The organism is Oceanospirillum sp. (genome assembly GCF_048265165.1).
In the GTDB taxonomy this organism is placed as follows: Bacteria; Pseudomonadota; Gammaproteobacteria; order Pseudomonadales; family Halomonadaceae; genus Oceanospirillum.
This window is the reverse complement of the sequence record NZ_JBLXCD010000004.1, coordinates 173,015-230,685: the sequence shown is the minus strand read 5'-3', so window position 1 is coordinate 230,685 and position 57,671 is coordinate 173,015. Positions and strand designations below refer to the sequence as shown.

The following is a 57,671-nucleotide window of genomic DNA, read 5'->3' as shown; positions in this document are numbered from 1 at the left end:
CAATCCGAGAAAAAAAGCGTGCACTTTTCCATACACCCGCCGGGTAATTCATTCTGATATTTAACGAAGACCTAATCAGTCCAGTGTAGCTCAGCAGGCCCGAACCACAATCTTCTGATGCAATGGCTGCCCAACCTTATCGGACTTCTTCTCAGACACACTAACATCCCACCAGAACTTTCCACGGGATACCGGGTTTTCAGCATCCTGGGCAGTATCGATAAGCAAAGGCGACCAAAACCCGATAAGTTGCGGCTCGCCGGACTCATTCGCAAGCCAGAAAAACCGTACTTTATCCCGTAACCAAGCTGGAACACCGGATTCCTGCAAAAGTTTTTTAACGGTCTTACGGCCACGGCGGAACAGGTAGATCGACTCACCACCTTCCCGGTACGAAAGGCTTAAAGTACTTCCGGCAGGCAGCTGAAGGCTCTGACTGTCCTCTGGATACCTATACTCAACGTCCTGGTAGGGGAGCAGCTGAAAAGCCGCGCCATCTAATGAAAGAAGCTGCCGACTCCGGATCGGCAACAATAGCTTTGAAGCCGGATTCTCAGACTCCTCTCCTTCCTTCTGGTTCAGCAAGGCTTTATGTCCCTCTGTAGTTGCAGAAGCATGCAATATCAGAAACAAGCGCCCCTGATAGCGACGAACCTCATATTCCGACCGGGCAAACAGAGGCTGGGCATCGGCTTCTGCCAATACCAGTTCATCAATAATCGTATTGATATGCCGATAGTCCGGCGCTCTGATTCCTGACTTTACCAGCCAGAAACGCAGTACATTGCGCTGTCGCGCCGGTGAAAGCTGCAATAGGGCACAGCATGAAAGCTGATAATCAGATACCATAATATAGGACAGATCCAGTGCCGCCAGCTCATCATTCAACTGGGCATTCTCGGCCAAGACCTGAGTACTTCGGCCAATAACAGAGCTTGCCTGTGGCCAGCGCTGCTTTAATAGCGGCACAATCTCATGCCGCAGAAAATTACGATCAAAGTCACGACTGAGGTTTGATTCATCTTCCACCCAACTTAAGCCTTTCTTATTGGCATAAAGCTCAAGGTCTGAGCGCTCAACGCTTAAAAGGGGTCGGTAGAGGTATCCGAGTCCTAAAGGGCGGCAAATGGGCATCCCGGATAACCCTGTGCTACCCGAGCCCCTCATCAATCGCAATAACACGGTTTCCAACTGATCATCCCCATGATGCGCCATCAGCATCAGATCACCCTCAGCCAGACAGCGCTCGAATACCTGATAGCGGGCAAGGCGAGCCTGCTCCTCAATAGAAGCGCCAGAGGAAAGCTTAACTTTCTCGACAACGGAACTGAGCTGAATCGATGTAGCCTGCCGATACTGATCACATAACTCTAAACAATGGCTTGCCCAAACATCAGCATTGAGACTTAAACCATGATGAACATGGACCACGTTTAGTTTTGACTGGTGAAGCACGCAAAACTCTACCGCCAGATCCAGGAGTACAACAGAATCTAATCCGCCGCTAAGGGCCAGCCAAAGCTGCTTGTGAGGTGGCAAATTCTGTAGCAGATCGGAGGTGACCACGTCAGGTTTCATATCGATACATCATCAGACAGATAAAAAATAACCCCGATAAGCGATGCTTACCGGGGTTACTGATCAGCACCAGTCGTTAATCACGACTGCGCCGGTTATGACTGGCACATTTAGGATAGCTTACCAGTTACCAAGGTCGGGGTTACCCGCATAGTAAGACATCAGACGCTCGTAGCGGCGCTCTACCAACTGTTCACGACTCATACCATTAAGACGATCCAGTGTCTCCAGCAACTGCAGTTTCAGATCTGCTGCAACTTTCTCGGCATTCCGGTGAGCACCGCCAAGGGGTTCTTCGATCAGGCGGTCAACGAGACCCAGATGATGCAGGCGAGGCGCGGTAACACCCATGGATTCAGCGGCATCGTTGGCACGCTCTGCACTCTTCCACAGAATCGATGCACAACCTTCCGGTGAAATCACTGAGTAGATCGAGTTTTTCAGCATAATCAGTTCATCGCAAACGCCAATGGCCAGTGCGCCACCAGAGCCACCTTCACCAATAACCGTTGAGATGATCGGGGTTTCAAGACGGGACATAACCGCCAGGTTATAAGCAATAGCTTCACTCTGGCCGCGCTCCTCCGCATCGATGCCCGGGTATGCTCCCGGTGTATCGATAAACGTCAGGATTGGCATTTTAAAACGCTCTGCCATCTCCATTAGTCGACAGGCTTTACGATAACCTTCTGGACGTGGCATACCAAAATTACGGTGCACTTTTTCTTTGACGGAACGGCCTTTCTGATGACCGATAATCATCACAGGCTTATCATCCAGGCGAGCAATACCACCGACCAGAGCCGCATCATCTGCAAAGTTACGATCACCATGCAGTTCATCAAAGTCGGTAAAAATATGATTTACATAGTCCAACGTGTAAGGACGCTGCGGATGACGAGACAGTTGAACAACCTGAGCAGGGGTCAGATTAGAGAAGATATCTTCCATCAGTTTGAGGCTTTTTTCCTGCAAACGGCCGATCTCTTCCGAAATGTTCAACTCGTTGTCATTGCCAACCAGACGTAGTTCATCAATTTTTGCTTCCAGCTCTGCAATAGGCTGTTCAAAGTCCAGATAGTTGGGGTTCATAGGTCCACGCTATTTAAAATTCTATGCTTACGATTAAAAGCACACAGCCGCCCTCTGAGCGTCTGTGAATAAGTCTTATCCTGCCCCGGCTGATACCGTTTCACCGGTATTACACCTCATCGCTTTACAACCCAGCAAAGCATCGGTATTCGGGTGATTGCACCTTTAAGTACGCCTGAAGCTTAAGGTTAAAAACAGCCAAGTCTAAAAACAGACAATACTCTTATATCTAAAACCGACAATACTACGGCAAAGATCGTCTAAAAAAAACCTTTGCCAGTGGCTAAAGCGTTTCTGAAAAGTCACGTTCTGTTACTTTAAGTCTGTTTTCCGGCCCAACAGCGGCTACCCCTGAATACACAAGGGCAATTTTTCTGTTTCAAACAGAGGTGGCAGCGCAAAGGCTTGCCCCCACAGGTATAGCAGGGCACAAACAAACAGTTTAATCGCCGTAGGAAAGGCGGACACTCTTCAGGCCAAAGCCATCGTACAGGCTGTAAATCAATTCATCACTGGGCACGACCCGCCATTGATCAGAAAGGCGTACCCGACCACAGACTTCCGGCTTACTATAAGTGATTTCCACAACAACCCCTTCATCGGGAGATGTCACAGTAAAAGGTTTCAATTTGTTTTGTAACAGATCCAGGTGTTTACGGCCGATCTCTTTCTGCTGCCAGCTTAACTGTAAGCTTAAGCAATAACGAACGCGGGCAGCCAGCAAACTGGTTACACCTTTAGCTCTTACTCTCAGGCTACCGGAGTAGTCATCAAAGCTAACATCCCCCTCAATCACTACCAGCTGGTCTTTTTGCAACTCACTGCGATGCGCCTCAAACAGCTCCCCAAACACGGAAACTTCTATCCGTCCGGATCTGTCATCCAGCGTAATAAAGGCGATGGTATCACCACGCTTACTTTTCATAGTACGAATATCAATAATCAGCCCAGCCAGTTTCTGCGTCTCACGGCTGGCCTGCAGATCGCTTAGCCTCATGCGGGCAAAGCGGCGCACTTCCGCTTCATATTCATCAAATGGGTGGCCGGTCAGATAGATACCTAGCGTATCTTTTTCACCCTTCAGGCGCTCTTTATCGGTCCACTGCCGTACCTGACGATGCTCTTCATAGAGGTCTGTATCCTGCTCGGCCTCAATTTCACCAAACATATCCATCATGCCAATATTGGCATTGACGTTACTCTGTTCCGCTGCTTTAAACGCGTCCTCAAGACTGGCAGACATCACCGCACGATTCGGGCCCAGTTTATCCAGCGCACCGCTACGAATCAGGGCTTCAACAGTACGCTTATTTAATTTCCGGGAGTCGGTTCGGGCACAGAAATCAAACAGGTCAGTAAAAGGTCCACCTTCTTTTCGAGCTGCTACGATGGAGTCAATCGGGCCTTCACCAACCCCTTTAATTGCCCCCAGGCCATAAACAATTTCATTGTCATCGTTAACGGTGAATTTAAAATCACCGGCATTGACATCTGGCGGCGTCAGGGGAAGCTTCATGTGGCGGCACTCTTCCACCAGCGTCACCACTTTGTCCGTGTTCTGCATTTCGGTAGATAGTACCGCTGCCATAAAGGCTTCCGGGTGATGGCGCTTCAGATAAGCGGTCTGATAGGAAACCAGTGCATAGGCCGCAGAGTGCGATTTGTTAAAACCGTAACCGGCAAACTTCTCCACAAGATCAAAAATATTACCCGCAAGATCTGCATCGATATTGTTGCTCTTACAGCCTTCCAGAAAAATAGAGCGCTGCTTGGCCATCTCTTCCGGCTTTTTCTTACCCATCGCCCGGCGCAACATATCTGCACCGCCCAAGGTATAACCAGCCATCACCTGGGCGATCTGCATCACCTGCTCCTGATACAGAATAATGCCGTACGTGGGTTTAAGTACCGGCTCGAGGCTGCTCAACTGGTAATTAGGGTGTGGATAAGAGACTTTCTCTTCGCCATGTTTACGCTTGATAAAATCATCAACCATGCCGGACTGAAGAGGCCCCGGACGGAATAGGGCTACCAGAGCAACAATATCTTCAAAGCAGCTGGGGCGAAGGCGCTTAATCAGATCCTTCATACCCCGGGATTCCAGCTGGAATACCGCAGTAGTCTCCCCTTGCTGCAATAAATCAAAGGTAGGTGCATCGTCCAGTGGAATTTTGGCAATATCAAAGTCGGTGTGACCTTTGTCCTGCATCACCTTAATGGCCCAGTCGATAATGGTCAGGGTTCGCAGTCCCAGAAAGTCAAACTTCACAAGACCTGCAGATTCCACATCATCTTTATCAAACTGTGCTACAAGGCTTGAACCGCCCTCCTCACAGAAAATCGGGGAAAAATCAGTCAGCTTGGTCGGAGAGATAACCACACCACCAGCATGCTTTCCGGTACCCCGTACGGTGCCTTCAAGCTTTAGGGCCATCTCCCAGATTTCACCAGCATCTTCATCGTTGGTCAGAAAATCTCTGAGTGGCTCTTCCTGCTCGTACGCTTTTTCAAGTGTCATGCCCACTTCAAAGGGAATCATTTTAGACAGCTTGTCCGCCAGGCCATAAGGTTTACCCTGGGCACGGGCTACATCCCGCACAACCGCTTTCGCTGCCATGGTGCCAAAGGTGGCAATTTGAGATACAGCGTTTCGACCATAGGTTTCTGCAACATAGTCGATGACCCGGTCACGACCATCCATGCAGAAATCGACATCGAAGTCAGGCATGGAGACACGCTCCGGATTGAGAAAGCGTTCAAACAGAAGATCGTATTCCAGAGGATCAAGATCGGTGATCTTTTGCGCGTAAGCCACCAGTGACCCGGCACCGGAACCACGACCCGGCCCTACAGGCACACCGTTATTTTTTGACCATTGAATAAAGTCCATTACGATCAGAAAGTAGCCGGGGAATCCCATAGAAATAATGGTATCCAGCTCAAAGTCCAACCGCTCACGGTAGATTTTTTCCTTCTGAGGAAAGTCTTTAGCATGGGTATCAAACAGCTGTTCCAGTCGCTCAGTCAGACCTTCATGGGAAATTTTCCGGAAAAAATCATCCATGGTCATACCTTCAGGGATGGGATAATCCGGCAGAAAGTATTTACCCAACTGCACATCAACCGTGCAACGTTTTGCAATTTCGACACTATTCTGCAGCGCTTCAGGTATATCACTGAATAGCTCAGCCATCTCTTCCTGAGACTTCAGGTACTGCTCTTCTGAATAGCTTTTATTGCGATGGGGATCATCCAGTGCCCGGCCTTCACCAATACACACTCGGGTCTCATGTGCCCAGAAATCTTCCCGTTCAAGAAAGCGTACATCGTTGGTGGCAACAACCGGGCACTGACACTCACTGGCCAGTTTCACGGATTCATGGACACAGAGTTCATCATCAGGTCGGAAAGTACGCTGCAGCTCAAGATAGAAGCGGCCGGGAAACAACTGCATCCATTTCTGTAAAGCAGTCCGGGCCTCTGGATAATGACCACCAACCAGTAAGCGGCCAACCTCACCCTCTTTCGCTCCGGACAGTGCAATCAAGCCTTCTGACTGCTCCGCCAACCACTCATCCTTAAGGATATTCCGGCCCTGATGCTGCCCTTCCAGATATCCCCGGGAAACGAGTTCGGTGATATTGCGATAACCGGTGTTATTCATCGCTAACAGAGTCAGACGGTAAGGTTTAGCCGGGTCAGCGGTATTTTCCAGCCAGATATCAGCTCCTGAGATCGGCTTAATACCAGCACCCTGCATCGTTTTATAAAACTTTACCAGCGCAAACATATTGGACTCGTCGGTAATGCCCAATGCAGGCATTTTCAGCTCTTCAAGCTTACCGGGCAGTTTTTTGATCTTAATCAGACCATCAACCAGAGAGAATTCCGTATGAATACGCAGGTGAACAAAAGAGGGCGTCATAAAAGATCTCATGTACGAACAGTAGCAGGTGACGAAAGGGCCTGTCTTTCAAAGAACCTAAAGAAGTATTCTGAGAAAAAACAGCAAAATAAAAGTATAGGATATCTGCCCGGTAAGCGAGTTACAGATCCAGCCGTTGTTGCACGGGCTTAAACGAACGACGATGTTCAGGAATCGGGCCAAGTTTTTCCAGAGCAGCAAAGTGCTGCTTAGTAGGATAGCCTTTATGCTGGGCAAAGCCATAACCAGGGTATCTGGCCTCAAGCTCAACCATTTGTTGGTCCCGATAAACCTTAGCAAGAATTGAAGCAGCACTGATGGCAGCGTGGCGTAGATCACCTTTCACCACGGCCATAGCAGGACAGGGCATATCAGGGCAACGATTGCCATCAATCAACACAAACTCCGCTGCGGGCTTCAATCCTGCAACCGCACGCTGCATAGCCAGCATCGTAGCGTGCAGAATATTCAACCGATCAATTTCAGCCACAGAGCATTCAGCAATATGCCAGGCCAGTGCTTTCTCTTTGATCTCATCAAAAAATGCTTCACGCTTTTTTTCGCTGAGCTTTTTAGAGTCGGTCAAACCTGAAATCGGTCGGTCAGGGTCGAGAATAACCGCCGCGGTCACAACAGAGCCAACAAGAGGCCCACGGCCTACTTCATCAACACCAGCAAGCAGTTTTCCCTGATAGGGAATATCCAGTTCGGGCCAGTCGTGTGCCATCTTAACCTCAGTGTTTGTGCTCAGCCGGTGTATCAGAGTGTGCTTGCTGCTCCATAAGATCTGAAAGCGCTTTTGCAGCAACCTGGCTGGCTTCACGCTTTAGCTCATGGTGCAACTGATAAAAACGTTCAACCAGCCCCCGGTAGTTATCAGGGTTCTGCAACCGATCCAGTAGCAGGTCACTCAGGGAGTCAACGGTAGCTTTATCCTGAATCATTTCAGGTACCAGAGCCTCACCGGCTATCAGGTTGGGCAGGGAGATATGATCAACCTTGATCATGCGACTGATGATGGCATGACTCAACCAGGCCATTTTATAGGCCACAACCATAGGTTTCTTCAGCAACATCGCTTCCAGAGCAGCCGTACCAGATGCCAGTAAAACCGCATCAGAAGCACTCATGACTTCACGGGACATACCATCAAACAGATGAAAGCACTGGCGCAATTCGGGTTTAACAGCCGCTAACTGGTCTTCAATCTGTTGACGACGTAATGCATTGGCACAAGGGATTGCCACCTGTAACTCCGGCATCATCTCACAGCAACGCAACGCTGTATCAATAAAGGTCTGCCCGAGATATTTTACTTCACTACTGCGACTACCGGGTAAGACAGCCAGCACAGAATGCTCTTTCGATAGCCCCAACTGATCACGACAGGCGTTCTGGTCCACATCCATTGGTAGCTCGTCTGCCAATGGGTGCCCGACAAAAGTAACCGGAATCTTCCTACGATGATAAAAATCTGCTTCAAAGGGTAGCAGGGTAAGCATATGATCGACGCACCGTGCTATTTTCTTCAAACGTCCTTGCTTCCAGGCCCAGACAGATGGTGATACATAGTGCGCAACAGGAATACCGGCATCATGCACCCAACCTTCTAATGTCAGATTAAAGTCTGGGGCATCAATGCCCACAAACAGGTCTGGTTTTTCCTGTAGGCAAAAGTCACGGACTTCTTTACGGAGATTGAGTAACTCCCGGAGCCGCCCAAAAACCTCAACAAAGCCCATCACAGAGAGGCGGTCCATCGGCCAGTGGCTGACAAAGCCTTCTTCCTGCATACGGGGGCCGCCAATACCAAAAAACTCCGCCGCTGGGTGGAGTTTCTTTAATTCCCGGATCAAACCTGCCCCCAGAATATCCCCGGACAGTTCTCCGGCTACAATGACAATCCGCAGTGGCTTATTCGCCTGAATCAAACCCTGATCTGACATGCTTCCTTCCTATAACCCTTGTAACAACGGGCGATAAACGAGCTTCCCCGGAGACGGGTTTTCAGCATCAGCCGAGTCAGCTCAACGAATAATTCCGCGGCCCGAGCCCTTAAGGCTTTTAATAAAAACAGATAGCTCAGGACCAACAGTCTCTGATTCAAGTGCACCGATAGCGGTGTCAAGGCGAAGACCTTTACGAAAAACAGTTTTATAAGCCTGACGAAGCTCACTGATGGCTTCGGCGGAGAACCCCCGACGCTTCAAACCCTCAGCATTAATACTATGGGATTCAGCTGGATTACCACTGACCATCACATAAGCAGGAATGTCTCTGGAGATATAACTGGCACCACCGCACATGGCATGTGGGCCAATATGACAAAACTGATGGATCGCTGAAGCTCCACCGATAATCGCCCAATCACCGACCTTAACATGGCCTGCGATGGACGCATCGGATGCAATAATCGTGTTATCACCAATCACCACATCATGCGCAATATGGACAGTGGTCATAATCAGATTGTTATTACCTATGCGGGTAATTCCCTCGTCCTGGATGGTGCCCCGATGAATAGAGCAACCTTCACGAATTTCATTATTATCCCCAATAACTAGGCGAGTTGGCTCACCAGCGTATTTTTTATCCTGACAATCCTCACCCACAGAAGCAAACTGATAAATCTTATTGCCTTTGCCAATAGAGGTTAGTTTCGTGATAACAACATGGGGACCGATCCAGGTACCGGCTCCAATCTCGACATCCGGGCCAATAATGGAATAGGGCCCGATCTCAACATCAGCGGCAATTACCGCTGATGGATCAACAATAGCTGTTGGATGAATCAGACTCACAGCTCTCTCTCTGCACACAAAATTGAACCCTGACACGCGAGCTCACCATCAACTGTCGCCTTGCAATCAAAACGCCAGATACCACGGCGAGGAGTGCCCACAACAGTCGCCTCAAGTTTCAGCTGATCCCCAGGAATCACAGGGCGCTTAAAGCGTACTTTATCACTACCAACAAAATAGTAGATATGACCATCAGCTGGTTTCTTTTCCATCGTCTTAAAGCCAAGAATACCGGCAGCCTGTGCCATTGCCTCAATAATTAATACACCCGGCATTACCGGGTGATGAGGAAAGTGTCCATTAAAAAAAGGCTCATTCACCGATACATTTTTATAGGCAACAATAGATTCACCCAGCTCCATTTCAACAACACGGTCAACCAGCAGAAAAGGATAACGGTGGGGTAGGTATTCTTTAATTTCGTTAATGTCCATGACCATTCATTCAACCTCAAAAGAAACCTGGCAGCCCTCTGGGCAGCAGGTGCGTGTTATACGCTTCTGTCTATTTTAAGTTTTTTCTTTATTTGCGGCAGGTGACAAGCTTTTCTCAATCTTAACCACCCGTTTAGCCAGCCTGTCCAGCTGATTAAAACGCACCGCATTCTTACGCCAGGTACGCATATCAGACATACCTGTTCCGGATGAGTAATGGCCGGGTTCCCGAATATCACCGGTAACACTGGTGGTCATATTCAAGGTCACTCCGTCGCAAATACTTAAATGCCCGGCAATATTACTCGAACCACCAATCAGGCAATGACGCCCAATTGAACTGCTGCCAGCAATACCAACGCAACCAGCAATAGCAGTACCGTCACCGATTCTGACATTGTGGGCAATCTGAACCTGACTATCGATAATGACATCTGAGCCAATAACAGTGTCATCAAGAGCCCCACGGTCAATATTGGTGTTTGCACCAACTTCCGTCCGATCACCTATGATAACACCACCCAGCTGAGCAATCTTTACCCAGCGGCCATTTTCAGGTGCAAATCCAAAACCATCACCACCGATGACACAGCTGCTGTGCAAGGTTACCTCGCAACCCAGAACAACATCGTGATATAGCGTGACATTGGGAAACAGTCGGCAACCGTTCCCAATAATTGTGTTTCGACCTACATGGCAATGAGTACCAATAACAGCTCCATCCCCTACTTCAGCTCCTGCTTCAATAACAGCAAAAGCATCAATCTGAGCATTTGGAGAAACCTTGGCATCCTGATGAACAACAGCCTGAGAGTGTATACCCGGTGTACAGGGGGAAACGGAGTTAAACAACTGGGTCAGTCGCGCATAACCGGCGTAAGGATTGTGGAGCAGAATGCAGTTTACAGGGCACTGGTCTGATAGCTCTTCCCTGAGTAATACGACACCAGCCTGACAGTTTGCCAAATGCTTCTGATAAGCAGGGTTTGCCAGAAAGCTGGCCTGAGTAGCATTAGCCCTCTGTAGCGTCGCCAGCCCCCGCACAACAGTGGAAGCATCACCGCGCAATTCACCTTTCAGTATCTCCGCAAGGTAGCCCAGTGTATATTCATGGCCAGCAGACGGAGCATCAGAAGGGTGTATCATTTATGTATCCTTATACGTATCAAAGAAGCAGGTATGAAGATCGCAGACAGCCATAGCCTATAGCTACTAACGGGCAACCTGCATTGTATTAAGCTGGGCAATCACATCGGGCGTAATATCCAAGCGACTGTGAACGAATGTAACCGCCTGTCGATCCAGTAAAAGATCAATTTTACGGGCTTCGATTACCTGACGAACCGCATCATCCAACTGAGGCCGGACACTACGGATATAAGACTCCTGTCTTTGACGCTGCTCTTTTTGCAGACGCTGACCCAGGAACTGGTATTCCTCTGCCTTTTCCTGAATATCTTTACTCAACTGACGCTTTTCGTCAGCACTCAGGATTTCAGCATCTTTTTTAAGCTGCGCCTGTAACTGCTTTGCTTCATCAGCAAGAGTTTGGATCTCCTGCTGATCCTGACTTAAAGCTTCACGGATCGCCTTGAATGCATCTCGCGCCTGATCAGTACCAAGCAGAGCAGCCCGCCAGTCCAGCACCGCAATTCTAGTCGGAATAAAGTCATTATCGGTATCAGCATAGGCAGTACCAGAGGCGATCATCACCAATGCCAGAAAAGTACTTAATGTGCGAGCAAAGCGAGTCATACAGGCTCTCCTTTATTTTGGCGCGTCAGAATGTCTGACCAATCGAGAACTGGAAGAACTCGGTGTCATCATCACTGGACGCATTTAGTGCTTTAGAAATACTGAAATCCAAAGGCCCGATAGGAGATAGCCATGTCAGTCCAAGCCCTGCAGACCAACGCAGCTCTGACAGCTCAACACCCTCAGTGCAGTTTGTTGATACCCGGCTGCACTCGGTCATAAAGACATTACCGCCATCCAGGAAAACAACAGTCTGCAGACTGCTTCTGTCCTCAACAAACCACAGCGGATAGATCAGTTCAACACCAGTTTCAACCAGGACATTACCCCCAAATGCAGAGGGATCATCATCATCCGTTGGGGTACTTTTTGGCCCCAGAGAGTTACCGCTGTATCCACGCACTGACCCTAGCCCACCGGAAAAATAGTGCTCATAGAAAGGTAATAAGCTATCACTACCGTAACCATCGGCATATCCCAGATCCGTTCGGAATTTCACAGAATAGTCATCATTGATCGGAATAAAGTAACGATTTTTATATTCCAAGGTGAAGAACGTCATATCACTTCCGGGCACAGCAACTTCAGCAGATAGCTTATTATAACTACCATCCGTGGCCATGACGCCACGGTTCAGCTGATTATCGGTAATATAGCCGCCGACTTTAAAGGCCGAGTGGTTATCACCCTCATCTGCGATAAATGTAAGAACCTCCTCCACCGGGTCATCGCCCGTGTAGATACGGGTATTATCAGCACCCAGCGTTAAACCAACCCGAGCTGTTTCTGTTATAGGGTAACCAAAGCTGACTTTCGCGCCATATGAGTCTGTAGCAAAGCCACTGATATCTGAGTCTTCCAGATTGCTTTCCTGATAGAAGACATTGATCCCGCGACTGACCCCATCAAGTGTGTAATAAGGGTCAAAAATAGAGAAGTCCAGCTTCTGCACCGTATCGCTGCGACTGACATTAAAGCCAACGTTGGTTCCGCTTCCCAGGAAGTTGGTCTGCTGAACACCGGCACCAAAAATAATGCCGCTGTTTTGTGAATAACCAATAGAAGCACTCAAGCTACCAGAAGGCTGCTCTTCAACGGTGTAGTTAACATCGATCTGATCGTCGACACCGCTAACCCGAGGGGTATCGACCTGCACAAACTTAAAATATCCCAGTCGCTCAAGTCGTGTCTTAGAGTTTTTAATCGCATCGGTAGAAGCTGTTCCTGCCTCCATCTGGGTAATTTCCCGGCGAAGAACTTCATCTTTTGTTGTGACATTGCCGGAAAAATTGATGCGACGAACATAAGTACGCCTGCCGGGATCGACCATCAATGTCAGAGTAACGGTCTGGTCATCATGAAGCTCAGGCACGGCATTGATATTCGCGAAGGTAAACCCCTCTTCACCAAGGCGCTTACGAATCGCTTCTGTGGTGTTAACCATTTTAGTGCGGGAGAAAGTGTCACCGGGATTCAGTTCAATCAGCTCAAGGATCTCATCCGGCTCAATGACCAGCTCACCACTCAGCTTAATTTCACGAATGCTGTAGGGTTTACCCTCTGTGACATTCACCGTTATATACACGTCCAGCCGGTCAGGGCTTATTGATACTTGCGTAGAATCAACATTGAACTTGAGGTAACCCCGGTCCAGATACCAGTTACGCAGACGCTCAATATCACCTTGCAGCTTAGGGCGTGAATACTGGCTGGCAGATGAAAACAGTGACCAGTTCGGCTTAACTTCCAGCTCGAAACGCTTTGCCAGTGTCTCGTTATCAAACCGGTCATTACCTGTAAAGTTGATATGACGAATCGTCGCTACATCACCTTCCCGAATTTTTACATTCAAATTAATCCGGTTCTCACCCACAGATTCAATTTCGGTCTTAATGCTGGCACTATATCGGCCAAGACCGTGATACATACGTTCGAGTTCAAGCTCAACCTGTTCCAGCGTGACCCGTTGCAGAATCTGGCCAGCTTTTAGTCCTGACTGAGCCAACCCTTGCTCAAGTTGCTCCGTCTTAATTTTATCGTTACCGGTAATCAAAATTTTATCGATCGCCGGGCGCTCCTGCACCACGACAATAAGCAAAGAGCCATCACGCTCAAGCCGAACATCATCGAATAATCCCGTCTCAAACAAAGACTTACTCGCTTCAACCAAGTCCTGACTGTCTACCTGCTGACGAAGCTCAATGGGGAAGGAACTGAACACCCGAGATGCTGAAACCCGCTGCAACCCTTCAACACGAAGGTCATCAAAGACATATTGAGCGGCGACAGCCTGCGACCCTATACCAAGTCCAAGCAGTATCAGAACCCCGGACAGCATGTGTTTTGCGGATAACAACCGTTTCAACATAAAAGCCTGCTCAGCACGGAGAAGCATGGCAAAAGGGCTGAACTTTTTTATACGGGTGATCATAAAATTCTACTATCCAGAAGAGACTGTTTAACTGAAAATTTAAAGGCGCATCAGGTCATTATAAAAAGCGATGATCATCAGACCACCCAGCAGCATCATACCAAGTCGCAGACCAAACTGCTGGGCCTTTTCCGGGACAGGCCGCCGGGTAATGGCTTCAACGAGATAGAACATCAAATGACCACCATCCAAAACAGGGATTGGCAACAAGTTCAGTACACCCAAACTAATGCTAATGTAAGCTAAAAAGGTCAGGAAACTCTCAAAACCACCTTTTGCAGAATCACTGGCAACCTGGGCAATTGTGATCGGGCCACTAAGATTCTCAACCGAGATTAAACCGACAACCATTTTACCAATAGAGTCCAATGTCAGGGCAATCATATCCGCCGTTTTAGTCACTGCATGTGACACGGACTCAAGAACGCCATAACGGACTTCTCGTACCATACCTTCCGGCCACTGACCAGGCTGAGCGGCAGCGCCTATATAGCCAATCTCACGACCATCATCCAAACGGTGGAGTGCCGGTGTAATGCTCAGAGAATCCAGACGACTCTGACGCTCTATCTCAAGGGTCATTTGCTGGTCAGGGGAAGACTGAACCAGAGTCACCCAGTGCATCCAGTCCACAACAGGCTCACCATCTGCAGTCACAATCCTGTCACCAACTTTAAGCCCGGCTTTCTGAGCTGCGCCATCAGGCAAAACCCTGCCAATGACAGGTTCAAGGTGGGGAGAAAAAGGCGTAATTCCGATGGCCGCTAACGGATTTGGCTCCTTCGTGCCGGCCAGCCAACGGTCAACTGAAACAGTATGCTCTTGCTGACGATAGCCTTGCCAATCCTGCGTGACAATACGAATCTGCCCTGTATCCCCTACCCGGCTTAACAGCTGCATTCCGGCATCCTGCCAGCTGAAGACATCTTCACCATCAATACTGATCAGTTCAGATTCAGGCTGCATCCCTGCTTCATAGGCTGGAGAATCCGGCTGAACCGCCCCAACAACAGGTGCCAACGCACTAGTACCGGAAAAGAAAAGTACCCAGTATGCCAGAATGGCCAATATAAAGTTTGCCACAGGCCCTGCCGCCACAATAGCAATTCGCTTCCAGACGGACTGCTGATTAAATGCGTAGGGCCTCTCTTCCTCAGGAACATTACCTTCCCGCTCATCCAGCATGCTGACATAGCCACCAAGAGGAATCCAGGCAATGGCATATTCCGTGCCGGTTTTATCAAACCAGCGATACAACGGTTTACCGAACCCGACAGAAAATTTCAGAACTTTCACACCACAGCGGCGAGCAACCCAAAAATGACCATACTCATGCACTGTAACCAGAATTCCTAAAGTGACAATTAATGCCAATACCGTATGCAAAACACCCATGCACGCTCTCCGTTAATCTTCACTGCGCTTTGATGCGATGCATCGATAAATGTTCAAGATAGGGCTGACAAATTTCCCGGGCTTTACAATCACTGGCCAGAATAATGTCCAGTGACACCGCAGGTTCTACCGGCAGGCAGTCCAAAGCATAGCGGCAGAGCTCCGGAATTTGCTCAAAGCCAATTCGTTCATCAAGAAATGCCTGAACGGCTACTTCATTTGCTGCATTCAATATTGCAGGTGCCGTCCCTCCCAAAGAAAAAGCCTGACGCGCTAGCGCAAGGCAAGGGAAGGCAACTTCATCAGCAGGCTCAAAGTCAAGCTGAGCAACCTGAAACAGATCCAAAGGCTTTACACCCGCATCAATTCGGTTCGGCCAAGCCAGGCCATAAGCGATCGGTGTGCGCATATCAGGGTTGCCCATTTGCGCAATCACAGAGCCATCGTTATAAGCAACCATGGAGTGAATAATACTCTGCGGATGAACCACTACTTGGATCGCCTCCGGTTTAACCGAAAACAACCAGCAAGCTTCAATCAGCTCCAGTCCTTTATTCATCAGACTGGCGGAGTCCACAGAAATTTTTTGCCCCATCGACCAGTTAGGATGTGCAACCGCCTGCTCTGGGGTTACCCCCGCAAGCTGATCAGAGTTATAACCTCTGAACGGGCCTCCGGATGCTGTCAGCAGAATCTGGCGAACACCGGATACAGGCAAAGAATTATCATCAAAGCAGGTTCCCTGAGCCGGAAGACACTGAAAAATAGCATTGTGTTCGCTATCGATCGGTAAAAGCTCTGCACCAGATCGCCGGACCTCATCCATAAACAACTGGCCCGACATCACCAGCGCCTCTTTGTTCGCCAGAAGAATACGCTTACCAGCCTTTACCGCCGCCAGAGCTGGCAGTAGTCCTGCTGCACCAACGATAGCAGCGACCACAATATCAACCGACTCTGCAGCGGCGACCCGATCCAGAGCATCCTTCCCTACTAAAACAGCCGTATTCAGACCTGCAATTTCTGTTTCTAACTGGTCTGCCGCAACCTGATCGGGAACCACCGCAAACGCAGGCTTAAACTGACGACAGATGGCGGCCAGCTCATGAATTCTCCGGTAGCCAGAGACGGCATATAAGCGATAAAGATCCGGATGACGGGCCACTATATCAAGAGTACTGCCACCGATGGAGCCCGTGCCGCCCAACAGGGTAATATTCTGCGGTTTTCCCTGACTCATAAACTTAACCCAGCCAGCTTAAGACTCAGAACAAATACGGGTACGGCTGCTGTCAGACTATCAATACGATCCATCACACCGCCATGCCCAGGCAACAGCCGGCTGCTGTCTTTCATTCCCTGATGGCGCTTAACCATACTCTCAAACAAGTCACCAAGAACAGATACTGCAGTTACCAATAAAGTTATACCCAAAAGAGTCAACATCTCTTTCTGGTTCAGCCCCCAGTACTGAGCACAAATAACCGCAAGAATGGCTGTTGCCAAAAGACCACCATAAACCCCAGCCCAGGATTTTCCTGGACTGACTTTAGGTGCCAGTTTGGCCTTGCCAAAACGGCGGCCAGCAAAATAAGCACCAATATCGGCACACCAGACTAATAACAAAATATAAAGCAGCGCTTCTTTGCCCAGCCAAAAACTGGTGCGCAACTCAACAAAGCCAACCCAGCAGGGTATCAGTACAACAAAACCAATCAATAATCGGGCGGAAGTAGATTTCCAGATACTCTTCTTCGGATACTGAATCACAAACCAGAGTGCAGCTAACCAAGCGGCGGCGGCACTGTACAGAATCGCCTGATCAAGCCTTTCGGATCGGATATCGTTCAGAACAAGAAGCACCAGAGCCATAGACAGGGGGTAGATAAGGCTGCCGGACCTTGAGGCACCGGAGAGATTAGACCACTCCCAGCTGGCAACCAAAACAATGGCAGAAACAAAAAGAATATAGTAATCAACAGACAGGCCAAAAAGCCCCCACAGCGCAACCGGCGCCATAATTAAAGCGGTTAATACACGCTGTTTAAGCATCAGCTTTTCCTTCTATTTGTTCGCTGGTCTTACCGAATCGTCGTTGTCGCCCGGCAAAATCATCAATGGCTTCAGCCAATGCTTTTTCTTTAAAATCAGGCCACAGGAGTGGACTGTAATAAAACTCACTATAAGCAAACTGCCATAGCAGATAGTTACTTATCCGTTGTTCGCCGGCCGTGCGGATACACAAGTCCGGTGCAGGCAGGTCGCCAAGTGAAATCGTTTGATTAAACAACTGCTCAGTAATGTCTTCAGGTTTTAATAAACCCTCGGCCACCTGGTGCGCCAGCTGCTGTGCAGTATGTACGATATCCCAGCGACCACCATAATTAGCCGCTATGTTCAGCTGCAGACCTCTATTATTTTCTGTCAGGGTTTCTGCCTCATCAATCGCTTGCTGAATATCATCCGAAAACCCAGACTTATCGCCAATAATACGCAGTCGAATATCATATTTGTGCAGCTTCCTGACCTCTCGTCGCAGAGACACGAGAAATAGATCCATCAGAGCATTAACTTCTTTTTGTGGGCGCTGCCAGTTCTCGCTACTGAAGGCAAACAGGGTCAGAACCTCAACCCTCTGATCCACACAGCCCCGGATCACCGCCCGAACGGCATCAGCACCTGCTTTATGTCCGGCAACCCCCGGAAGAAAGCGCTTTTTAGCCCAACGGTTATTACCGTCCATAATGATAGCGATATGACGGGGAATATTTTTCTGCTTTTTTGAATCCATGAATAGGCAACACAATGGCACCCGCCTGAACGGCGGGTGCGGAGGAAAATCAGACCTGCATCAGATCTTTTTCTTTAGCAGCCAAAAGCGTATCAGCTTCAGCAACGTATTTATCGGTCAGTTTCTGAATATCGTCTTCTGCGCGACGCTCTTCATCCTCTGTAATCTCCTTTTCTTTCAGAAGATCTTTTACGGAGCCATTAGCATCACGACGGATATTGCGAATCGCAATCTTACCATTTTCCGCCTCAGAGCGAGCCTGTCGAATAAAGTTCTTACGGGTCTCTTCAGTCAGAGCCGGCATAGGTACGCGAATCACAGTACCAGCAGTACTTGGGTTCAACCCCAAATCGGATGTCATGATTGCCTTTTCAATCGCCTGGATCATGGAACGCTCCCAGGGCTGAATACTCAGAGTACGGGCATCCTCGACATTAACATTAGCAACCTGACTCAGTGGCGTTGGCGTGCCATAATAATCAACAGATACACCATCCAGAATACTCGGGTGAGCCCGGCCGGTACGGATCTTGGCAAAAGCCGTGGTCAGAGACTCCAGGCTTTTTTTCATCCGCTGTTCTGCGTCAGTCTTAATTTCGTTGATCACGGAAGTTTCCTCAGTCAATTAGTGTTCCTTCGTCGCCACCTACAACCAGGTTCAGCAGCGCGCCAGGCTTATTCATATCAAATACACGAACCGGTTTATTGTGGTCACGCACCAGACAGATAGCAGTCAGATCCATCACTTCAAGCTTCTGTTCAAGAACGCTGTCGTAGCCCAGATGATCGTACTTCACCGCATCGGAGAATTTCACCGGATCTTTATCATAAACCCCGTCCACTTTCGTCGCCTTAATCACGACATCAGCATCAACTTCAATACCGCGCAGGCAGGCGGCAGAATCTGTGGTAAAGAACGGGTTACCGGTTCCGGCACTAAAGATTACCACATCTCCGGTATTCAGATAACGGATAGCACTGCGACGATCATAATGTTCAACCACACCACTCATCGGAATCGCCGACATTACGCGAGTCCGGATATTTGCGCGTTCAAGTGCATCCCGCATTGCCAGGCCGTTCATCACGGTTGCCAACATTCCCATATGGTCACCGGTCACACGATCCAACCCGGCCTGACTCAGCGCCGCCCCCCGAAACAGGTTGCCGCCACCGATCACCAAACCCACCTGAACACCGATACCCACTAGCTGCCCAACTTCTAACGCCATCCGGTTGAGAACCTTAGGGTCAATACCGAAGTTCTGCTCACCCATCAGGGCTTCGCCGCTAAGCTTTAAAAGAATACGTTTGTACTGGGAAGGTTTTTCATTTACTGGCATGGGTCAGTCTCCGGCAAGAAAGGGTCTATAAAACAGGGGATCAGATCGCACAATGGCGCGTGCAACTTTCGCTACACACGCCATTGTATTACATCAGAAATGCGAATTAAGCCAGTTGCTTACGCACTTCCTCAGCGAAGTCTTCTTCAACTTTCTCGATACCTTCACCCACTTCAAAACGGATGAAAGACTGTACTTCGCCGCCGCTATCTTTAACGAAAGCACCAACAGTCAGAGAAGGATCTTTAACGAAAGCTTGTTCCACCAGGCTATTTTCAGCCAGGAACTTCTTAACACGACCAACAGCCATTTTCTCTTTGATCTCGTCAGGCTTACCATCCATATCAGGTTGCGCCATGATGATCTCTTTCTCTTTCTGAAGCTCTGCTTCTGGCATATCTTCAGGACGAGCAACACGAGGGTTAACAGCTGCAGTGTGCATAGCAACATCTTTAGCAACATCTGCATTTGCACCAGTCAGTACAGACAGAACGCCAATACGGCCGCCATGTACGTACTCACCAACGATGCCGCCAGCAGGTGCTTCTACGATTGCCGCGCGACGTACTGTGATGTTTTCGCCAATCTTCTGAACCAGAGCTTCGCGCGCTGCTTCCAGATCACCAGCCATTACAGTAGCTATGTCAGTTTGTTTAGTGTCGAAAACTTTGTCCGCAACAGACTGAACAAAGCCTTTGAAGTTATCGTCACGAGCGACAAAGTCAGTCTCGGAGTTAACTTCCAGAACGATACCGTAGCTGCCATCTTCAGCAACTTTAGTCGCAACTGCACCATCTGCAGCAACACGGCTGGCTTTTTTAGCTGCCTTCATACCGCTGGATTTACGCAGATTTTCAATTGCCAGCTCGACATCGCCGCCTGTTTCTTTCAGAGCGCCTTTGCACTCCAGCATGCCTAAGCCAGTACGCTCACGCAGCTCTTTAACCATAGATGCGCTGATTGCAGCCATGATGAATAACCTCTTGATCTGATATGAAAAACCGGGGGTGCAAAAGGGGGCTTACGCCCCCTTTGCAGAGTTAACTGTCGCTACTGTTAAAGCTAGTAGTCGCTACTGCTAAAACTAACAGCAGTATATGACGACTCAAAAAAGAGTCGGCACATTCAATTACTCTGCAGGCGCTTCGCTAACTTCTACGAGTTCGCTTTCAGAAGCACTGCCTTCTTTGCCTTTCAGGCAAGCATTAGCAACGCCCTGTGCATAGATCTGAATCGCACGGATTGCATCGTCGTTACCAGGAACAACGTAATCAACACCGTCTGGGTTGCTGTTAGTATCAACGATACCAATAACAGGGATGCCCAGTTTGTTCGCTTCATTGATCGCGATACGCTCGTGGTCAACGTCGATAACGAACAGAGCGTCCGGCAGACCACCCATATCTTTAATACCGCCGATAGAACGTTCCAGCTTAGCCATTTCGCGCTGATTCATCAGCACTTCTTTTTTGTTCAGCTTGTCGAACGTGCCATCATTCTGCATCGATTCCAGATCACGGAAGCGACGGATAGACTGACGAATCGTCTTATAGTTAGTCAGCATACCACCTAACCAACGATGGTTTACATATGGCATACCAGCGCGTGCTGCTTCTTCTTTAACAACTTTGCTCGCAGCACGTTTAGTACCAACAAACAGTACTTTATTTTTGCTGGAAGCCAGTTTTTCAACAAAAGACAGAGCTTCATTCATCGCCGGAACAGTGTGCTCCAGGTTGATGATATGAATTTTGTTACGAGCACCGAAAATGAACTTGGACATTTTCGGGTTCCAGTAACGGGTCTGGTGACCGAAGTGAGCACCTGCTTTCAGCAGATCACGCATAGAAACTTGAGACATTTTGACTCCTAGAAATTTAGGGTTAAACCTCCACACACCCCATAATCCAACCCTTCAGAGCAACCTGCGTTGATCTCATCGGAGCACCCAGAACTACGTGCCGGTGTGTGTGTGTCGTTTTTAATAAAATTAAGTGCGTTACAGGCAAAGGCGTCATATCAGCTACCCATTACTGAAACAGCAACAAGAATCGATAAGACACGGTTTGCATATAAGCGCGCGGCTTTATACCACATAATAAGCCCAATAGAAAGAAATCAGACTAAATTACTCTTTTTTATGGCGGTAAAAACAAGCTATGAATTTATTTCCGACAAAAAAAGTCTATTTTTTAATTTTATCCCAATCAGCCACTCCCACCGCACAACAATAAGCGTTACCATTTCAGACTATTATTTATCCGCAAAAAGATGGCTGAAATAGATTCCATATGACTGTACTTATTAAAACTCCTGAAGAAATCGAAAAAATGCGCGTGGCTGGCCGCATGGCGGCAGAAGTCCTGGAGATGATCGAGCCTCATGTAAAAGCGGGTATCAGCACAGAAGAGCTGAACCGTATCTGCCATGAATATATCGTAAACGATCTGGATGCCATCCCTGCCCCCCTCAATTATCACGGCTTCCCTAAATCGATCTGCACTTCGGTGAACCAGGTGATCTGTCACGGCATTCCGAGTGATAGTAAGGTGCTGAAAAATGGCGATATCATCAATATCGATATCACCGTGATCAAAGATGGCTACCATGGCGACACCAGTAAGATGTTCATTATTGGGGAAGCCAAGATTCAGGCCCGACGTCTGTGCCAGGTGACCCAGGAATGCCTTTACAAAGCACTACGTATTGTTAAACCCGGCACCACACTGGGCGACATTGGTGAAATCATTCAGAAGCATGCCGAATCCAGCGGTTTCTCTGTTGTAAGAGAATATTGCGGTCACGGTATTGGCAAGGGCTTCCATGAAGAACCCCAGGTTGTTCACTATGGCAAAGCCGGAACCGGAATGGCCTTACAGGAAGGCATGACCTTTACTATTGAACCTATGATCAATGCCGGAAAACGTCACAGCAAAACGCTGAAAGATGAATGGACTGTTGTGACAAAAGATCGTAGTTTATCCGCTCAGTATGAGCACACCATTCTGGTTACCAAGGATGGCTGCGAAATTCTGACCCTGAGAAAAGAAGAAACCGATCTGTAACATACGGACACTCCCATGCCTCTGACACCCTATGAGTTTGAACCGGATCCATCACTGTTTAACAAACATACCTTTAAGCAGCAGCTGGCCGAGGCCAAATCCTCAATTAGCCTATTTAAGCAAACCATTCAGGGTGTACAGGACACATTAGATCAACGTTTTTTAGATGGATCAGATATAAGAGATCTGGTACATGGCCGAGCCTGGTTTATGGATCAGTTGTTGAGTGTGGTCTGGGAGCAGTTTGACTGGCCTGATAATAATATCAGCCTGATTGCTGTCGGCGGTTACGGCAGGGGGGAGCTGCATCCTCATTCTGATATAGACTTACTTATTCTGCTGCGCAATGACGACGACACCCCTTATCGTGACAGTCTGGAGCGTTTAATCACCTTTATGTGGGATATCAGCCTGGATATCGGCCATAGTGTCCGATCTCTCTCCGACTGCGAGCGGGAAGCCAAGGCTGATATCACCGTCGCCACCAATCTATTGGAAAATCGCACCATTGTCGGCCCGGATAGCCTGCGCGAAGAGATGGTCGAACGCCTGGGCACCGACCACATGTGGAGCAGCAGCGAGTTCTTCGAGGCCAAGTGGCAGGAGCAGATTAAGCGCCACTACAAATACGATAACAACGAATACAACCTTGAACCCAACATCAAGTCATCACCGGGCGGCTTAAGGGATATTCAGATGATCGGCTGGGTTGCGAAGCGCCATTTCGGCACGCATACCCTGGAAGGCCTGATGCGAGAGGGGTTTCTCACCGAATCTGAAGTCCGCATTATGGAGCAGGGGCAGGCTTTCCTCTGGCAGGTACGTTACGCCCTGCATATGACAGCAGGGCGTGCTGAAGATCGCCTATTGTTTGATCATCAGAGAACACTGGCGGATCTTTTTGGCTACGCAGACAATGATGAACGCCTGGCGGTTGAACAGTTTATGCGCCGTTACTATCGGGTGGTGATGTCTTTGACTGAGCTGAACGATGTCCTGATGCAGCATTTCGACGATGCTATTTTACAGTCCCGGCATGAAGCCAAAGTTGAGATTCTCAATAAGCGCTTCCAGATTGTGAATCATAAGATTGAAGCCACTCATAACAGAGTATTTGAAAACACCCCCTTTGCCCTGTTGGAAATCTTTCTGCTGATGGCACAGAACCCACAGATTGAGAGCGTTCGCGCCTCCACGATTCGCCTGCTGAGGGATAACCGCCACCTGATCGACGAAAGCTTCCGCCAGGATATCCGCCACTCCTCTCTGTTTATGGAGCTACTGCGCAGCCCCGGTAATGTCGCCCGCCAGCTGCGCCGTATGAGCCGTTACGGTATTCTTGGAAAATATTTGCCGGAGTTTGGTTACGCCATCGGCCTGATGCAGCACGACCTGTTCCACATTTATACCGTCGACGCCCATACATTACTATTACTCAAGTTTATGCACCGCTTCCAGAAAGAAGAGGCCCGTAAGGCGTTCCCGTTTGCCGCTCAGATATTCCATCGTCTACCCAAGCGCGAACTGGCCTACATTGCCGGACTCTATCACGATATTGGCAAAGGCCGAGGTGGTGACCACTCAGAGTTAGGTGCTAAAGATGTGCTTCAGTTCTGCGAGCGTCACCACCTAAGTAAACACGATGCCCGCCTCGTTAGCTGGCTGGTTGAACACCACCTTCTGATGTCGATGACCGCCCAGAAAAAGGATATTTCTGACCCGGAAGTCATTCAGGAGTTTGTTATGACGGTGCGGGATGAAACCCGCCTGGACTATCTTTACATCCTGACCGTAGCAGATATCAACGCCACCAACCCTAACCTATGGAACAGCTGGCGGGCGACTTTGCTACAGCAACTTTACGTTGAAAGTAAACGCGCATTACGCCGGGGTCTTGAGAACCCCATTGACCGCCAGGAGTGGGTGGAAGAGACCCAGCAGGATGCATTGATCTTTCTGAAAAAATGGGGTGTGGAAGAAACCCGTATCTGGCCACTTTGGAACCTGCTGGGTGAAGAATACTTCCTGCAGGACAGCGCCAGAGAGATCGCTTTTCAGACCGAACAGATTCTGGATCACAAAGAACCCAATATGCCGTTAGTACTGGTGACTAACCCTAAAAAAGTGGAGCAAGTCGGCGGAACCAAGGTTTTTATTTACACAAAGGAACAGGATCATCTGTTTGCTGCCACAGTGGCGGCCATGGAACAACTGGGACTGAATATTCATGACTCCCGGATCAGCACCTCCAGCAACGGTTATTCTCTCGATACCTATATCGTACTGGAAAGCAATGACGAGCCGATCCGTGACGAAGCCCGCATCGAGGAAATCAAACACGTTCTGATTGAAGAACTCGATGACCCTGCAGATTACAGCGAAATCATTCAGCGCCGGACCCCACGTCAATTGAAGCATTTTACCATGCCAACTCAGGTGATTATCAGTAACGACCCCATCAGTCAGCGCACAACATTGGAAGTCATTACACCGGATCGCCCCGGACTGCTGGCCCGAATAGGCCGGATATTTGTTGAGATGGACATTAATATCCTGTCAGCCAAGATTATCACTTTGGGTGAGCGGGTAGAGGATATATTTGTCATTACGGACCGGACACTAGGGCCAATCAGTGACCCCAACCTATGCGAGAAACTGCGCTATCGCATCTGCCATGACCTCGACGAACAAGTCAGCAATGGCCATTAAAATACACTGAGTTACTCTAAAGCGATCTTCGGATCGCTTTTTTTATTACATACAGAGGCAGGGGTAAGACCTACAGTCGGTATAATCAAACCAAAAGCAGATATTATTCAACCTGTTAATCATCACTGTGGGTTTGTTCGTCCAGACACCCTTGATTATAATGGTTAGCTAAATAAATGCCCTGATGACGGAAGCCGGTATGAATCCAGATCTGAACCGATTACAGCCCTACCCTTTTGAGAAGCTGACAGCCCTGAAAGCTCAGGTAACACCGCCATCCGAACTGGAACATATCGCACTGTCCATTGGTGAACCCCGTCACCCGGCACCAGAGTTTGTACTAAACTCTCTGCGCCACAATATGAACCGTATCAGTAACTACCCAACCACCAAGGGCCTACCTGAACTACGGGAAGCTATTGCACACTGGTGCCAACAGCGCTTTATCCTAAAACCCGGAACCCTGACTGCAGATGACCATGTTTTACCGGTTAACGGCACCCGGGAAGCGATTTTTTCCTTTACTCAGGCACTGATCGAGCGCAAGCCCGGTGCCCTGATCGCATCACCAAATCCCTTCTATCAGATCTATGAAGGGGCAGCTTATCTGGCGGGCGCTGAGCCCTACTTTATGCCATGCCTTGAAGAGAACGGCTTTATTCCGGACTTCGATGCCGTGCCTGCAGACGTTTGGGAGAATACACAACTTTTGTTTTTGTGCACTCCGGGCAACCCAACCGGTGCAGTCATGGGTTTGGATGTACTTAAAAAGCTGATCACCTTGTCGGATCAGTACAATTTCGTCATAGCGTCTGACGAGTGCTACTCCGAGATCTATTTTGACGAACAAACACCACCACCGGGTCTGCTGCAGGCCTGTGCAGAACTGGGGCGAGATGACTACAAAAACTGTGTTGTTTTCCACAGTCTTTCCAAACGCTCCAACCTGCCGGGTCTTCGCTCCGGCTTTATCGCAGGTGAAGCGGAACTGATGCAAAAATTCCTGCTCTACCGCACCTACCACGGTTGTTCCATGCCGGTTCAGCATCAACTGGCCAGCATTGAAGCTTGGAGCGATGAGGATCACACCATCGCGAACCGTGCCGTCTATACGGAAAAGTTTGAGCGTGTTGGAGAGATCCTAAAGCCGGTACTCAACTTTGAACTGCCGGAAGCCAGCTTCTATCTATGGCCGGAAACACCGATCAACGAAGAAGACTTCGCTCAGAAACTGTTTGAGCAACAGAATGTCACTGTACTGCCGGGTAGCTATCTGTCACGCACACTTGATGGCGAAAACCCCGGCAACAACCGTGTCCGTATGGCACTGGTTGCCACCCTGGATGAGTGTGTTGAGGCAGCACAGCGTATTCGACGCTTCGTAGAATCTCTTTGAGAGCCGTGACTTAATACCGGTATTCAGCGGAAACACCGCTGAATGCCACAAGCCTACAACCAATTAAACGATGAGGCCTCTAATGCCCCTGACGCTGTACGGTATCCCTAACTGCGATACGGTGAAAAAAGCCCGTAACTGGCTGGATGCAAACCAGCAGGATTACCGGTTCCATGACTTCCGAAAAGACGGTCTGAGCGAAGAAGACCTAACCCTTTGGTGTGATGCACTGGGCTGGGAGCAGGTACTGAACAAACGCAGCACCAGTTGGCGCGCGCTGGATGCCGTTGATAAAGAAGATCTGAATCAGACAAAGGCGATCAAACTGATGCTGGCCAGCCCAACGCTGGTGAAACGTCCTGTTCTGGCTAAAGACGACCAGTTTAAAACCGGGTTTAAGGATGCGGACTATCAGGTATTTTTTGGCCTGTAAGCGACCGCACCAACGACCCTTTGATTCTCTGAATCAGATAAAACCCTATACTTTTTCATCATAAATTTTATATAAGGCAGCCCTGCTGTCTCGACCTATTCGGGAGTTAACATGTCTGCATCACCTTTTTTCAGCTTTGGCTTTGGCGTTGGTACTCAAAACAGTAAAGGCGAATGGCTGGAAGTGTTTTACGCACAACCTCTACTTAACCCGGCTGTTAGCCTGATTGAAGCGGTTATTGATACCCTGGGTTATCAGGGTGGCAATCAGGCAATTGAGTTTGCGGGCGACAAAGTAGCAGCCTTAGCTGAAGCCCTGAAAGCCGCAGGCGAAGCAGAGCAAGCGACTCTGGTTGCTTCTCTGGCTAACAGTAAGCGGCCACTGGTTGCAACCTTCATAGAAGAAGACACCGATCCTAAGTCAGTTGCTGAGGTTTACCTGAAGCTGCACCTGCTGTCGCATCGCCAGGTTCAGCCCCACGGCACAAATCTGACCGGTATGTTCGGCCTGCTGCCTAACGTTGCCTGGACCAGCGAAGGTGCTATCGACCTTGCAGAACTGCCACAGCGCCAGCTGCAGGCTCGCCTGAACGGTCAGACGATCTCTGTTGACTGCGTAGACAAGTTCCCGAAAATGACCGATTACGTGGTTCCGGCAGGTGTTCGTGTTGCTGATACCGCCCGTGTACGACTGGGTGCATACCTAGGTGAAGGCACCACCATCATGCATGAAGGTTTCGTTAACTTTAACGCTGGCACCGAAGGCCCGGGCATGATCGAAGGCCGTATCTCAGCTGGCGTTATGGTGGGTAAAGGTTCTGACCTGGGTGGCGGTTGCTCCACCATGGGTACCTTATCCGGTGGCGGTAACATTATTATCTCCGTGGGCGAAGGCTGCCTGCTGGGTGCAAACGCCGGTATTGGTATTCCTCTGGGTAATCGTTGCACCGTTGAAGCGGGCCTTTATATCACCTCTGGCTCCAAAGTGAATGTACTGGAAGGTAATGGAGAGCTGGTTGAAGTAGCCCGCGCCCGTGATCTGGCGAACAAAGACGACTTGCTGTTCCGCCGCAACTCTCAGACCGGTGCCGTTGAGTGCCTGACCAATAAGACTGCAATAGAACTGAACGAAGCACTGCATGCAAATAACTAGAAGCACTGCATGCAAATCGCTGAGCGACTGCTGAAGCGACTTCGATTTAAGAATGGCGCCCGCTAAAAGGCGCCGTTTTTATATTTATTTCCTGGCTCTGATAATTCAAGACAAAAACTTACCCACAATCCTGTTGAGGATCACTGTGGATAAACTGGAGATAACCTGACGAACTGTCGTATTTATGCCATATACAGAAGTTTGGTTGTTTTTTGAACAGACTGCTTTTCCGTCAATCAGGCAAAGTAGAGGTCAGACATACTTTCAGTTAATAAACATTCACACCACTTCATCCACCTCCCACTTTGTCTGCATAAAATATTTGCTCTTAGCCCTGTACACAGGCTGCCTCATTACAAGACCATCTCTTTCCGGTATCATGGCGGGCTGATTATAAGTACCAGAAAAACCCCTATTGTTTAGCCAGCCACAGGAACAGCCACCCATGTCCCAGACCGAAGCGTTGACGCCAACACTACAACTCGCTTTCGACCTTATCAGCCGCCACTCGGTTACGCCGGAAGATGCCGGCTGTCAGGAATTGATGATTGAGCGCCTGGAAGCAATTGGCTTCAACGTTGAGCGCCTGCGCTTTGGCAATGTGGATAACTTCTGGGCCCGACGCGGTACTGAAGTTCCTGTGTTAGCCTTTGCCGGCCATACAGATGTTGTTCCCACCGGCCCTGAGGCAAACTGGAAACACGGCCCCTTTGAGCCAGTCATTGACGAAAAGGGCATGCTCTATGGTCGCGGTGCGGCGGATATGAAGGGTAGCCTAGCCTCTATGGTTGTCGCCTGTGAAGAGTTTGTCGCTGCAAACCCGAATCACAAAGGCTCTATCGCTTTCCTGATCACTTCCGATGAAGAAGGCCCCGCTGTTAATGGCACAGTAAAGGTGGTTGAACACCTTGAAGCCCGTAATGAAAAAATGACCTGGTGCATCGTTGGTGAACCGTCCAGTACCCATCATACCGGCGATATCATCAAGAATGGCCGACGCGGTTCTCTGGGCGCTAAGCTGCTGGTAAAAGGTGTTCAGGGCCATGTGGCTTATCCACATCTGGCGCGTAACCCTATTCATCAGGTTGCCCCTGCTCTGGCGGAGCTTTCTACGGAGCATTGGGACGCAGGTAACGAGTACTTTCCGGCCACCAGCTTTCAGATCTCAAATATCAATGGTGGCACCGGTGCCACCAACGTAATTCCCGGTGATGTTGAGGTTGTGTTTAACTTTCGCTTCTCAACTGAGCTAACTGCTGATCAGATCAAGCAACGAGTTCACAGCACTCTGGACAGACATGGACTGGAATATGATCTGCAGTGGACCCTGAATGGTCTACCATTTCTGACGCCTGAAGGAGACCTGGTTGATGCTTGTCGCAGTGCCATTCTGGAAGCGACCAACATCACTACAGAACTATCAACCTCAGGGGGCACTTCCGATGGTCGTTTTATTGCGCCAACCGGAACGCAGGTGGTTGAATTAGGCCCTTGTAACGCCACTATTCACAAGGTAAACGAGCATATTCTGGCGAATGACCTGAACAAGCTGACGGGCATCTACCAGGGTGTGATGGCTCGCTTGCTGACCTGATCAGCCCACTCTGCAGACAAGCCAGCCGACATGAGCCTGAAACAACGCCTGATCAAGATGTCACAGGATACCCGCCTGAACCTACGGCGGGTGACCATAGGCACCATCATCTTTTTTGTTGGTGCTGGTATGCTGATGTGGGCTGAAGGTGCCACTCATCTTGAGCCATTGCGACGTGAACTGGTAGCCTTACTCTCTCTGATCACCATGGGAATAGGTGCGATGCTGGGGCTGCTGGGGTACCTTGGTTTAAGCGCTTTTCGTATTTATCGCTTTCTGAGTACGGATGTAGATAAACCATCCCGCTCAGAAAAAAGAACGGATCAAAATGATGACAACTGAAGCTTTTCCCGATATCGAAATCTACGTGCAGGACCCGGACCTGGAAACCATCGAGAGCTGGTTTAAAGAGCTGTTCGCCAACTATTCCGAGCCTAAACGTTTGGATAAACGCACTCTGCTCTATCAGGCGGTTAAAGCCGACGGCACTGAAGTACCTGTCCATGTAGTAGAAAAAGCTGCCGGTAAATACTGGAGCATCTGGTTCGACAGCCCGGAAAGTGGTTGGGCAACCGATATAGAGTGCGCAAGAGCAGCCTTTGCTTTCTTTAATCGCACCATTCGTTGCTCAGTGGGATCCTGGGAGCCGGACCAACCCATAGACCTCTGGTGGCAAATCAGCAAGAAAGGTGAAGGTGAGATCAGCTGGCCGGACTAAAAGCCAGTAACTGGTCAGAGATCTTGCAGCTTAAAAACAAAGGCCGAAGCCAATCCGCTTCGGTTTTTTTCTCAACGCCCTTACAACCTATATACTGATAAGCGACTTTGCAGAAGACGATAAGCCAATTTCAGGAAAGAGATATCACAACGCCCGAAAGAGATCGAAGCTATCGAGCAGGCGATACAATATTTTAGGTTTATCGCTCAGGCAGCGACGTATCGCAGCTGGAATCTTTTTTTGCGTTTTTCGACATAAGCCCCGCTGCTCCTGAAAAGTTATCCTCAAACCCCGGACACTGCGAACTTCGGTATAGCCTGGTGTAATTTCCAACCTGATCCCCAGCTGCTCATCCATCAGATGCAGCATTTTCTGCAGGTCATCAAAATCGCAGACAGCTTCCAGTCGATCGATTAATCGCTTCTCTTCCATCAGAGTAAGACGAAGAATCCGGATATCACCGGTACCACTCTCCAGCAACGCCCGATGACCACAAACACAGATCCCCTGAGGACAGGGCCTGCGCACAGGAAAAGGAATATTAGGAAGGGGTGCCGCCACGAACAACCTCCTGAACAAAATAAAACCAAGCTCCTGACAGCATAGTCAACGTGCTGAAAAACATGCAAAAAAATACCCGGTCACTTCATCTTAATGGGAAGTGCCGGGTATCTTCAAAGACAGGTTGCGTCGGGTATTAGCTGATAACAGTTACGTCCTCAGCTTGCATACCTTTGTCACTCTGGATAATAGCAAAACGAACGCGCTGCCCCTCTGCCAGAGAACGATGGCCAGTACCACGGATCGAACGAAAGTGAACAAATACATCACCTCCGGAGTCACGGGTAATAAAGCCAAAGCCTTTGGAAACGTTAAACCATTTAACGGTACCCATTTCACGATCATCGTTCTCATCATTAGCAATATTTGCCAATTGAGGCGTCAGGTAATTCAGAACCGCAGTGCCTAAGAAGGTGGTCAGAAAAAAGATAACGGCCGCCGGTACATAATGTCCGCTAGCACGCAATCCCTGTTCACCGGCCTGAGTTGCCAGGTCGAGAATAAACGGCCCTACAATGGCCATCACCACACTGATTAACACACAACGAACAAAGGAATTTTTGCTCATACTTACTCTCTCATAAACAATTAGTTATTATTAATAATTCACTTAAAAAACAAAGAACTAACACTCCAGCCAGTCTTTAACGAGTGCTTTCCCATGGTTCTTCAAAGCAATAAAATGAAGTAAAAACCAGCTGGGCTGTGGTATAGAAGGCTGGTTATAGAAGACTTCATCTTGTCGCTACTATGCAATGCTCTATTATACAGAGCATCCCTGGCACTTGAAGTGCCTGAGTCCCAACCCTTGTCAGGAATCAAAACATGCCAGAAGACAGAATCGACGAACTGGAAATTAAGCTCGCCTTTCAGGACGATACCATAGAAGCACTGAATAAAGTAATCACCGAACAGGATAAGAGGATTCAACTACTGGAAGAGTCGATCCGACAGGTCTATAACGAGCTGAAAGAAAAAGGGGATCAGGACAGTGCCGGAATTGAAAACTTCGATCCGGCAAGAGAGTTACCTCCCCATTATTAAGCCTACGGCTTATCGTGCTTGCTGCCACCCAGACAGTTCGGAGAAACGGGCACATCTTCGCCCCGGCTTTGCCATTCTTCCGGCGTGTAAGCATGGATCGCCAGAGCATGAACACCTGCTTCCAGCTCTGCACTCAAAACACCATATACTTTCTGGTGGCGCTGTACCGGACGCAAACCCGTGAATACATCAGAAACCAGTGTCAGCTTAAAATGCGAGTTCTCACCACGACTGTGTTTATGGCTTTCATTTTCTACAAGGATAACCTGAGGTGACAGCTGCTCTGTCAGCTTGCTTTCAATCAAGGTTTGTACAGACATAAAAAGATCCTGTTTAAGGTAAGCGGATGAGACTCAAAAGCAGCTGACAATAATTAAGGCCAGCATTAGCTGGCCTCACTTTAACGTTAACAGGGCAAAAATCAATCCCCAGTACAACACTTGGTTTTAGTGATAAACAGAGTACCCGGTCAGATATCCGGCTCAGAATTATTCGCCTTCATAATCGCTTTTTTCACTCTGTGGGTCAGCCACCAGACCAAACCGACAACCACAGGCACTGATAGCCCTGTAATCAAGTCTTTATTGACAGGCAGCCCGGCACTGTAGGCAGCCCCCACAAGAATCTTCATCAGACTCACCATATAATAGCTGATCGCCGCAATGGAAAGGCCTTCTACCGTTTCCTGTAGCCGCATCTGCAGCTTGCCACGGCGGTCCATCGACGAGAGAAGGCTCTGATTCTGGGCTTCAATAGTAAGGTCAACACGGGTTTGCAACAGATCTCCGGCACGCTCAATACGACGCGCAAGATCTTCCAGCCGCTCGCTGATCGATTCACAGGTATTAAAAGCAGGCGTCAGGCGGCGCTCAAGAAAAGAGCCAATGGTGAAATAGTTTTCCACCTGCTGTTCGCGTAACTCATCCATACGCTTCATCACAAGGGAGTAATAAGCCCGCATCGCTGAAAAGCGATAGTTGGTATTCGTACGCCAACGCTCCACCTGGGCCGCTAACTGGGACAGGTCTGTTAACATTTTACGTTCGTCGGCATGATCCTTCATATCCGCTGCACTGGCGATAATCGCCGCTAGTTTCCGGTCAACCTCCTGCAGGGAGGGGCCTAAACGGCGGGCTTCAGGCAGAGCCAGAAGAGCCATCAGTCGATAAGTCTCCATCTCAACCAACCGCTGTAACAGTCGACCCGCTTGGTTATTATTCAGCCCGTGGTTATGGATCAAAAAGCGGCCAAAACCATCGCCATGGAGCCGAAAGGCACTCCAAACAGTAGCATCACCATCCATCAGGCTGCCGCTAATCAGGCGCTGGCCTTCGAAACAGGTCTTTAGTTGCTCCCGGTTCAATGCTGATTGAGCCGTGTCCAGCATCTCAATGTGAAACGCAGCCACCACTTCCCCCGGCAAGTTACGCAACCAGTCCTGAGGTATCAGTTCCAGAGCCGTGGACGTAAAGGGCTGATCACCGCTGTCCGGACGAATAAAAGTATAGGTAACAAACTCCATATGGCGGCCACAACGGAATTGAAAACTACCAAAGTCAGCCTGATAAAAACTGCAGTTCTCCGCAGGCATATTCACACCATAGCGCTGACAGAGATTCTGCAGATGGGCAAATTCCCGCTGACGATCTGCTTCAGGAACCAACACTGCTAACCGGGAGACTCTGGCTGGTGTCTGCACGACAGGGAATGGTCGGGCATGTAGTTCGTTATACAGCTCCTCACGGCGCGGATGCACTCTGAAAGGAAGTCCCGTTACAGATTCCGGAAACCCCTCACCACTGGATGGAAAACGACGATCGTCCAGCTCCGTATTATCGAATGCTTCATCCGGATCTGTCTCCGCCTGAGCAGCCGGTGTATCCGGCAGCTCACTCTCAGCAGATGTTGAGGTTGTTTGTAACGCAATTTCCGATGAATAGGGGCGTGCCTCTGCGCTCATGGCCTATAGTATCCTTGTATTTTTTATCTTACTAAACACTCAATGCAGGGTATGCAAAAAAGACTCCAGCCTCACGGGCATAAAAGTCTGTTATCCGGCACGTAAGACCTGAAGCGGCGGCTGCCTGACGACAAATCGCGTCCCCCAAAGGCCTGCCAAGGTAATAATGACCGCACCGGACAACGGTAGAACCAGCCAATGAGTAAAGCTTAGGCTATAGTCCAAGTCAAACAGGTTCAGATACAGCAGATACGCCGTCAACTCAGACCCCATCAGCGCCAGCAAACCGGCAACAACCCCCAGCAACACAAACTCATAACGCTGGATACTTCGAATCATGGCACCGGAAGCACCCAGAGTTCGGTAGAGTGCCCCCTCACGCAGGCGTTCGTCCAGGCTGTTTTTTACAGCCGCCAAAAGTAGCACTAATCCACTAAGTAAAGTGAACCCCAGCATGACTTCAATAGCCAATGTGACCTGAACCAGAATCTGACGTACCTGAGCCAGAATCTGACTGATATCCAGCAAGGAAACCGCCGGAAACGCCTTAACCAGATCAGGTACAATACGCCGCTGCTCATCCGAGAGAAAGAAGCTGGCCAGCAATGTCTGGGGCATGTTTTCCAACACACCGGGGGGCGCAATCACATAAAAATTAGGCTGGAAATTATCCCAGTTTACCTGACGAATATTGGTCACTTCGCCGGTTACTATCTGCCCGGCAAGATCAAAGCTCAGCGTGTCGCCCAAGCCCAGATTCAGACGCTCAGCCATACCGGCTTCCAGTGACAGAGGAATAATAGCTCCGGGCTGTGCCGTAAAGTCATCACGCCACCAGCGACCAGAGATAATCTGATTATCCTCCGGCAGATCAGAGCGCCAGGTCAGGTTCAGCTCACGGTGCAATGCATTATCTTCTTTCGCATTATCAGGCACAGCATCACGGGCTGGCTGGCCGTTAATTCCTGATAGTCGCCCCCGAACAATCGGGTACAGCGGCGAGCGCTTGACCGCAGCCTGATCTAGCCTTGCTGCAAAATCCTGACGCTCAAAAGGTTGAATATTAATTGCAAAATAGTTCGGTGCCGTTTGCGGCAGCTGCTGCTGCCAGCTGGCCAACAGGTCATTACGGATTAAAGCGACCAGGGCAACAACCATCAGTACCAAACCAAAAGCCATTACCTGAGGTAATGCTGTCTGTTTATGGCTATAGAGGCTGCGCACTGCCAGGCGAGGGCGCATCGGCAGTTTAGGGCCAACCAGCTTCAGCAAGCGGAACAAGCCTAACGTCAGCACCGCCGACAATCCCATTACAGCCACTAACCCCAAAGTCAGCCATAGCGTCAGCCGGGCATCAGCACTATACCAATAGATCATCACCACCAGAGCGAACAGCGCCAAACCATAAACCATCACAGTGGATGGCGAGGCCAGTTCCAGATCCCGCCGGAACACCCTCAGAGGTGACACATTACGCAACTGACGTAACGGTGCGCCTGCAAACCCCATCAACAACAAAATACCGGTACCAACCGACAAACCCCAGGGCTGCCAACCAGCTGGTGGCAAATGAACCGGCAGTAGATCAGCCACCATAGATGTGCCGATCATCTGCAGAATAAAACCAAGCAATGCACCACACAAAGCAGCAGCAATCCCTAACAGCAGTAACAGCCTTAGATAAATACCGCCCATAACCGGAGCGGCAAAGCCAAAACTCGCCATCACGGCCACAGTATCCTGGCGACGGCGGGCAAAACGACCAGCGGCCATTGCAACAGCGACACCCGATAGAATAACCGCTCCGATACTCGCCAGCTGCAGATAACGCTGCGCCCGATCAAGAGCCGAACCAACAGAAGGCCGGTCTTCCCGAATATCTAACAAACGGTGCGAGGGTTTCAACTGAGGTTCAAGCCAGTCTTTAAACGCATCGATGGAGGGCAAATCACCAGCGAACATGTAGCGAAAGCGAACACGGCTACCAGGCTGAACAACACCTGTTTCCGCCACATCAGAAAAGTTAATCAATGAGCGGGGATTCAGGCTCATAAATCCGCCGCTGCGATCCGGCTCTTTATGGATAATGCGAGTAATGGTGAACAGTTTCTGACCAATCTCCACTTCACCACCAATAGCGGCATTCAGCGCCGTCAGCAACCGGCGATCGACCCAAACTTCACCGGAGGCCGGTAGCCTGCCATCGCTGTCCACATAATCTGCTGACACGTCCTGGGATTGTGCCCTGGAATCTTTTTCCAGCTCCAGACCACCTTTTAACGGATAGCCACTTGCAACCGCTTTTACCGCCGATAGCTGGAAACCGTTATCACCGGCCACCATACTGGCAAATTCCAGTGTCGGTACCGCCTGAAGCCCCCGGTCACGGGCCTCCTGTAACCACTGAGCATCAATTTCACGGGGACTACGCAGAACCAGATCACCACCCATTAACTGGGCTGCCTGTTGCTCCATACCCCGTTGCAGACGGTCTGCGATAAAACCAGTAAGCGCCACCGTCATTACAGCCAATAACAATGCAGTAAACAAAAGGTTCAGATCACCGGAGCGCCACTCCCTTGCCAACAGCTTGAAAGCCATCGGCCATCGGGCCACCTTGTGTTTTATACTTTGAGTCATTTCAGGCCTCCCCGGTAACAGCAACAGCTTGCTCTTCGTGCAGCAAGCCATCGCGCAGCGTTAATCTTCGCTGGCAGTGCCGGGCCAGGTTTGCATCATGGGTAACCAGAATCAGAGTTGTCTGATTTTCTTTATTCAAGGTAAACAGCAGATCAATAATCGACTGACCGGTAACACTGTCCAGATTACCGGTAGGCTCGTCTGCAAACAGCACCAAAGGATCACCTGCAAAAGCCCGGGCGATAGCAACCCGCTGCTGCTCTCCCCCCGAGAGCTGGCGAGGATAATGTTTGATGCGCTGCCCCAGCCCAACACGTTCCAACCACTTTTGAGCGATAGCCTGATAGTTTTTTTCTCCGGCCAGCTCCAGCGGTAACATGACATTTTCCAACGCGGTAAGATGCTCAAGCAGCTGAAAGGACTGAAAAACAAACCCCACCTGCTGACGCATCTGAGCCCGCCCCTCTTCACTCAACCCACTCAAAGGTTGGTCGTTAAGCCAGATTTCACCATCCGTCGACTGATCAAGTCCCGCTAACAAACCCAGTAAAGTTGATTTACCCGCACCGGAACTTCCCAGAATAGCCACACTCTCACCAGCATAGATCTGACAGTCAATTCCCTGCAGAATATGCAGTGCCTGACCGTCAGCATCAGTGACCGTTCTGGCAAGCTGTTCAGTCCGTATAACGGATTTTATCTCTGTGTTAGCATTTTTTTCACGACGTTCGGAAGCGGGAGCATTCATGTCGATTCAACATCCTTTCACTGTTTATTGGGCAAGCGTCTGTCAGCGATTCACTAATCGTTCTACGCATAGACTACTGATCAGTTTACTTTCAGTTCTTGCACTACTTTTTTCTGATCTGACTTTAGCCGCTGATAACAATAAGAAAGAGCCTTACGGTGTCATTCTGATCCTGGGTGACAGTATCAGCGCAGGATACGGGCTGCGCCAGGGTGAAGGCTGGGTCAGCTTGCTGGAAAAACGCCTCCAAACGCAGAACTATTCTTATCGGGTTATCAATGCAAGCATCAGTGGCGAAACAACTCAGGGTGGATTGGCGCGCCTACCGGAACTACTCCGACAACACCAACCCGATCTGGTTCTGCTTGAGCTGGGCGGTAATGATGGTTTAAGGGGTCTGCCTCTGCATCTGATGCAAAACAATCTTAGTCGCATGATTGATATAAGCCGTCAGGCCAGTGCACAACCATTACTGCTGGGCATACAGTTACCACCTAATTATGGTCGGCGTTATACCACAGCATTTGCTGCAACCTACCCTCAATTGGCTGAACAGAAAAAAATCCCCGTCGTACCCTTTATTCTGGAGAAAATCGCTATCTACCCCGACCTGATGCAAAGCGATGGTGTCCACCCAAAGGCTGAGGCACAACGACAACTACTGGATAATATCTGGCCTGCTCTTGAAGCTCTGCTAAAACAGCCCAGCTAAGCCACAAACCATCACAGCACACCACTGATTGCCGACAAAATGGCTTATTTCGAGCCATTTCTGTCGCGCACTTCTAAATCTACTATGGTGCGTCAACCCCTGCCATCAGGTTATCTCTGGCTTCAATCAGCTCGAAGCGGGGCTTTATCTCACCAGCAACATCAACCTGCTCACTAAACATACTGACAGGTCGAACCCACAATCCCCGTTCACCATAAAGAGCACGGTAAAGTACCAAGGTTTCCTCGGTTTCACTGTGCCTTACTTCGCCCACCACCAGATATTTTGAGCCCTTATAATGTTGATAAATACCACTCTGAATTGCCATTTCCACTCCGCTTAATGATTGAGCACCCTGCATGTTTTTACGAACTTAACGCTTTGAGAGCTGCTTTCTGTGCTGCCGTTTTATACTGCTGAATAAGTAAACCACTAATAATAAAACCAAGACCTATCAGAGTAGACGGGTAGATCTCTTCTCCCAACAGAAAATAAATCAGAACCAGTGAGATAAAAGGTGCTAAAAAAATCAGATTACTGATTTTGGCCGTTTGCGATATGAGTCGCATCGCCGTTAACCAACAGGCAAACGCCAGCCCCATCTCAAAAATACCAATATACGCTGCCGCTGCAAGACTCTGATAGCTAGGTAGAATCAGTAACCCCTGATAGCTATTAATGAATAGCAAGATAGGTAATGCCATAATAAAGTTCAGCATTAAGCCTACCACTGGCTCCCGCTGATCTTTTGTATTCACAATCCAGTATCCTGCCCAGATAAGTGTACTGAACAGAGCAAGACCAACACCCGGCAGGTGACTGAACTCCAACCCCAAAGGATTACCACGCGTGGCAATGACCAGTACACCACCATAACAAACACAGCCGGCCAGCAGGTCCTGAGCCCTTAGCTTCTGCCCTAAAAAAGGTACTGACAAAAATGCCAGCGTCAGCGCCCAGGAGTAGTTCAAAGCCTGAGCTTCCTGTGCTGGCAACAGGTCATAAGCCGCAAACAGCACCACATAGTAAAGAACAGGATTTAAAGCACCGTATAAAACCGATGCCCGCCACTGAGCAGCGGTCAGCATCCGGATATGGAACCACTTTTTCTGTACCGTCACCGTCAGCATCAGGGTCATAATCGAAAAAATAGCGGCCCATAACAATAACTGTACAGGTGCCAACTCGCGCAGCCCTATCTTAAAAGCAATAGCCACCGTCGACCACATCAGAACAGCAGTCAACGCGAAGATATAAGCACGTTTATCCTGTGCCTGCTGGCTATTAGACATAAAAACTCCTGATAAAAAACCGCCAGAAAACTGACGTTAGCAAAAAGGTAATATTGGGGTAAGCACAGCCAAATGCTATAGTCCGTACCCTGCTTACAATGCTATTGATGGTCTTTCGACTTACGTTTGAACCAACAGAACCTCTAACAACAGCGGAGATTTTAATGGCAACATCAGCATCTAAAAGCGCCCTTACTCTGAGCGATATCCAGGCTGAACAACATGAATTCCGCCAAAGCTGTAAAACACTTGTTCTGGCAACCATGAATAATGAACAGTGGCCTGAAGCGAGCTATGCCCCCTTTATTGAAGATGAGGTGGGCAATCACTATATCTTCGTCAGCGAACTTGCAGCCCACACCCAACACCTTGTTGATAATAAAAAGGTTTCCTGGATGCTCATCACTGATGAGCAAAATACCCGACAATTTTTTGCCCGTCAGCGTTTTACCTGTATTGGTCATGCTGAAGTGATCGTCAGAGACGCTGCAGAATTTGAAGTCAGGCTGGAACAGATGCAAGAGCGCTTTGGGGAAATTATTGATCTGCTGAAAGGTTTAGGAGATTTTCAACTGCTGAAACTGATCCCAAAACGTGCGAGCTATGTGCGTGGCTTCGGACAGGCCTACACTCTCTCGGGTGAAGGCCTTAATCAGATAGAACATCTGAAACGAGAAACCTAGCGCTGCTCTTCATCTGCCCGGGAAACCACAGGTGTATCGGAGTGCCCCAGAGAACGCTCCGGGTCAATTACATCCCTGATGCGCTGCTTAATCTCTTTTGCTTCCGGAAAGCCAGCATCAGCTTTACGCTCCCATAGCAAAATATCATCCAGCCAGATCTCGTAACGACCTCCGGTTGACGGCGCCAATGCCACTTCAGCCAAGTCATCGCTAAAAGTATGCAGAATCTCTTGGGCAATCCAGGCTGCACGCAACATCCAGTTGCATTGTGTGCAGTAAAAGATCGTAATTTTAGCTTTTGTCAGCATAGAAGGGGCTCCACATCAAACAGAGAACACCCGAAGAAACAGGCAGGGCGTAATCATTAATATTATTGTCTGGCTGAAACAACAAACCCCCAGCTCAGAAAACCGGGGGTTTGCGCAACAACCCTGAGGTGGCTCACACAGAAACTGTATTATCCGTCAGCGTTAATTTTATTCACAATCGCTTCCAATGACTCTGCTGCCTTATCATTATCAACCTGGCAGGTACCAGCATTCAGATGACCGCCGCCGCCATACTCCAGACAAAGCTCACCCACATTAGTAGAAGAGCTTCGATCCAGAATTGACTTACCTACAGCAAATACTGTGTTCTGTTGCTTAAGGCCCCACAAAACATGGATCGAAATATTACATTCAGGATACAGGGCATAAATCATAAAACGGTTAGTAGCCCAAATGGTTTCTTCATTACGCAGATCCAGAACCACCAGGTTGCCGTGAACAGTACTGCAGCGTTTAATCTGCTCAACGGCTTTCGCTTCCTGCTCAAAGTAGAGCTCGACGCGCTCCTTAACATCTTCAAGCTTCAGAATGTCATCAATTGTGTGATTTGCACAATAGTCAATCAGCTGCATCATCAACTGATAGTTTGAGATCCGAAACTCACGGAAACGCCCTAAACCAGTACGGGCATCCATCAGGAAGTTCATCAGAACCCAACCTTCAGGCTTTAGAATCTCTTCACGACTGAACTGAGCAGAATCGCCTTTATCTACCGCCTCCATCATATCATTCCAGGAAGCCGGGAATTTATCAGCGCCACCATAGTAATCATAAACAACACGGGCCGCCGATGGAGCATCAGGGTCGATAATATGATTATCAATACTGCTGTCATTACGCAGTGTTTCACTCAGATGATGGTCAAAAGCCAAGTAGCAGCCTTTCACATAGGGCAAGTTGGTGGTGATATCCGAACCTGTAATTTCAATTTTCCCATCCTGCATATCTTTGGGATGCACAAACAAAATATCGTCAATCATATCCAGATGCTTTAGAAGCACCGCACATACCAGACCGTCAAAATCACTGCGCGTAACCAGTCGGAACTTTTGACCAGACATCAGCCTCTCCTGTCTCTTTGTCGGGCACGCTCAAACGGCGCACCTCCCCTGTTTCTGTTCTGAAGCTAAACATATCATTTATCAGCACCTCAGAGAATAAAACGCACTGATTAAAAACAATAGCAGTTCGGATAATACTCATATTAGCGCAAAAGATGGGGCATATTATGACCACAGCCAAAAAAAGCATTCGAGTATACTCAACTGCCCCCATGCCTTGTGCGACCCCACCTCTATTCCGCTTGGCGCCTTGCCAACCAAAAAAGTGAAATCAACATGATAATCAGTAGCGGTATAGGCAGCAGATTAACCCATTGCCACCCCAGGCCGTGGATAACCTGACCGGCGTATAAGGAGGCTACCGCCTGAAGGCCGAAGACAGCAAAATCGTTTACTGCCTGAGCCTTATAACGTTCTTTGTGGTCATAATAGCGCGTCAGTAAAGTTGTCGAACCAACAAATAAAAAGTTCCAGCCAATACCCAGCAACACCAGCGCCCACCAGTAGTGCATCAAACCATGGCCACTCAACGCAACAACACTACACCCCAGTAGTAATACAGTGCCTGCTCCCATAACCCGGGTAACACCCAGTGTACCGATAATCAGCCCCGTCAGAAGGGATGGAAGATACATAGCAGCGACATGACTTTGAATAACGCGTGCAGTGGCTTCCAGTGAGTGGCCATCCATAACATGCATACTGATCGGTGTAGCGGTCATAATAAAACTCATCACCGCATAAGCCGTTACACCACCTAGAACAGCAATAAAGAACCCTGGGCGTCCCAACAAAGTCAACACAGAAGGCTTATGATGCTCATCAGACTCTGCCTGAAAATCCTTCACCGGCTTTATGCTCAACAAAAGTAGTAACGCAAGCGCAATCAGCAAAGCTAAAACAACGAAAGAACCAACAAATTGCTGTTCAAACCAGTGTGCAGCAATCTGAGCAAGCTCGGGGCCAATAAAAGCTGCGATAACACCACCAACCAAAACAAAAGAAATCGCCTTTCCTGCTTGCTCCGGCGATGCACTCTCTGCAGCTGCAAAGCGATACTGCTGGACGAAAGCTAAATGAAAACCAACCAACCCAGTTGCTGTCACAAACAGTGGGAAAGACTGAATACTCAAAGCAAACGCCGCCAGCAAATTAGCCAATACGCCACCTGAAGCCCCTAGAATAAAACCCTTTTTACGCCCTAAACGCTGCATAATCATCGCAGCAGGTATGGTACTAAGGGCTGTGCCAATAACCATAAAGGCAACAGGCAGAGTGGCAAGACGTGGATTTGATGACAAGTCACCGCCAATAAGGCCACCAATAAAGATAACAACCGGGGCTGCAGACATCGCCAGCGATGAAGCTAATGCCAGCAGCAATACGTTACGAAGGTTCACAAAAGCTCCTTTTGCTAATTAAATTAGAATGTTAGCTTGATTTTTTGTTAAATAGGCCTCAATTTGTCGGCAAGTTGTACATAAAAAGCTGCATTTGATTGCAAAGATATACAATGCACTCAGCAATAGCATGTTACGATTGTTTGAATAGCGTGAGTAATCCTGCAGGGACTGGCTGGCAGGTACCACAGGGTTTAATTAAGAACGAAAGGGGACTGTGCATCATGCAACTTACCCGTCAAACAGATTATGCCATCCGGGTTCTTATGTTCCTTGGTGTACAGCAATCTGACGAACTGGTAACAATCAGTGATATCGCGCACCATTTTGAAATCTCGCGCAATCATCTGATGAAGATTGTTCACAAGCTCGGCCAGCTGGGTTACATCCAGACTGTCCGAGGTAAGTATGGCGGCATGCGTATCAATATGGAAGCAGAAGAGGTTTCCATTGGTAGGATGATTCGTGACTTTGAAACATCCCTGGAAATTGTCGACTGCGAAAAGCTCATATGCCCATTAACCGGCTCATGTGATATGAAGCCAATGTTGAAGAAAGCACGCGATGCTTTTCTGGGTGTTGTTGACGAGTACACACTACGTGACTTACTCAAGAATCCGGCGGATATACGTACACTGCTGGGCTTGGATCTGAAAGAAGGCGAACTGCCGGTGCAGGTAATGGCGGCTTCCTGATCTGAGTACAGATAGGTAATATCTGAAAAAGCGCGATAGCAAATTCAAGCTGTCGCGCTTTTTTTCTGCCTAGCCCCGGCAAGCAAATCAGATAATAGCAACGACTCCTCCTAGAATCGCTGCAACCCATAAAGGTATGGCGGCCTGAAGTGTCAGGGCTTTGCCGCCAATTACAGCAGCCATCGCCCCTTTCAGAACCGAATTAACAATCGCGGCGATCACAATACCCAACATGGCAGTATTCAGCATCAGCCCATCCCGACTCATACCCGATAGTGACAGATTGATAGGATCAACATCCGCAATACCACTGGCAGCCGCCAAAATCAGAATTCCTGTATCACCGACATTTTCTTTTAACGCACTGCTAAGCAGCAGAATCAGAGCTAATAGCGCACCAAAGCCTAACGCAGATGCCAGAGACAGAGGTTTCGATGGCGGCGTCACATCATTGGGTACTACTTTATTGCCCTGATAAAGCAGAAACAGAGCCGGAAGATAAACCACAACACTCATCACCAGTACCGGTAACAGCAAATGAGGCACCAACTCCGGATTAATGACTCCTGCAACCAAGAGCACCCGGGGAAACATGGTGCCACAAGCAAATAATATTCCTGCAGCTAATAGCGGAGTTGCTTCTTTCGAGTCCCTTGCCATTCTGGAAAACTGAAGAGTTAACGCCGTAGAAGAAACCAGCCCTGCAAACAGAGCCGTCAGCATAATTCCCTTACGGGCACCAATAATCTTCATGGCAAAATAGCCCACAAAAGAGATACTTGAAATCAGCACGACCATCCACCAGATCTCGTAGGGGTTAAGCGCCAGCCAAGGGCCCATTGCGGCATTCGGTAGGATAGGCAGAACAACCACGGATATTATCAGTAGCTCTAATGCCGCCCAAAGCTCTTTTTTTTCCAGTAACCAAAGCCATCGGTGCAATACGCTTTTCAGACTCAATAACAGAGTCGTCACCACTGTTGCCGCTGACGCTTCTACTGGATACCCCCGCATCACCAACGCACCAAAACTAAAGGCCAGCAATGCAGAGATCAGAGAGGTCAGCGAGACATCATTTCCGGGCTTGCTCTGATGTTGAATATAAGATGCAGTCAAAGCCCCTGTCAGCCCCAGAAAAAAAATCCCCAGAAGATAACCATCGCCACCTTCAGATAACATAGAGCCTACGGCTCCCAAAAGGGCAATCAGGCCATAAGTCCTCAACCCGGCAATACGGGAGCCATCCTGCATCTCACGGGTTCGCCAACCCCGTTCAACCCCAATCAACAACCCTAAAGACAGTGCAACGGCCATTAATCCCATGGAGTGCGTATCACTTATCTGCACAAAAAAAACTCCTGTAGCTCCCACTGAGACCCAGTGAAGGCTATCACCACAAACCCTGAGTATAAAATTGCATACCAGCTTACTAAAGTACGCTATTTCCCACTTAAGTATATTGGCTATTTACAGTAACATACACTGGGTTCAGGCATTACCAAGCGTCATCCGGCTTGCTCTAAATCGTTCTAATGAGATGCAAACACGTTTCAGTTTAAGCAAATATCGGTACAAGGATTTTCTACCGGCATTTCATTGCGTTACATATTCAAGGATTAGTTGGCTTTATGAAAATTCGTACTTTTTTTACCCATTTGGGTGCAGCATTAACACTCAGCTTTAGCTCCCTGGCCCAGGCTGATACCAGCCTGACATATCAGTCCCAGGCCAATCCTGAGCACCGCAGTACTATTCTGGTCAGCGAGAACTTTATTCGCTTTGAAAACCCGATGGCACCTGAGTTTTTTATGCTATTTGATGTTCAGCGACAGCATATGACACTGGTGGACAGCGATAAACGCAGTTATAGCATTCTTGATCGCGAAACTCTGGAAAGCCTCTCCGAGCAGATAGAGGTGACCCGCCGTGCCATAATGGCAGAATTGAAAGCGGGAATGAAAGTTGCCAATGCAGAAGAAAAAGAGCAAATGGCAATGATTCTGGAGCAGATTCAACAGCTGGCTCAGGCACCTAAAAAACAGCTTGTTGAATATCAGCCCATGAATAAAGAGCAAGAGATTAACGGCTATACCTGTCAAATGATCGAAGCTTTGGTGAATGGTGAGACTCAGGCTAGGTTATGTGTTACTAAATCGTCAGATGTTGGCATCCCTGACAGCGCCATGAACACGCTTGAGTCCTTTCATAATTTTTCCAGCGGCGTACACCAGCAGCTCAACCCTGGCGATACCACCGAGCTGCTTTTTGTGATGAATAGCAAAAACCAGCTGCCAGTCTCTATTGAGCGCACTTATCCCATCAGTGCTGCAGACGAATACCGGCTCACGGATGTACAAACCTTAACTATTCCGGCATCAGCCTTTAAGGTTCCTGAAGCTTTTGAAGCGAAAGATATCGAAGATGCCTTTATTGTGGAATAACACTTTTATTGTGGTGTAGTACTTTTATTATGAAGTAGTACTTTCACAGCAGGAATTCAGCTTTTTTATCCCGGCTTTAATTTTTTCTTTACCAGAAATAATTTTCCGTCTATATAAGCATGGAAAATCAACCTTTTTTTCTGGAGAGACTTATCAATGGGCCGTGAAGACGTATCCTTTGATGATACCGATGATATTTTTGATGACACTGACGATGCTATTTTAAAGGATGATGAAGAAAGGGAACTCAGTAAGCATGCAACGTCGCAAGATAAACGCCGCATCATCGAAGATCGCCTTGAGCAAAAAATGCTACAGCGAAATATTAGTGACTACTACGATTTTGACGATTTAGACGGTGATTAAATATAGATAGAAAGAGATCCCTTTATGGGCCGAACAATCAGGTAAGCACCTGATTGCCTGGGGTTTACCGGTATTAAGCTGTTAAATCCCCGGTTATTTCAATGGCTTTTTCGTGCTCTTTTCACGCTCGTACTCATGCAAAATCTGACGCTGAAACTCCATCATACGACTAATATTTCCCTCAAGGCGCTCCAACCGGACTTCTACACGATCAATCCTGCCCAGTAGCTCCGACTCCTTATCGGTAACCTCTTCCTCTTCTCTGGACAGAAAGTAGACGGAAAAGCTAGCTGTCAGTAAAGAGAAAAGGCCAATTCCCAGAAGAATCAGAAATGCTCCCACCAACTTGCCCGCTGGACTGATGGGTACAATATCGCCATATCCCACTGTTGTGATCGTCACTAAAGCCCACCAGATACCATTCCAGGGAGTATCAATAGCAGGATCAATAATTGAGATCAGGGTTCCGGAAAGGCCAACAAAAACCGCACTGACCAAAAGCGTTGTACCCAGGTTGTTACGAGCCAATATAGCATGGACTGTTGACCCCATAGGCATCAGCAAAGACAAGATCAGGACAATCCTCAGCATTCTGAGAACACTGATCATAGAGCTGTCTCCCCAAAGAATGGGCAGCCCCAGTACCAAAATGACCAGGTTCATCCAGTTTGTTCTCAGATAGCGTAACTTACGGTCTGCTAAAAGAGTTAATAGCGTTGTCTCTGCTAAAAAAAACAACCAGATGATAATGTCGCTGATATGATGAAGACGTGGGTTGATCTCTTCCGTCAGGCTTAAGTACCAAGTGATCAGCATCCACAAAGCAAGAAATAACATCGGCCATTCTAGCCATTGCGCCCAGCGTTTTGCCTTCTTATTTTCATCTCCGGCAATACCTGCCAGCCCCAGCCAACGGCCAAGTGAGGATGAAGACTTCAAAGCAGTCATCGCACTAGCTACCCTTGCTCCGCTGCAGTCTGGGAGGCACTCAGTATTCTTTTACCCCACCAAAGACCAAATAACATACTCGGGCCCCACATGAGGATTCCGTAGATCACCGGCGGCACAGACATCAGACTGCTACCCAGAATCCCCCCTGTAACCAACAGGGCCGTCCCTCCATTCTGAACACCCACTTCAATACCAATCGTCAGCTGCTGAGGTGCATTCAAGCCATTAACCCGGGCAAACAGATAACCTAAACAAAGTGCCAAACTATTGAGGGCAATCACAGGCCAACCGACAGCCGCCAGAAAATCCGGCATCTGAGTCCAGTGTTTTGTCACAATTCCGATAATAACCATCGCCAGAAAACTGATAGAAAGCGGCTTGACCACCTTCGCTAGTTTTTGGCTCAATTCAGGCTTTTTAGCATGCAGCCACATGCCAATGGAAACAGGTACAACCGTAATAACAAACAGGCGCAGCATAGTTTGAGCAATCGGTAGCTCAATGGACTGAGACGAGCCCAACCAGTAATCCAAGGTCAGCTGGGTCAGCAGCGGCATCGTAAAGGGGGTAATAACTGAGGCAAAAGCGGTAAGGGTAATCGAAAGGGCGACATCTCCCTGGCTCAGGAAGGTCATCATATTGGACGTTGCCCCGCCCGGCGCAAAAGAAAGCACCATCAGACCCACCGCCAGTTCCGGCGGTAGCTGGAACAGAGTCACCACACCAAAAGCAAGCAGAGGTACAAACAGCATCTGACCTGTTAAGCCTGTCAGTACCGCACGAGGAAAGGTAAAAACACGGCCAAAATCAGCAGACCGTAACGTCATTCCCATCCCAAGCATGATAATAAAAAGAGCTGCTGGCAGAACCACCCCTAACAGTATTCCGTTGGACATGGTTTTAGCTCCCTCTAATATCTATGCTGGTCTTAACCCGCAGTATCTTCCAGGTCATCAATACTGGCGGACTTCAGCCCGTTTTCATAGTCCAGATCAAACACCATGACAGCCGGTGATAGATCAATAAACTTCTCAAACAGTTCCACTGTCAGCTCTGGCCATGAGGATTCATCATCCTCCCAGGATTTCAGTTCATTCTCCAGAATATTCAGCCAAAATTCCTGAGTCATCTCACGCAGCTGCTCTTCATCCTCAATCTCAGGAATCAGGTAAACCGTTGCTTCTTCGTTAACATCTGACAGCGTCAGAGGCTCACTGCCATCATCAAGATTGTTAATCCAATCAACAAACTCCTGAGTCAGTTTTACAGTCATTGCAGAACGATTCAGCATTTTCATTGTGTATCTCCAGACAGTTCATACGAACCTGAAAAAAATCATTCAGCCGCACTTAGCTAAAATAAGCGGGCTCAAAATAAACCGAAAGTTACTTATCTTTCCGGTAACGCCCCGACCTTCCAGGGATAAATAAAATAAGAAATAGATAAAAAAAGAGATAGATAAAACCCCGGCAACCAGAGAAGATACCGGGGTTAGGAATTACTTAGAATCCGCTTCTGGTCTCATATGCGGGAACAGAAGTACATCACGGATCGACGGCGCATTGGTGAACAGCATCACCAGACGGTCGATACCGATACCTTCACCGGCCGTTGGTGGCAGACCATACTCCAATGCCCGGATATAATCCTGATCATAATACATCGCTTCATCATCACCGGCATCTTTCTCAGCAACCTGCTGTTCAAAACGCTCAGCCTGATCTTCCGCATCATTAAGCTCCGAAAAGCCGTTGGCAATCTCACGACCACCAACAAAGAACTCAAAACGATCCGTCACAAATGCGTTATGGTCGCTACGGCGCGCCAGAGGAGAAACCTCAGCCGGGTATTCTGTAATGAAGGTCGGCTGCATCAGCTTGTGTTCAGCCACTTCTTCAAAGATCTCGGTGTGCAACTTGCCCAGACCCCAAATCGGTTTAACCTCGATCTTCAGAGACCCTGCAACCTGCTTGGCAGACTCCAGATCCTGCAGGCTTTCTTCGCTGATCTGAGGGGCATGCTTCAGGATCGCTTCGATCATGGTCATGCGCTCAAACGGCTTACCGAAGTCGTAGGTATCTTCCTGATACTGAACCACAGTATCACCCAGTACATCCTGAGCGATGGTGCGCAGCATATCTTCGGTCAGATCCATCAAGTCCTTATAGTCCGCATATGCTTCATAGAACTCCAGCATAGTGAACTCAGGATTATGACGGGTTGAAAGACCTTCGTTACGGAAGTTACGGTTGATCTCAAAAACTTTTTCAAAGCCACCAACAACCAGTCGCTTCAGGTACAACTCTGGTGCGATACGCAGGAACATATCACGATCCAGTGCATTGTGATGGGTTATAAACGGACGTGCCGTTGCACCACCCGGAATCACCTGCAGCATCGGAGTTTCTGCTTCCATATAGCCACGCTGACTCAGGTAGTTACGGATACCACTAACCACTTTAGCGCGAATCTCAAACGCCTTGCGGGATTCCTGATTCATAATCAGATCAACATAACGCTGACGGTAGCGCATCTCCTGATCGGTCAGACCGTGGAACTTATCCGGCAGCGGACGCAGAGACTTAGTCAGCAACTCACACTTTTCAATGTAAACATACAGATCACCTTTACCGGACTTATGAACCGGGCCGGATGCACCCACGATGTCACCAAAGTCCCAGCTCTTGATATCCGCACGAACCTCTTCCGGCAGATTCTTCTTATCCACATACAGCTGAATCTGGCTGCTCATATCCTGAATGACGATAAAAGGCCCACGCATACGCATAATACGACCGGCAACAGACGCCTTACGGTCCAGCTCTTCAAGCTCCCCCTTGTCCTTATCCCCCAGCTCAGCCTGTAGTTCAGATGCCAAAGCATCACGGCGAAAGGTATTCGGGAAGGCGTTGCCTTTTTCGCGACGCTCAGCCAGTTTGGCACGACGCTCTGCGATCAGCTTATTTTCTTCAGCTGCCGCTGCCGCGCTATCTAAGGGAGTGTCTTGCTGCTGTTCTGTAGCCATGGGTCTTTATCATCCAAAACATAGGTCAATCGAATTATGCAGCACCGGCAGAGCGGTGCTCTCATCTTTTGCGGCAAAGGCTGTAACCTGTGTTACAGCCCCTGCTTCAGGCTCGCTTCGATAAAGCGATCCAGGTCACCATCAAGAACGGCCTGAGTATTACGGTTTTCAACACCAGTACGCAGATCCTTAATGCGGGAGTCATCCAATACATAGGAGCGAATCTGACTACCCCAGCCAATATCAGACTTGGTATCTTCCAGAGCCTGCTTCTCAGCATTGCGCTTCTGCATCTCAAGCTCATACAGTTTTGCCTTCAGCTGCTTCATCGCACGGTCTTTGTTCGCATGCTGTGAGCGTTCAGTCTGACAGGACACCACGACATTGGTTGGCTCATGGGTAATACGTACCGCAGAATCCGTGGTGTTAACATGCTGACCACCAGCACCGGAGGAGCGGTAGGTATCGATACGCAAATCCGCCGGATTGATATCGACTTCAAAACTGTCATCAATTTCAGGCGCCACAAACACTGAAGAGAAAGAGGTATGACGGCGACCACCGGAATCAAACGGTGATTTACGTACCAGACGATGCACACCAGTTTCCGTACGCAACCAACCATAAGCGTATTCACCTTCAAAGCGCACCGTCGCACTCTTAATACCTGCAACTTCACCGGCGGACACTTCAATCAGCTCAGTTTTAAAACCATGGGCATCACCCCAACGCAGGAACATACGCAGCATCATATTGGCCCAGTCCTGGGCCTCAGTACCACCTGAACCGGACTGGATATCCAGATATGCGTTGCTTTCATCCATCTCACCGGAGAACATCCGGCGGAACTCTAATTTTTCGAGCTGAGCTTTCAGGTCATCCAGCTCACTCTGGACCTCTTCTGCGGTAGCTTCATCATCTTCTTCAACCGCCATATCCAGCAAGTCACGGGCATCCACAAGCCCTGTATCCAGATTATCGATCGTCTCGACCACCAATTCCAGACCTGCTCGCTCTTTACCCAAAGCCTGAGCCCGCTCCGGCTCATTCCAGACTTCTGGCTGCTCCAGCTCGCGGTTTACCTCTTCTAAACGGTCTTTCTTCTCAGCGTAGTCAAAGATACCCCCTAAGAACATCTGTCCGCTCAGACAGGTCCTTAATGAGGTTATTGATCGGGTTGACTTCTAACATAGTACTTAAAATCCGCAAATAGATACGCGCAGTGAAACAGGGCGCGTTGAAAACTGTGTGTTAAAAAACAAGGGCGTAATTCTAACGAATCCCCCTCTGACCTACCAGTAATACCCTCCCTGAACACACAGGCACTTGTAAATCCCCAATATTCGCCATTAATTCGCGGCCGGTAAAACGAATAAAACACCCACACAGCACAGAACATCGTTACGAAAAGTGCAGAAATGATAAGATGCCCTTAAGATGAAGAGATTAGCAGGTGCATATCTGGCCATCTCCATGGCAAAATAAGTCCAACGACTCAGCGGTAGGAAGAAACAGATGCAGATCAAGGTGAAACCTGTGTCCGGACACAGATTAGAGATTCAACTGGCAGAAAGTCAGTTACTCCTCTCGGAAAAATTCTGTCAGGAAATGCGCGACGCCTTGGTGGCCCAGGTTGAACAGTTTGCCCTGCACCCAAAATCGCGCTGGGAGGAGGCTCGTGCCCAGTTTCAAAGACTCCAGCCTGCTTTAGCCCATCTTGAACAGTTCAACGACAACGAGCTTGAGCTGCTTTTACGGGAGTTTGACTTCACCCTCCTTTATCGTGTGGCTCAAAATAAACATATGGACAGCTTGCTGACTAAGCTTGAAGGCGCCTTGGGGCGCAGAGAGATCGACCGTTTGACTCAGAGTGCTGAAAAACTACCTCTGAAACCCCTATGGGAAGTCAACGAGCGAATTCAGGGGTTGATACGTACGATCGAGCGTATGGCCGATGAGGGTGAAATTCGCCCTCCGCGCATGAATATCAAGGACAACGCTGATGCGACGCCTGCAGCACTCCCTTCAAGCACGGATGCGGCCTTTATCCGCCAGCTCCTGAAAAAACTAGACAGTTTTCCTGAAAAAGCCCTGTTCGCAGTCTTTAAGCAAGTTCCGCCCCGTCAGCTGGCTAAACTCTGGTTTATATGCGAAGAGATGTCTGAAACCAGCCTGCTGGCTAAATTTAACAAGTTAGTGCCTGAACCTATGCGGGAAAAACTAAAGCCTGCCAAACCGCAACAGATTACGCCTGCTGATGCACGTAAAACAGCTCAACTGGTCATCGAAGTGGTCAAAGCGCTGCAGAAAAAGAAGGCCGCTGCACCCACAAAAACCTCTGGCCCAATCCTTATTTAATTAAGCTGTACTGGTTTTATCAGGAGTAACCGCATGAGTTTTGAAGTATTCACACTGGGTGAACATCGCTATAAAGTCAGTAAGGATTTCTACTCTGTCCAGCTGGAACTGATCCATGCTATAGAACTGATTTCCAAACTGGATGAACAACTGGGCCTGAATCCGCCCCAGTCACAGGGTGAGCCGAATTTTATCCATCTTGGCCGAAAACTTCTGTCCACACTAACTCATATGGATAGCAAAAGTATGCAAATGCTGATGCATACCGCCTCACGTGATCAATTAGTGGATATTATGCGTACAGTTAAGGGCAGCAAACTGGAAAACCGCCTGATGACTCATACCACCAAACGGAACCGACAGGCAATCCAAACCGATGTACTCTACAACCAACCCATCAAACCGGTAGAAGCCCTACGCGCTTATACTGACTTCTTTGCACTGGTGGAGCGCCTGATTGAAACAGAGCAAATCACTCTGGTTGATCCCGATGGCGAATATTACTAAGTTTAAACCTAAGGCTAAAAATAACCCCTAATACTGGATATCCAATGACTAGGGGTCTCTCGAGAAATACCTTTTCTGACTACCTGCGAACACGTACCTTTTCGTACCGCACGAGCGCGTAAAGTATCAGCGGCGGCTCTTACGTTCGGTACGCGCTTCTTTCGTCAGATTCAACTGGCGATCTTTCGCTTTCTGACGATCATCCTTATCACTGTTATCGTAAGGGTTATGACCTGAGCGGAACTCAAAACGAATCGGCGTCCCTTTAACCTTTAAAACCTTGCGGAAAGTGTTGGTCAGATAACGCTTATAACTTTCAGGGATCGAGTCTGTCTGACTACCGTGTACAACAATAATTGGCGGGTTTTTGCCACCTTGGTGCGCATAACGCAATTTGATACGGCGACCACGAACAATAGGCGGCTGATGCTCCTTAACCACGTCCTCCAGAATTGTAGTCAAGCGATTAGTCTGCCAGTGGCTCATGGCGGATTGAAAGGCATTATTGATCGACTTATACAGGTGCCCAACACCAGTACCGTGCAATGCTGAGATAAAATGAACATCAGCATAGTTCACAAAACCGAGACGACGATCTACATCCTCTTTGATTTTATCTTTTACATCGACGTCCAGACCGTCCCACTTATTCACTGCAATGACCAGGGCCCGTCCACTTTGCAGCACAAAGTCCAGCAAATGTAGATCCTGCTCTACGATCCCGGTACGGGCATCAATAACCATTACAGCAACATTACACTCCCGAACAGCTTCCAATGTCTTAATGATGGAAAATTTTTCAGCTATCTCGGTCACATTTTTACGGCGCCGGATACCTGCTGTATCAATAAGAGTATATTCCTGCCCATCCCTTTCGAACGGGATAGAGATCGCATCCCGTGTTGTTCCCGGCTGGTCGTAAACAACCACCCGTTCCTCACCCAGAATGCGATTAACCAATGTCGATTTACCTACATTCGGGCGACCAATAACCCCAATGCGCACACCTTTATGTTTAAGCTGATCATGCAGCTCATCCTCTTCCTCATTCGGCTCGGGGAAGGGGTCAAGAATATGCTGGATCATTGCCGTGACGTTACGACCATGGGCCGCTGCAATTGCAATCGGACTGCGTTCCATTCCCAGAGCATAAAACTCAGCAACAATTACATCTGGGTCAGCACCATCGGTCTTATTAACGATCAGCCAGGCATCCTTACCCTTTTCCCGTAAGTGCTGCGCGATCATCTGGTCTGCAACGGTTAAACCAGCGCGCCCATCCACCAGAAACAAGACGATATCAGCCTCTTCAATCGCCAGTAAGGACTGACCGGCCATCGCCGAGTCGATACCATTTTCATCGCCACTGATACCGCCTGTATCAATTACAATATAAGGCTTACCGCCGACTTTACCCTCACCATATTTGCGGTCACGGGTCAGGCCAGCAAAGTCAGCAACCAGTGCATCACGGCTACGGGTCAGACGGTTAAACAGTGTTGATTTGCCCACATTAGGGCGGCCCACCAGGGCAATAACAGGATTCATTCAGGTATCTTCAGTTCTTCAACAAGTGTGCCAAGCACACAAAAAATGTCACGCTGCTGCGCTATAAACCACAGCTAGGGAAAGCCCGAAGCTTCCCGTTTTTACTGACGTTCAATCGCCATAAGGCGACCGTTAACCGCTACAGCGTATAATGTTTTTTCTGTGGCAATCAGAGGCTGCTCAATACCGCTGGCATCGGCAGCAATACGCCCAACCACATGCCCTTCTGTCAGGGAGATAAGATGAATATAGCCATCATAATCCCCTACAGCCAGGGTATCTCCCCAGATAACAGGTGCTGTCAGTCTGCGGCCACTCAGCGCATCCTGATTCCAAAGCACACCACCTGTACGCGCGTCCAGTGCGACAATATTGCTGCCTTCATCAACATAGAGAACATTACCAAAGCCCTCTACGGCCGGATAAAAGCTCGAGTCTTTCCGCTCCCAGATACCACGACCACTGGATGGGTCCAGTGCGATCAGGCGCCCCTGGTAACTGGTCACAACCAACATACCCTTACTTGTCAGCAACGGCTGAGCATCAACATCAACCAGACGCTCAATATCGGTACGCCCAGATGGCACCGCCGCCCGAACATCCCAGGCTAGCTGACCATTGCGGTTATCCAGTGCGACAACACGCCCATTTGCGAAACCTGCAAACGTTGCTGAAGGCACAACTAAAGGGGTCGCTGTACCATGAAGGGTCAGCAGAGGCTCTGAGCTTTCATAGCTCCAAAGAATACGTCCCGTAAGCTCATCCAGCGCTGAAACCTTGCCACCGGCGGTCTGAACAACCAGTTGCCGGCTGGCGTGATTCACCTGTGGTGGTGTCATAATCTGCGTAGCGAGGCGAGTACGCCACAATATCTCGCCCCCACTGGCCGAGAGCGCAATGACTTCACCATTCTGGGTGCCAAAATAAAGCTGACCCTGATTATAACTCAGGCCAGAACTGGCTCCCGCATCAAGATCTGCAGCCCAAAGGGGTGTCCCGGTTTCAGCCTTCCAGGCCTTAAGGTTACCCTCACGGTCAATCGCATAAATATTTCCACCAGAAACAACCGGCGGCAACATATAACCCAGCTCACCAGGCCCTTTCCCCGCAAAGTCTTGCCAGACAATATCCAGTTCAACCTGCTCATCAAAATCAGCCAGATCCTTAGGTGGGTACTGAGGCTCAGGCAAACTGCCGCAAGCTGTCAGGAGTAAAGCCAGAACCGGTGTCAGCCAGCGCAACATATCAGGCTCCCAGATCTGCCAGTTTCATATCAATAACCGGGCGTGCAACACCAGATGCATTGAAGGCAGCTTTGGCCTTCTCATAAGCAGTCCGGGCTGCATCTTTGTCGTCCATTTCGGTCAGAATATCGCCTTTCAACTCTTCGGCATTACCCGTGTAAGCATCTGTTTTCAGTGCATTCAGAAGATCCAGGGCTTGCTGGTTTTCACCTTGCTGCCAAAGAACCTGGGCCTGGCGAACACCTGAGATTTCCTTAATCAGCACGCTTTCAGTTTCAGTATTCAGCTTTCTCAATACAGCCGCTGCTGCATCATACTGCTGATCATCAACCAGAATTTTGGCTTCAAAAAGAGCAGCGTAGTCAGCATACAGGGAGCCATCATGTTCTGCCTGCAGAGTAGCCGCCAAATGCTTAGCAGTGGCACGTTCCTCATCTGTCATTTCAGGCTTGTTCATCACATCAATCAATTGCTCATAGGCAGAAGATGCAGCCTCAGCTTTTGACTGCTGATCTGCTTGCCACCATTTCCAGCCACCCACTGCTGCAACGGCCAGAATCAGGCCGGCAATAAGGGATTTCCCATTATCCGCCCACCATCTTTTCATCAATTCAATCTGTTCTTCTTCGGTACGTAGTTCAGACACCGGATATCTCCTGTGACAATGTCATCCTGAAATCAACTCCAAACCCAACGGGTTCAGACTAGGTCGAAAATTATTAGCAGGGAATTACAGCCCGGACCCCTGCAAAAACTCAATCAGACCTGAAAGGCTAACGGTTTCCTGATCCCGGGCTTCACGCATAAACTTAACGGCCACTTCGCCGTTGGCAACCTCACTCTCACCAAGAATCAGAGCAATCACGGCGCCACTCTTATCCGCTTTTTTAATTTGACTCTTAAAACTACCACCACCGCAGTGCATCTGGGTGCGATAACTGGTTTTCTCCCGCAGCATTTCACCCAACAGAAGACCGTGAGTTGCCATGCCTTCTCCAACAGCTGCAATAAAGATCTGTGGCTGGCTGCTGACATAATCCGGGATCACATTCAGAGTCTGCAGCATCAGAATCAGACGCTCGATACCCATGGCAAAACCAACCGCCGGGGTCGCACGACCACCCAGCTGTTCAACCAAACCATCGTAACGACCACCAGCACAGACAGTACCCTGCGAGCCCAGTTCCGTTGTTGTCCATTCAAATACTGTTTTACAGTAGTAATCTAGGCCACGAACCAAGCGCGGATTCAGCTTATATTCAATGCCTGCGGCATTCAGCATGCTACAGAGCTGCTCAAAATGTTCTTTCGATTCCTGATCGATGTAATCATCGAATACAGGCGCGCCATTCAATAACTCCTGGGTGTTTGGATCTTTACTATCCAAAATGCGCATCGGATTGCTTTCCAGGCGACGCTGACTATCATCATCCAGCTCATCTTTACGGGCAGACAGGAACTCAACCAGCGCAGCCCGGTACTCCGAACGGGCTT

The 57,671-nt window shown here is 48.9% G+C and carries 55 protein-coding genes (1 of these 55 cut by a window edge); 16 read left to right on the top strand and 39 right to left on the bottom strand.

Features of this window, described 5'->3' with window-relative positions; all coding sequences use genetic code 11:
• Positions 1 to 90: 90 nt before the first annotated feature.
• The 18 genes from tilS to rpsB form a co-directional block, all read right to left on the bottom strand.
• Positions 91 to 1,578, bottom strand: a complete 1,488-nt coding sequence (gene tilS / locus ACN0R8_RS10615; RefSeq protein ID WP_417597200.1) for a tRNA lysidine(34) synthetase TilS — start codon at positions 1,576 to 1,578, stop codon at positions 91 to 93.
• Positions 1,579 to 1,698: 120 nt separating this feature from the next.
• Positions 1,699 to 2,670, bottom strand: a complete 972-nt coding sequence (accA, locus tag ACN0R8_RS10610; RefSeq protein WP_417597198.1) for an acetyl-CoA carboxylase carboxyl transferase subunit alpha — start codon at positions 2,668 to 2,670, stop codon at positions 1,699 to 1,701.
• 442 nt (positions 2,671 to 3,112) lie between these two features.
• Positions 3,113 to 6,595, bottom strand: a complete 3,483-nt coding sequence (gene dnaE / locus ACN0R8_RS10605) for a DNA polymerase III subunit alpha (RefSeq protein ID WP_417597196.1) — start codon at positions 6,593 to 6,595, stop codon at positions 3,113 to 3,115.
• A 121-nt stretch (positions 6,596 to 6,716) separates the two neighbouring features.
• Complete coding sequence (gene rnhB / locus ACN0R8_RS10600) at positions 6,717 to 7,322, bottom strand: ribonuclease HII (protein WP_417597194.1); 606 nt, start codon at positions 7,320 to 7,322, stop codon at positions 6,717 to 6,719.
• Between the two features lie 7 nt (positions 7,323 to 7,329).
• Complete coding sequence (gene lpxB / locus ACN0R8_RS10595; protein WP_417597192.1) at positions 7,330 to 8,541, bottom strand: lipid-A-disaccharide synthase; 1,212 nt, start codon at positions 8,539 to 8,541, stop codon at positions 7,330 to 7,332.
• An 81-nt stretch (positions 8,542 to 8,622) separates the two neighbouring features.
• Entirely contained in the window at positions 8,623 to 9,390 is a 768-nt protein-coding gene (gene lpxA / locus ACN0R8_RS10590; protein ID WP_417597279.1) for an acyl-ACP--UDP-N-acetylglucosamine O-acyltransferase, read from the bottom strand.
• A 2-nt stretch (positions 9,391 to 9,392) separates the two neighbouring features.
• Complete coding sequence (fabZ, locus tag ACN0R8_RS10585; RefSeq protein ID WP_077243075.1) at positions 9,393 to 9,836, bottom strand: 3-hydroxyacyl-ACP dehydratase FabZ; 444 nt, start codon at positions 9,834 to 9,836, stop codon at positions 9,393 to 9,395.
• Between the two features lie 69 nt (positions 9,837 to 9,905).
• Positions 9,906 to 10,976 carry a UDP-3-O-(3-hydroxymyristoyl)glucosamine N-acyltransferase gene (lpxD, locus tag ACN0R8_RS10580; protein WP_417597189.1) on the bottom strand — a complete coding sequence of 357 codons (1,071 nt, stop codon included), beginning with the start codon at positions 10,974 to 10,976 and terminating at the stop codon, positions 9,906 to 9,908.
• Between the two features lie 66 nt (positions 10,977 to 11,042).
• Entirely contained in the window at positions 11,043 to 11,585 is a 543-nt protein-coding gene (locus ACN0R8_RS10575; RefSeq protein ID WP_417597187.1) for an OmpH family outer membrane protein, read from the bottom strand.
• Positions 11,586 to 11,610: 25 nt separating this feature from the next.
• The gene (bamA, locus tag ACN0R8_RS10570) at positions 11,611 to 14,016 is read right to left on the bottom strand and encodes an outer membrane protein assembly factor BamA (protein ID WP_417597185.1); all 2,406 of its coding nucleotides are present in this window, start codon (positions 14,014 to 14,016) and stop codon (positions 11,611 to 11,613) included.
• Between the two features lie 39 nt (positions 14,017 to 14,055).
• Positions 14,056 to 15,411 carry a sigma E protease regulator RseP gene (gene rseP, locus ACN0R8_RS10565; RefSeq protein ID WP_417597183.1) on the bottom strand — a complete coding sequence of 452 codons (1,356 nt, stop codon included), beginning with the start codon at positions 15,409 to 15,411 and terminating at the stop codon, positions 14,056 to 14,058.
• Positions 15,412 to 15,430: 19 nt separating this feature from the next.
• Positions 15,431 to 16,651, bottom strand: coding sequence for a 1-deoxy-D-xylulose-5-phosphate reductoisomerase (gene ispC, locus ACN0R8_RS10560; protein WP_417597181.1), 1,221 nt, complete (start codon positions 16,649 to 16,651; stop codon positions 15,431 to 15,433).
• Complete coding sequence (locus tag ACN0R8_RS10555; protein WP_417597179.1) at positions 16,648 to 17,463, bottom strand: phosphatidate cytidylyltransferase; 816 nt, start codon at positions 17,461 to 17,463, stop codon at positions 16,648 to 16,650. Before ACN0R8_RS10555 ends, ispC begins: the two co-directional genes overlap by 4 nt.
• Positions 17,456 to 18,202, bottom strand: a complete 747-nt coding sequence (locus tag ACN0R8_RS10550) for an isoprenyl transferase (RefSeq protein WP_417597177.1) — start codon at positions 18,200 to 18,202, stop codon at positions 17,456 to 17,458. The genes ACN0R8_RS10555 and ACN0R8_RS10550 overlap by 8 nt, the downstream gene beginning before the upstream one ends.
• A 49-nt stretch (positions 18,203 to 18,251) precedes the next feature.
• A complete protein-coding gene (gene frr, locus ACN0R8_RS10545; protein ID WP_077243380.1) occupies positions 18,252 to 18,809 on the bottom strand; it encodes a ribosome recycling factor in 558 nt (185 codons plus the stop codon).
• A gap of 10 nt (positions 18,810 to 18,819) precedes the next feature.
• Positions 18,820 to 19,545 carry a UMP kinase gene (pyrH, locus tag ACN0R8_RS10540; protein WP_417597175.1) on the bottom strand — a complete coding sequence of 242 codons (726 nt, stop codon included), beginning with the start codon at positions 19,543 to 19,545 and terminating at the stop codon, positions 18,820 to 18,822.
• Positions 19,546 to 19,651: 106 nt separating this feature from the next.
• Positions 19,652 to 20,515 (bottom strand): translation elongation factor Ts, encoded by an 864-nt coding sequence (gene tsf, locus ACN0R8_RS10535; protein WP_417597173.1) that lies wholly within the window; start codon positions 20,513 to 20,515, stop codon positions 19,652 to 19,654.
• Between the two features lie 159 nt (positions 20,516 to 20,674).
• Positions 20,675 to 21,406, bottom strand: coding sequence for a 30S ribosomal protein S2 (gene rpsB / locus ACN0R8_RS10530; protein ID WP_417597171.1), 732 nt, complete (start codon positions 21,404 to 21,406; stop codon positions 20,675 to 20,677).
• Between the two features lie 430 nt (positions 21,407 to 21,836).
• Here rpsB and map point away from each other — a divergent pair, with 430 nt between their 5' ends.
• The 8 genes from map (at position 21,837) to ACN0R8_RS10490 (ending at position 30,612) form a co-directional block, all read left to right on the top strand.
• Positions 21,837 to 22,610, top strand: coding sequence for a type I methionyl aminopeptidase (gene map / locus ACN0R8_RS10525; RefSeq protein ID WP_417597168.1), 774 nt, complete (start codon positions 21,837 to 21,839; stop codon positions 22,608 to 22,610).
• Positions 22,611 to 22,625: 15 nt separating this feature from the next.
• Complete coding sequence (locus ACN0R8_RS10520) at positions 22,626 to 25,319, top strand: [protein-PII] uridylyltransferase (RefSeq protein ID WP_417597167.1); 2,694 nt, start codon at positions 22,626 to 22,628, stop codon at positions 25,317 to 25,319.
• 199 nt (positions 25,320 to 25,518) lie between these two features.
• A complete protein-coding gene (gene dapC / locus ACN0R8_RS10515) occupies positions 25,519 to 26,715 on the top strand; it encodes a succinyldiaminopimelate transaminase (protein ID WP_417597164.1) in 1,197 nt (398 codons plus the stop codon).
• 82 nt (positions 26,716 to 26,797) lie between these two features.
• Complete coding sequence (locus ACN0R8_RS10510; RefSeq protein ID WP_417597161.1) at positions 26,798 to 27,148, top strand: ArsC family reductase; 351 nt, start codon at positions 26,798 to 26,800, stop codon at positions 27,146 to 27,148.
• A gap of 111 nt (positions 27,149 to 27,259) precedes the next feature.
• A complete protein-coding gene (gene dapD, locus ACN0R8_RS10505; RefSeq protein WP_417597159.1) occupies positions 27,260 to 28,300 on the top strand; it encodes a 2,3,4,5-tetrahydropyridine-2,6-dicarboxylate N-succinyltransferase in 1,041 nt (346 codons plus the stop codon).
• Positions 28,301 to 28,745: 445 nt separating this feature from the next.
• Positions 28,746 to 29,894 carry a succinyl-diaminopimelate desuccinylase gene (gene dapE, locus ACN0R8_RS10500; protein ID WP_417597157.1) on the top strand — a complete coding sequence of 383 codons (1,149 nt, stop codon included), beginning with the start codon at positions 28,746 to 28,748 and terminating at the stop codon, positions 29,892 to 29,894.
• Positions 29,895 to 29,924: 30 nt separating this feature from the next.
• Entirely contained in the window at positions 29,925 to 30,236 is a 312-nt protein-coding gene (locus ACN0R8_RS10495) for a hypothetical protein (protein WP_417597155.1), read from the top strand.
• Complete coding sequence (locus tag ACN0R8_RS10490; RefSeq protein ID WP_417597153.1) at positions 30,223 to 30,612, top strand: hypothetical protein; 390 nt, start codon at positions 30,223 to 30,225, stop codon at positions 30,610 to 30,612. The genes ACN0R8_RS10495 and ACN0R8_RS10490 overlap by 14 nt, the downstream gene beginning before the upstream one ends.
• Before the next feature lie 144 nt (positions 30,613 to 30,756).
• On the opposite strand, the gene ACN0R8_RS10485 is transcribed toward ACN0R8_RS10490, so the two are convergent.
• Both ACN0R8_RS10485 and ACN0R8_RS10480 read right to left on the bottom strand, forming a co-directional pair.
• Positions 30,757 to 31,173 (bottom strand): hypothetical protein, encoded by a 417-nt coding sequence (locus ACN0R8_RS10485; RefSeq protein WP_417597151.1) that lies wholly within the window; start codon positions 31,171 to 31,173, stop codon positions 30,757 to 30,759.
• A 136-nt stretch (positions 31,174 to 31,309) separates the two neighbouring features.
• Positions 31,310 to 31,741 carry a cold-shock protein gene (locus tag ACN0R8_RS10480; protein WP_077243095.1) on the bottom strand — a complete coding sequence of 144 codons (432 nt, stop codon included), beginning with the start codon at positions 31,739 to 31,741 and terminating at the stop codon, positions 31,310 to 31,312.
• A 257-nt stretch (positions 31,742 to 31,998) separates the two neighbouring features.
• Here ACN0R8_RS10480 and ACN0R8_RS10475 point away from each other — a divergent pair, with 257 nt between their 5' ends.
• Positions 31,999 to 32,217, top strand: a complete 219-nt coding sequence (locus ACN0R8_RS10475) for a SlyX family protein (RefSeq protein ID WP_077243096.1) — start codon at positions 31,999 to 32,001, stop codon at positions 32,215 to 32,217.
• A 2-nt stretch (positions 32,218 to 32,219) separates the two neighbouring features.
• On the opposite strand, the gene ACN0R8_RS10470 is transcribed toward ACN0R8_RS10475, so the two are convergent.
• The 4 genes from ACN0R8_RS10470 to ACN0R8_RS10455 all read right to left on the bottom strand — a co-directional run bounded on the left by ACN0R8_RS10470 (position 32,220) and on the right by ACN0R8_RS10455 (position 37,565).
• Positions 32,220 to 32,537, bottom strand: a complete 318-nt coding sequence (locus ACN0R8_RS10470) for a BolA family protein (protein WP_417597148.1) — start codon at positions 32,535 to 32,537, stop codon at positions 32,220 to 32,222.
• 149 nt (positions 32,538 to 32,686) lie between these two features.
• Complete coding sequence (locus ACN0R8_RS10465) at positions 32,687 to 34,177, bottom strand: DUF3422 family protein (protein ID WP_417597146.1); 1,491 nt, start codon at positions 34,175 to 34,177, stop codon at positions 32,687 to 32,689.
• Between the two features lie 90 nt (positions 34,178 to 34,267).
• The gene (locus ACN0R8_RS10460) at positions 34,268 to 36,817 is read right to left on the bottom strand and encodes an ABC transporter permease (RefSeq protein ID WP_417597144.1); all 2,550 of its coding nucleotides are present in this window, start codon (positions 36,815 to 36,817) and stop codon (positions 34,268 to 34,270) included.
• 1 nt (position 36,818) lies between these two features.
• Positions 36,819 to 37,565 carry an ABC transporter ATP-binding protein gene (locus tag ACN0R8_RS10455; protein WP_417597142.1) on the bottom strand — a complete coding sequence of 249 codons (747 nt, stop codon included), beginning with the start codon at positions 37,563 to 37,565 and terminating at the stop codon, positions 36,819 to 36,821.
• Between ACN0R8_RS10455 and ACN0R8_RS10450 the strand changes: the two genes are divergently transcribed.
• On the top strand, positions 37,564 to 38,277 hold the full coding sequence (locus tag ACN0R8_RS10450) for an arylesterase (protein ID WP_417597138.1): 714 nt from the start codon (positions 37,564 to 37,566) through the stop codon (positions 38,275 to 38,277). The two genes, ACN0R8_RS10455 and ACN0R8_RS10450, sit on opposite strands and share 2 nt — an antisense overlap.
• 82 nt (positions 38,278 to 38,359) lie before the next feature.
• On the opposite strand, the gene ACN0R8_RS10445 is transcribed toward ACN0R8_RS10450, so the two are convergent.
• Both ACN0R8_RS10445 and ACN0R8_RS10440 read right to left on the bottom strand, forming a co-directional pair.
• A complete protein-coding gene (locus tag ACN0R8_RS10445) occupies positions 38,360 to 38,605 on the bottom strand; it encodes a DUF1653 domain-containing protein (protein ID WP_417597136.1) in 246 nt (81 codons plus the stop codon).
• Positions 38,606 to 38,642: 37 nt separating this feature from the next.
• On the bottom strand, positions 38,643 to 39,569 hold the full coding sequence (locus tag ACN0R8_RS10440) for a DMT family transporter (protein ID WP_417597134.1): 927 nt from the start codon (positions 39,567 to 39,569) through the stop codon (positions 38,643 to 38,645).
• A 164-nt stretch (positions 39,570 to 39,733) separates the two neighbouring features.
• Here ACN0R8_RS10440 and ACN0R8_RS10435 point away from each other — a divergent pair, with 164 nt between their 5' ends.
• Complete coding sequence (locus ACN0R8_RS10435; protein ID WP_417597132.1) at positions 39,734 to 40,252, top strand: HugZ family protein; 519 nt, start codon at positions 39,734 to 39,736, stop codon at positions 40,250 to 40,252.
• Here the strand turns inward: ACN0R8_RS10435 and ACN0R8_RS10430 are convergent.
• From ACN0R8_RS10430 to ACN0R8_RS10420, 3 genes are all read right to left on the bottom strand, one after another.
• Positions 40,249 to 40,560 carry a SelT/SelW/SelH family protein gene (locus ACN0R8_RS10430; protein ID WP_417597130.1) on the bottom strand — a complete coding sequence of 104 codons (312 nt, stop codon included), beginning with the start codon at positions 40,558 to 40,560 and terminating at the stop codon, positions 40,249 to 40,251. The two genes, ACN0R8_RS10435 and ACN0R8_RS10430, sit on opposite strands and share 4 nt — an antisense overlap.
• Positions 40,561 to 40,709: 149 nt before the next feature.
• A complete protein-coding gene (locus ACN0R8_RS10425) occupies positions 40,710 to 41,642 on the bottom strand; it encodes an exopolyphosphatase (protein WP_417597128.1) in 933 nt (310 codons plus the stop codon).
• Positions 41,643 to 41,875: 233 nt separating this feature from the next.
• Positions 41,876 to 43,042: an MFS transporter gene (locus ACN0R8_RS10420; RefSeq protein WP_417597126.1), complete on the bottom strand. Its 1,167-nt coding sequence runs from the start codon at positions 43,040 to 43,042 to the stop codon at positions 41,876 to 41,878.
• Between the two features lie 224 nt (positions 43,043 to 43,266).
• Here ACN0R8_RS10420 and ACN0R8_RS10415 point away from each other — a divergent pair, with 224 nt between their 5' ends.
• Complete coding sequence (locus ACN0R8_RS10415) at positions 43,267 to 43,737, top strand: RrF2 family transcriptional regulator (RefSeq protein ID WP_417597124.1); 471 nt, start codon at positions 43,267 to 43,269, stop codon at positions 43,735 to 43,737.
• An 87-nt stretch (positions 43,738 to 43,824) separates the two neighbouring features.
• Here the strand turns inward: ACN0R8_RS10415 and ACN0R8_RS10410 are convergent, their stop codons facing one another.
• Positions 43,825 to 45,084: an MgtC/SapB family protein gene (locus ACN0R8_RS10410; RefSeq protein WP_417597122.1), complete on the bottom strand. Its 1,260-nt coding sequence runs from the start codon at positions 45,082 to 45,084 to the stop codon at positions 43,825 to 43,827.
• 281 nt (positions 45,085 to 45,365) lie between these two features.
• On the opposite strand from ACN0R8_RS10410, the gene ACN0R8_RS10405 reads away from it, so the two are divergent.
• Positions 45,366 to 46,178: a hypothetical protein gene (locus ACN0R8_RS10405; protein WP_417597120.1), complete on the top strand. Its 813-nt coding sequence runs from the start codon at positions 45,366 to 45,368 to the stop codon at positions 46,176 to 46,178.
• A 156-nt stretch (positions 46,179 to 46,334) separates the two neighbouring features.
• A complete protein-coding gene (locus ACN0R8_RS10400) occupies positions 46,335 to 46,544 on the top strand; it encodes a PA3496 family putative envelope integrity protein (RefSeq protein WP_417597118.1) in 210 nt (69 codons plus the stop codon).
• Positions 46,545 to 46,637: 93 nt separating this feature from the next.
• On the opposite strand, the gene ACN0R8_RS10395 is transcribed toward ACN0R8_RS10400, so the two are convergent.
• From ACN0R8_RS10395 to prfB, 5 genes are all read right to left on the bottom strand, one after another.
• A complete protein-coding gene (locus ACN0R8_RS10395; protein ID WP_417597116.1) occupies positions 46,638 to 47,492 on the bottom strand; it encodes a potassium channel family protein in 855 nt (284 codons plus the stop codon).
• A gap of 8 nt (positions 47,493 to 47,500) precedes the next feature.
• Positions 47,501 to 48,391: a bile acid:sodium symporter family protein gene (locus ACN0R8_RS10390; protein WP_417597114.1), complete on the bottom strand. Its 891-nt coding sequence runs from the start codon at positions 48,389 to 48,391 to the stop codon at positions 47,501 to 47,503.
• A 32-nt stretch (positions 48,392 to 48,423) separates the two neighbouring features.
• A complete protein-coding gene (locus ACN0R8_RS10385) occupies positions 48,424 to 48,792 on the bottom strand; it encodes a hypothetical protein (protein ID WP_417597112.1) in 369 nt (122 codons plus the stop codon).
• Positions 48,793 to 48,993: 201 nt separating this feature from the next.
• Complete coding sequence (lysS, locus tag ACN0R8_RS10380; RefSeq protein WP_417597110.1) at positions 48,994 to 50,520, bottom strand: lysine--tRNA ligase; 1,527 nt, start codon at positions 50,518 to 50,520, stop codon at positions 48,994 to 48,996.
• A 92-nt stretch (positions 50,521 to 50,612) separates the two neighbouring features.
• Positions 50,613 to 51,711, bottom strand: a protein-coding gene (gene prfB, locus ACN0R8_RS10375) for a peptide chain release factor 2 (protein ID WP_417597107.1) whose coding sequence is annotated in 2 segments (ribosomal slippage) — positions 50,613 to 51,635 and positions 51,637 to 51,711 — 1,098 coding nt in all. Because the reading frame shifts where the segments join, the coding sequence is not laid out codon by codon here.
• A gap of 345 nt (positions 51,712 to 52,056) precedes the next feature.
• On the opposite strand from prfB, the gene ACN0R8_RS10370 reads away from it, so the two are divergent.
• Complete coding sequence (locus ACN0R8_RS10370; RefSeq protein ID WP_417597105.1) at positions 52,057 to 52,878, top strand: hypothetical protein; 822 nt, start codon at positions 52,057 to 52,059, stop codon at positions 52,876 to 52,878.
• Positions 52,879 to 52,911: 33 nt separating this feature from the next.
• Complete coding sequence (locus ACN0R8_RS10365) at positions 52,912 to 53,385, top strand: FliG C-terminal domain-containing protein (protein WP_417597103.1); 474 nt, start codon at positions 52,912 to 52,914, stop codon at positions 53,383 to 53,385.
• A gap of 126 nt (positions 53,386 to 53,511) precedes the next feature.
• On the opposite strand, the gene der is transcribed toward ACN0R8_RS10365, so the two are convergent.
• The 4 genes from der to hisS form a co-directional block, all read right to left on the bottom strand.
• Complete coding sequence (gene der / locus ACN0R8_RS10360; protein WP_417597101.1) at positions 53,512 to 54,933, bottom strand: ribosome biogenesis GTPase Der; 1,422 nt, start codon at positions 54,931 to 54,933, stop codon at positions 53,512 to 53,514.
• Positions 54,934 to 55,034: 101 nt separating this feature from the next.
• The gene (gene bamB, locus ACN0R8_RS10355; protein WP_417597099.1) at positions 55,035 to 56,177 is read right to left on the bottom strand and encodes an outer membrane protein assembly factor BamB; all 1,143 of its coding nucleotides are present in this window, start codon (positions 56,175 to 56,177) and stop codon (positions 55,035 to 55,037) included.
• Position 56,178: 1 nt separating this feature from the next.
• The gene (locus tag ACN0R8_RS10350) at positions 56,179 to 56,823 is read right to left on the bottom strand and encodes a YfgM family protein (RefSeq protein ID WP_417597097.1); all 645 of its coding nucleotides are present in this window, start codon (positions 56,821 to 56,823) and stop codon (positions 56,179 to 56,181) included.
• 84 nt (positions 56,824 to 56,907) lie between these two features.
• On the bottom strand, positions 56,908 to 57,671 hold the 3' portion of the coding sequence (hisS, locus tag ACN0R8_RS10345) for a histidine--tRNA ligase (protein ID WP_417597095.1). 514 nt of this gene lie beyond the right edge of the window; only the last 764 of its 1,278 coding nucleotides appear in the window; the start codon falls outside the window, past its right edge; it ends in the stop codon at positions 56,908 to 56,910.

Bases quoted from the DNA above. Each gene is read 5' to 3' on its own strand.
- ACN0R8_RS10425 (WP_417597128.1), bottom strand. From the start codon at position 41,642: ATGTCTGGTCAAAAGTTCCGACTGGTTACGCGCAGTGATTTTGACGGT.
- ACN0R8_RS10510 (WP_417597161.1), top strand. From the start codon at position 26,798: ATGCCCCTGACGCTGTACGGTATCCCTAACTGCGATACGGTGAAAAAA.
- rseP (WP_417597183.1), bottom strand. From the start codon at position 15,411: ATGGGTGTTTTGCATACGGTATTGGCATTAATTGTCACTTTAGGAATT.
- dapC (WP_417597164.1), top strand. From the start codon at position 25,519: ATGAATCCAGATCTGAACCGATTACAGCCCTACCCTTTTGAGAAGCTG.
- fabZ (WP_077243075.1), bottom strand. From the start codon at position 9,836: ATGGTCATGGACATTAACGAAATTAAAGAATACCTACCCCACCGTTAT.
- ACN0R8_RS10365 (WP_417597103.1), top strand. From the start codon at position 52,912: ATGAGTTTTGAAGTATTCACACTGGGTGAACATCGCTATAAAGTCAGT.
- ACN0R8_RS10440 (WP_417597134.1), bottom strand. From the start codon at position 39,569: ATGTCTAATAGCCAGCAGGCACAGGATAAACGTGCTTATATCTTCGCG.
- lpxD (WP_417597189.1), bottom strand. From the start codon at position 10,976: ATGATACACCCTTCTGATGCTCCGTCTGCTGGCCATGAATATACACTG.
- tsf (WP_417597173.1), bottom strand. From the start codon at position 20,515: ATGGCTGCAATCAGCGCATCTATGGTTAAAGAGCTGCGTGAGCGTACT.
- map (WP_417597168.1), top strand. From the start codon at position 21,837: ATGACTGTACTTATTAAAACTCCTGAAGAAATCGAAAAAATGCGCGTG.
- dapD (WP_417597159.1), top strand. From the start codon at position 27,260: ATGTCTGCATCACCTTTTTTCAGCTTTGGCTTTGGCGTTGGTACTCAA.
- lpxB (WP_417597192.1), bottom strand. From the start codon at position 8,541: ATGTCAGATCAGGGTTTGATTCAGGCGAATAAGCCACTGCGGATTGTC.
- bamB (WP_417597099.1), bottom strand. From the start codon at position 56,177: ATGTTGCGCTGGCTGACACCGGTTCTGGCTTTACTCCTGACAGCTTGC.
- ACN0R8_RS10405 (WP_417597120.1), top strand. From the start codon at position 45,366: ATGAAAATTCGTACTTTTTTTACCCATTTGGGTGCAGCATTAACACTC.
- pyrH (WP_417597175.1), bottom strand. From the start codon at position 19,545: ATGCCAGTAAATGAAAAACCTTCCCAGTACAAACGTATTCTTTTAAAG.
- tilS (WP_417597200.1), bottom strand. From the start codon at position 1,578: ATGAAACCTGACGTGGTCACCTCCGATCTGCTACAGAATTTGCCACCT.
- rnhB (WP_417597194.1), bottom strand. From the start codon at position 7,322: ATGGCACACGACTGGCCCGAACTGGATATTCCCTATCAGGGAAAACTG.
- ACN0R8_RS10395 (WP_417597116.1), bottom strand. From the start codon at position 47,492: ATGACTGCTTTGAAGTCTTCATCCTCACTTGGCCGTTGGCTGGGGCTG.
- ACN0R8_RS10435 (WP_417597132.1), top strand. From the start codon at position 39,734: ATGGCAACATCAGCATCTAAAAGCGCCCTTACTCTGAGCGATATCCAG.
- ACN0R8_RS10465 (WP_417597146.1), bottom strand. From the start codon at position 34,177: ATGAGCGCAGAGGCACGCCCCTATTCATCGGAAATTGCGTTACAAACA.
- dnaE (WP_417597196.1), bottom strand. From the start codon at position 6,595: ATGACGCCCTCTTTTGTTCACCTGCGTATTCATACGGAATTCTCTCTG.
- ispC (WP_417597181.1), bottom strand. From the start codon at position 16,651: ATGAGTCAGGGAAAACCGCAGAATATTACCCTGTTGGGCGGCACGGGC.
- der (WP_417597101.1), bottom strand. From the start codon at position 54,933: ATGAATCCTGTTATTGCCCTGGTGGGCCGCCCTAATGTGGGCAAATCA.
- bamA (WP_417597185.1), bottom strand. From the start codon at position 14,016: ATGATCACCCGTATAAAAAAGTTCAGCCCTTTTGCCATGCTTCTCCGT.
- ACN0R8_RS10430 (WP_417597130.1), bottom strand. From the start codon at position 40,560: ATGCTGACAAAAGCTAAAATTACGATCTTTTACTGCACACAATGCAAC.
- ACN0R8_RS10415 (WP_417597124.1), top strand. From the start codon at position 43,267: ATGCAACTTACCCGTCAAACAGATTATGCCATCCGGGTTCTTATGTTC.
- rpsB (WP_417597171.1), bottom strand. From the start codon at position 21,406: ATGTCTCAAGTTTCTATGCGTGATCTGCTGAAAGCAGGTGCTCACTTC.
- ACN0R8_RS10495 (WP_417597155.1), top strand. From the start codon at position 29,925: ATGAGCCTGAAACAACGCCTGATCAAGATGTCACAGGATACCCGCCTG.
- ACN0R8_RS10520 (WP_417597167.1), top strand. From the start codon at position 22,626: ATGCCTCTGACACCCTATGAGTTTGAACCGGATCCATCACTGTTTAAC.
- dapE (WP_417597157.1), top strand. From the start codon at position 28,746: ATGTCCCAGACCGAAGCGTTGACGCCAACACTACAACTCGCTTTCGAC.
- ACN0R8_RS10445 (WP_417597136.1), bottom strand. From the start codon at position 38,605: ATGGCAATTCAGAGTGGTATTTATCAACATTATAAGGGCTCAAAATAT.
- ACN0R8_RS10460 (WP_417597144.1), bottom strand. From the start codon at position 36,817: ATGACTCAAAGTATAAAACACAAGGTGGCCCGATGGCCGATGGCTTTC.
- ACN0R8_RS10475 (WP_077243096.1), top strand. From the start codon at position 31,999: ATGCCAGAAGACAGAATCGACGAACTGGAAATTAAGCTCGCCTTTCAG.
- ACN0R8_RS10550 (WP_417597177.1), bottom strand. From the start codon at position 18,202: ATGGATTCAAAAAAGCAGAAAAATATTCCCCGTCATATCGCTATCATT.
- ACN0R8_RS10575 (WP_417597187.1), bottom strand. From the start codon at position 11,585: ATGACTCGCTTTGCTCGCACATTAAGTACTTTTCTGGCATTGGTGATG.
- accA (WP_417597198.1), bottom strand. From the start codon at position 2,670: ATGAACCCCAACTATCTGGACTTTGAACAGCCTATTGCAGAGCTGGAA.
- ACN0R8_RS10455 (WP_417597142.1), bottom strand. From the start codon at position 37,565: ATGAATGCTCCCGCTTCCGAACGTCGTGAAAAAAATGCTAACACAGAG.
- ACN0R8_RS10555 (WP_417597179.1), bottom strand. From the start codon at position 17,463: ATGCTTAAACAGCGTGTATTAACCGCTTTAATTATGGCGCCGGTTGCG.
- ACN0R8_RS10390 (WP_417597114.1), bottom strand. From the start codon at position 48,391: ATGTCCAACGGAATACTGTTAGGGGTGGTTCTGCCAGCAGCTCTTTTT.
- ACN0R8_RS10400 (WP_417597118.1), top strand. From the start codon at position 46,335: ATGGGCCGTGAAGACGTATCCTTTGATGATACCGATGATATTTTTGAT.
- ACN0R8_RS10450 (WP_417597138.1), top strand. From the start codon at position 37,564: ATGTCGATTCAACATCCTTTCACTGTTTATTGGGCAAGCGTCTGTCAG.
- lysS (WP_417597110.1), bottom strand. From the start codon at position 50,520: ATGGCTACAGAACAGCAGCAAGACACTCCCTTAGATAGCGCGGCAGCG.
- ACN0R8_RS10470 (WP_417597148.1), bottom strand. From the start codon at position 32,537: ATGTCTGTACAAACCTTGATTGAAAGCAAGCTGACAGAGCAGCTGTCA.
- ACN0R8_RS10490 (WP_417597153.1), top strand. From the start codon at position 30,223: ATGATGACAACTGAAGCTTTTCCCGATATCGAAATCTACGTGCAGGAC.
- ACN0R8_RS10480 (WP_077243095.1), bottom strand. From the start codon at position 31,741: ATGAGCAAAAATTCCTTTGTTCGTTGTGTGTTAATCAGTGTGGTGATG.
- ACN0R8_RS10385 (WP_417597112.1), bottom strand. From the start codon at position 48,792: ATGAAAATGCTGAATCGTTCTGCAATGACTGTAAAACTGACTCAGGAG.